This window comes from Pseudomonas sp. Marseille-Q8238 (genome assembly GCF_965111915.1).
In genome coordinates this window covers 3,016,130-3,071,447 of record NZ_CBCOPI010000001.1, presented here as the reverse complement: position 1 = coordinate 3,071,447, position 55,318 = coordinate 3,016,130, and the positions used below count along the sequence as shown (strand labels likewise).

Annotated in this window: 58 protein-coding genes and 2 pseudogenes (2 of these 60 cut by a window edge); 27 read left to right on the top strand and 33 right to left on the bottom strand. The window is 58.0% G+C overall.

The features are described from left to right. The 3 genes from ACWPW0_RS14305 to intI1 form a co-directional block, all read right to left on the bottom strand. Positions 1-49, bottom strand: partial view of a Tn3 family transposase gene (locus tag ACWPW0_RS14305; protein WP_003090772.1) — the 5' portion only. 2,918 nt of this gene lie to the left of the window's left edge; only the first 49 of its 2,967 coding nucleotides appear in the window; the start codon lies at positions 47-49; its stop codon lies beyond the left edge, outside the window. Positions 50-52: 3 nt separating this feature from the next. Continuing rightward, positions 53-613: a recombinase family protein gene (locus tag ACWPW0_RS14300; RefSeq protein ID WP_003090771.1), complete on the bottom strand. Its 561-nt coding sequence runs from the start codon at positions 611-613 to the stop codon at positions 53-55. A 374-nt stretch (positions 614-987) separates the two neighbouring features. Next, positions 988-2,001, bottom strand: a complete 1,014-nt coding sequence (intI1, locus tag ACWPW0_RS14295) for a class 1 integron integrase IntI1 (RefSeq protein ID WP_000845048.1) — start codon at positions 1,999-2,001, stop codon at positions 988-990. A 145-nt stretch (positions 2,002-2,146) separates the two neighbouring features. Between intI1 and ACWPW0_RS14290 the strand changes: the two genes are divergently transcribed. The 5 genes from ACWPW0_RS14290 (at position 2,147) to ACWPW0_RS14270 (ending at position 5,237) form a co-directional block, all read left to right on the top strand. Further along, on the top strand, positions 2,147-2,992 hold the full coding sequence (locus ACWPW0_RS14290) for an ANT(3'')-Ia family aminoglycoside nucleotidyltransferase AadA6 (protein WP_022675713.1): 846 nt from the start codon (positions 2,147-2,149) through the stop codon (positions 2,990-2,992). Positions 2,993-3,033: 41 nt separating this feature from the next. Further along, on the top strand, positions 3,034-3,312 hold the full coding sequence (locus tag ACWPW0_RS14285; protein WP_108092422.1) for a DUF1010 domain-containing protein: 279 nt from the start codon (positions 3,034-3,036) through the stop codon (positions 3,310-3,312). Positions 3,313-3,428: 116 nt separating this feature from the next. Beyond that, positions 3,429-3,776, top strand: a complete 348-nt coding sequence (locus ACWPW0_RS14280; protein ID WP_000679427.1) for a quaternary ammonium compound efflux SMR transporter QacE delta 1 — start codon at positions 3,429-3,431, stop codon at positions 3,774-3,776. Further along, positions 3,770-4,609, top strand: a complete 840-nt coding sequence (gene sul1, locus ACWPW0_RS14275; protein WP_000259031.1) for a sulfonamide-resistant dihydropteroate synthase Sul1 — start codon at positions 3,770-3,772, stop codon at positions 4,607-4,609. Before ACWPW0_RS14280 ends, sul1 begins: the two co-directional genes overlap by 7 nt. 127 nt (positions 4,610-4,736) lie before the next feature. Then, on the top strand, positions 4,737-5,237 hold the full coding sequence (locus ACWPW0_RS14270; protein ID WP_000376623.1) for a GNAT family N-acetyltransferase: 501 nt from the start codon (positions 4,737-4,739) through the stop codon (positions 5,235-5,237). Here the strand turns inward: ACWPW0_RS14270 and ACWPW0_RS14265 are convergent. The 3 genes from ACWPW0_RS14265 to ACWPW0_RS14255 form a co-directional block, all read right to left on the bottom strand. Then, positions 5,206-6,198 (bottom strand): TniB family NTP-binding protein, encoded by a 993-nt coding sequence (locus tag ACWPW0_RS14265; protein ID WP_001381192.1) that lies wholly within the window; start codon positions 6,196-6,198, stop codon positions 5,206-5,208. The genes ACWPW0_RS14270 and ACWPW0_RS14265 overlap by 32 nt on opposite strands. Positions 6,199-6,200: 2 nt before the next feature. Beyond that, positions 6,201-7,364 carry a transposase gene (locus ACWPW0_RS14260; protein ID WP_425596547.1) on the bottom strand — a complete coding sequence of 388 codons (1,164 nt, stop codon included), beginning with the start codon at positions 7,362-7,364 and terminating at the stop codon, positions 6,201-6,203. Between the two features lie 277 nt (positions 7,365-7,641). Further along, positions 7,642-8,670 carry an AraC family transcriptional regulator gene (locus ACWPW0_RS14255; protein ID WP_011544400.1) on the bottom strand — a complete coding sequence of 343 codons (1,029 nt, stop codon included), beginning with the start codon at positions 8,668-8,670 and terminating at the stop codon, positions 7,642-7,644. Between the two features lie 123 nt (positions 8,671-8,793). On the opposite strand from ACWPW0_RS14255, the gene ACWPW0_RS14250 reads away from it, so the two are divergent. The 3 genes from ACWPW0_RS14250 to ACWPW0_RS14240 all read left to right on the top strand — a co-directional run bounded on the left by ACWPW0_RS14250 (position 8,794) and on the right by ACWPW0_RS14240 (position 12,191). Then, a complete protein-coding gene (locus ACWPW0_RS14250) occupies positions 8,794-9,690 on the top strand; it encodes a TauD/TfdA dioxygenase family protein (RefSeq protein ID WP_011544399.1) in 897 nt (298 codons plus the stop codon). Positions 9,691-9,698: 8 nt separating this feature from the next. After that, the gene (locus ACWPW0_RS14245) at positions 9,699-10,496 is read left to right on the top strand and encodes a 2-keto-4-pentenoate hydratase (RefSeq protein WP_199148737.1); all 798 of its coding nucleotides are present in this window, start codon (positions 9,699-9,701) and stop codon (positions 10,494-10,496) included. A gap of 87 nt (positions 10,497-10,583) precedes the next feature. Continuing rightward, positions 10,584-12,191 (top strand): GMC family oxidoreductase, encoded by a 1,608-nt coding sequence (locus tag ACWPW0_RS14240; protein WP_011544397.1) that lies wholly within the window; start codon positions 10,584-10,586, stop codon positions 12,189-12,191. A 490-nt stretch (positions 12,192-12,681) separates the two neighbouring features. Here ACWPW0_RS14240 and ACWPW0_RS14235 read toward each other — a convergent pair whose 3' ends face one another. The 3 genes from ACWPW0_RS14235 to ACWPW0_RS14225 form a co-directional block, all read right to left on the bottom strand. After that, complete coding sequence (locus ACWPW0_RS14235; protein ID WP_003090707.1) at positions 12,682-13,389, bottom strand: Crp/Fnr family transcriptional regulator; 708 nt, start codon at positions 13,387-13,389, stop codon at positions 12,682-12,684. 81 nt (positions 13,390-13,470) lie between these two features. Then, a complete protein-coding gene (locus ACWPW0_RS14230) occupies positions 13,471-14,043 on the bottom strand; it encodes a hypothetical protein (RefSeq protein WP_021219115.1) in 573 nt (190 codons plus the stop codon). Then, entirely contained in the window at positions 14,040-15,266 is a 1,227-nt protein-coding gene (locus tag ACWPW0_RS14225; RefSeq protein WP_003090706.1) for a sterol desaturase family protein, read from the bottom strand. The genes ACWPW0_RS14230 and ACWPW0_RS14225 overlap by 4 nt, the downstream gene beginning before the upstream one ends. A 212-nt stretch (positions 15,267-15,478) precedes the next feature. On the opposite strand from ACWPW0_RS14225, the gene ACWPW0_RS14220 reads away from it, so the two are divergent. The 8 genes from ACWPW0_RS14220 (at position 15,479) to ACWPW0_RS14185 (ending at position 26,856) form a co-directional block, all read left to right on the top strand. After that, positions 15,479-16,171, top strand: a complete 693-nt coding sequence (locus ACWPW0_RS14220; RefSeq protein ID WP_021219117.1) for an SDR family NAD(P)-dependent oxidoreductase — start codon at positions 15,479-15,481, stop codon at positions 16,169-16,171. A 402-nt stretch (positions 16,172-16,573) separates the two neighbouring features. Beyond that, the gene (locus tag ACWPW0_RS14215; RefSeq protein WP_024014384.1) at positions 16,574-17,953 is read left to right on the top strand and encodes a hypothetical protein; all 1,380 of its coding nucleotides are present in this window, start codon (positions 16,574-16,576) and stop codon (positions 17,951-17,953) included. Positions 17,954-18,394: 441 nt separating this feature from the next. Next, positions 18,395-19,288 (top strand): DUF1302 domain-containing protein, encoded by an 894-nt coding sequence (locus ACWPW0_RS14210; protein WP_454255650.1) that lies wholly within the window; start codon positions 18,395-18,397, stop codon positions 19,286-19,288. 92 nt (positions 19,289-19,380) lie between these two features. Then, positions 19,381-20,652 (top strand): IS4-like element ISPa1635 family transposase, encoded by a 1,272-nt coding sequence (locus ACWPW0_RS14205; protein WP_454255649.1) that lies wholly within the window; start codon positions 19,381-19,383, stop codon positions 20,650-20,652. 236 nt (positions 20,653-20,888) lie between these two features. Then, positions 20,889-21,920, top strand: a complete 1,032-nt coding sequence (locus ACWPW0_RS14200; RefSeq protein ID WP_454256743.1) for a DUF1302 family protein — start codon at positions 20,889-20,891, stop codon at positions 21,918-21,920. Between the two features lie 15 nt (positions 21,921-21,935). Then, positions 21,936-23,279, top strand: coding sequence for a DUF1329 domain-containing protein (locus ACWPW0_RS14195; RefSeq protein ID WP_024014386.1), 1,344 nt, complete (start codon positions 21,936-21,938; stop codon positions 23,277-23,279). 77 nt (positions 23,280-23,356) lie between these two features. After that, positions 23,357-24,493 (top strand): YCF48-related protein, encoded by a 1,137-nt coding sequence (locus tag ACWPW0_RS14190; RefSeq protein WP_024014387.1) that lies wholly within the window; start codon positions 23,357-23,359, stop codon positions 24,491-24,493. Beyond that, a complete protein-coding gene (locus ACWPW0_RS14185; RefSeq protein ID WP_024014388.1) occupies positions 24,490-26,856 on the top strand; it encodes an efflux RND transporter permease subunit in 2,367 nt (788 codons plus the stop codon). The genes ACWPW0_RS14190 and ACWPW0_RS14185 overlap by 4 nt, the downstream gene beginning before the upstream one ends. 18 nt (positions 26,857-26,874) lie before the next feature. On the opposite strand, the gene ACWPW0_RS14180 is transcribed toward ACWPW0_RS14185, so the two are convergent. Both ACWPW0_RS14180 and ACWPW0_RS14175 read right to left on the bottom strand, forming a co-directional pair. Beyond that, entirely contained in the window at positions 26,875-28,680 is a 1,806-nt protein-coding gene (locus ACWPW0_RS14180; RefSeq protein WP_024014389.1) for a sensor histidine kinase, read from the bottom strand. After that, positions 28,677-29,381, bottom strand: coding sequence for a response regulator transcription factor (locus ACWPW0_RS14175; protein WP_196644563.1), 705 nt, complete (start codon positions 29,379-29,381; stop codon positions 28,677-28,679). The genes ACWPW0_RS14180 and ACWPW0_RS14175 overlap by 4 nt, the downstream gene beginning before the upstream one ends. Before the next feature lie 338 nt (positions 29,382-29,719). On the opposite strand from ACWPW0_RS14175, the gene ACWPW0_RS14170 reads away from it, so the two are divergent. Further along, complete coding sequence (locus ACWPW0_RS14170; RefSeq protein WP_071542629.1) at positions 29,720-30,736, top strand: beta family protein; 1,017 nt, start codon at positions 29,720-29,722, stop codon at positions 30,734-30,736. Here the strand turns inward: ACWPW0_RS14170 and ACWPW0_RS14165 are convergent. After that, on the bottom strand, positions 30,733-31,311 hold the full coding sequence (locus tag ACWPW0_RS14165; protein ID WP_024014379.1) for a sce7726 family protein: 579 nt from the start codon (positions 31,309-31,311) through the stop codon (positions 30,733-30,735). The genes ACWPW0_RS14170 and ACWPW0_RS14165 overlap by 4 nt on opposite strands. Before the next feature lie 491 nt (positions 31,312-31,802). Here ACWPW0_RS14165 and ACWPW0_RS14160 point away from each other — a divergent pair, with 491 nt between their 5' ends. Beyond that, the gene (locus ACWPW0_RS14160) at positions 31,803-32,858 is read left to right on the top strand and encodes an ImmA/IrrE family metallo-endopeptidase (RefSeq protein WP_160328544.1); all 1,056 of its coding nucleotides are present in this window, start codon (positions 31,803-31,805) and stop codon (positions 32,856-32,858) included. 358 nt (positions 32,859-33,216) lie between these two features. On the opposite strand, the gene ACWPW0_RS14155 is transcribed toward ACWPW0_RS14160, so the two are convergent. Further along, a complete protein-coding gene (locus ACWPW0_RS14155; protein WP_454255648.1) occupies positions 33,217-34,026 on the bottom strand; it encodes a helix-turn-helix domain-containing protein in 810 nt (269 codons plus the stop codon). A gap of 728 nt (positions 34,027-34,754) precedes the next feature. Between ACWPW0_RS14155 and ACWPW0_RS14150 the strand changes: the two genes are divergently transcribed. Together ACWPW0_RS14150 and ACWPW0_RS14145 are read left to right on the top strand one after the other, a co-directional pair. Next, entirely contained in the window at positions 34,755-35,960 is a 1,206-nt protein-coding gene (locus tag ACWPW0_RS14150; protein ID WP_023098557.1) for a lysozyme inhibitor LprI family protein, read from the top strand. Between the two features lie 246 nt (positions 35,961-36,206). Further along, positions 36,207-37,457, top strand: coding sequence for a TerD family protein (locus tag ACWPW0_RS14145; RefSeq protein ID WP_003090694.1), 1,251 nt, complete (start codon positions 36,207-36,209; stop codon positions 37,455-37,457). Between the two features lie 149 nt (positions 37,458-37,606). Here the strand turns inward: ACWPW0_RS14145 and ACWPW0_RS14140 are convergent, their stop codons facing one another. From ACWPW0_RS14140 to ACWPW0_RS14120, 5 genes are all read right to left on the bottom strand, one after another. Next, positions 37,607-38,218: a DUF6088 family protein gene (locus ACWPW0_RS14140; protein ID WP_023083423.1), complete on the bottom strand. Its 612-nt coding sequence runs from the start codon at positions 38,216-38,218 to the stop codon at positions 37,607-37,609. Between the two features lie 14 nt (positions 38,219-38,232). Beyond that, positions 38,233-38,496: a BPSL0761 family protein gene (locus tag ACWPW0_RS14135; RefSeq protein ID WP_041104676.1), complete on the bottom strand. Its 264-nt coding sequence runs from the start codon at positions 38,494-38,496 to the stop codon at positions 38,233-38,235. Positions 38,497-38,616: 120 nt separating this feature from the next. Beyond that, positions 38,617-38,919, bottom strand: a complete 303-nt coding sequence (locus ACWPW0_RS14130; RefSeq protein WP_023083424.1) for a hypothetical protein — start codon at positions 38,917-38,919, stop codon at positions 38,617-38,619. Between the two features lie 90 nt (positions 38,920-39,009). Then, positions 39,010-40,410 carry a DEAD/DEAH box helicase gene (locus ACWPW0_RS14125; protein WP_003090692.1) on the bottom strand — a complete coding sequence of 467 codons (1,401 nt, stop codon included), beginning with the start codon at positions 40,408-40,410 and terminating at the stop codon, positions 39,010-39,012. Beyond that, positions 40,410-40,997: a hypothetical protein gene (locus ACWPW0_RS14120; protein WP_003090691.1), complete on the bottom strand. Its 588-nt coding sequence runs from the start codon at positions 40,995-40,997 to the stop codon at positions 40,410-40,412. The genes ACWPW0_RS14125 and ACWPW0_RS14120 overlap by 1 nt, the downstream gene beginning before the upstream one ends. Before the next feature lie 101 nt (positions 40,998-41,098). On the opposite strand from ACWPW0_RS14120, the gene ACWPW0_RS14115 reads away from it, so the two are divergent. Both ACWPW0_RS14115 and ACWPW0_RS14110 read left to right on the top strand, forming a co-directional pair. Beyond that, entirely contained in the window at positions 41,099-41,326 is a 228-nt protein-coding gene (locus ACWPW0_RS14115; protein ID WP_003119937.1) for a helix-turn-helix domain-containing protein, read from the top strand. Positions 41,327-41,373: 47 nt separating this feature from the next. Then, positions 41,374-41,526 (top strand): annotated as a pseudogene (locus ACWPW0_RS14110) (IS5/IS1182 family transposase); the annotation flags it as partial. A gap of 155 nt (positions 41,527-41,681) precedes the next feature. Here the strand turns inward: ACWPW0_RS14110 and ACWPW0_RS14105 are convergent. From ACWPW0_RS14105 to ACWPW0_RS14050, 12 genes and pseudogenes are all read right to left on the bottom strand, one after another. Continuing rightward, positions 41,682-41,921: pseudogene (locus ACWPW0_RS14105) on the bottom strand (deoxyribonuclease); the annotation flags it as partial. Positions 41,922-42,000: 79 nt separating this feature from the next. Then, complete coding sequence (locus tag ACWPW0_RS14100; RefSeq protein ID WP_454255647.1) at positions 42,001-42,894, bottom strand: substrate-binding periplasmic protein; 894 nt, start codon at positions 42,892-42,894, stop codon at positions 42,001-42,003. A gap of 164 nt (positions 42,895-43,058) precedes the next feature. Further along, complete coding sequence (locus ACWPW0_RS14095) at positions 43,059-43,406, bottom strand: DUF2025 family protein (protein ID WP_447592476.1); 348 nt, start codon at positions 43,404-43,406, stop codon at positions 43,059-43,061. Between the two features lie 134 nt (positions 43,407-43,540). Then, positions 43,541-44,065, bottom strand: coding sequence for an ankyrin repeat domain-containing protein (locus ACWPW0_RS14090; protein WP_454255646.1), 525 nt, complete (start codon positions 44,063-44,065; stop codon positions 43,541-43,543). A gap of 107 nt (positions 44,066-44,172) precedes the next feature. Further along, the gene (locus ACWPW0_RS14085; protein WP_454255645.1) at positions 44,173-44,583 is read right to left on the bottom strand and encodes an NUDIX hydrolase; all 411 of its coding nucleotides are present in this window, start codon (positions 44,581-44,583) and stop codon (positions 44,173-44,175) included. A gap of 11 nt (positions 44,584-44,594) precedes the next feature. Next, a complete protein-coding gene (locus ACWPW0_RS14080; protein WP_454255644.1) occupies positions 44,595-44,783 on the bottom strand; it encodes a hypothetical protein in 189 nt (62 codons plus the stop codon). 57 nt (positions 44,784-44,840) lie between these two features. After that, the gene (locus ACWPW0_RS14075; RefSeq protein WP_447592469.1) at positions 44,841-45,542 is read right to left on the bottom strand and encodes a YebC/PmpR family DNA-binding transcriptional regulator; all 702 of its coding nucleotides are present in this window, start codon (positions 45,540-45,542) and stop codon (positions 44,841-44,843) included. A 181-nt stretch (positions 45,543-45,723) separates the two neighbouring features. Continuing rightward, the gene (locus tag ACWPW0_RS14070; RefSeq protein ID WP_447592467.1) at positions 45,724-45,858 is read right to left on the bottom strand and encodes a hypothetical protein; all 135 of its coding nucleotides are present in this window, start codon (positions 45,856-45,858) and stop codon (positions 45,724-45,726) included. Between the two features lie 143 nt (positions 45,859-46,001). Next, positions 46,002-47,150 (bottom strand): zinc-binding metallopeptidase family protein, encoded by a 1,149-nt coding sequence (locus tag ACWPW0_RS14065; protein WP_454255643.1) that lies wholly within the window; start codon positions 47,148-47,150, stop codon positions 46,002-46,004. Positions 47,151-47,329: 179 nt separating this feature from the next. Next, complete coding sequence (locus ACWPW0_RS14060) at positions 47,330-47,914, bottom strand: MFS transporter permease (RefSeq protein ID WP_447592463.1); 585 nt, start codon at positions 47,912-47,914, stop codon at positions 47,330-47,332. Between the two features lie 176 nt (positions 47,915-48,090). Continuing rightward, positions 48,091-48,372 (bottom strand): peptidylprolyl isomerase, encoded by a 282-nt coding sequence (locus ACWPW0_RS14055; protein WP_447592462.1) that lies wholly within the window; start codon positions 48,370-48,372, stop codon positions 48,091-48,093. A gap of 167 nt (positions 48,373-48,539) precedes the next feature. Next, a complete protein-coding gene (locus ACWPW0_RS14050; protein ID WP_454255642.1) occupies positions 48,540-49,130 on the bottom strand; it encodes an NAD(P)H-dependent oxidoreductase in 591 nt (196 codons plus the stop codon). Between the two features lie 155 nt (positions 49,131-49,285). Here ACWPW0_RS14050 and ACWPW0_RS14045 point away from each other — a divergent pair, with 155 nt between their 5' ends. Beyond that, positions 49,286-49,588, top strand: coding sequence for a putative quinol monooxygenase (locus tag ACWPW0_RS14045; RefSeq protein WP_454255641.1), 303 nt, complete (start codon positions 49,286-49,288; stop codon positions 49,586-49,588). A 283-nt stretch (positions 49,589-49,871) separates the two neighbouring features. Here ACWPW0_RS14045 and ACWPW0_RS14040 read toward each other — a convergent pair whose 3' ends face one another. Continuing rightward, entirely contained in the window at positions 49,872-50,249 is a 378-nt protein-coding gene (locus ACWPW0_RS14040) for a DUF3597 domain-containing protein (RefSeq protein WP_447592456.1), read from the bottom strand. Positions 50,250-50,594: 345 nt separating this feature from the next. Here ACWPW0_RS14040 and ACWPW0_RS14035 point away from each other — a divergent pair, with 345 nt between their 5' ends. Both ACWPW0_RS14035 and ACWPW0_RS14030 read left to right on the top strand, forming a co-directional pair. Continuing rightward, positions 50,595-51,053 (top strand): hypothetical protein, encoded by a 459-nt coding sequence (locus ACWPW0_RS14035; protein ID WP_454255640.1) that lies wholly within the window; start codon positions 50,595-50,597, stop codon positions 51,051-51,053. Positions 51,054-51,214: 161 nt separating this feature from the next. Next, complete coding sequence (locus tag ACWPW0_RS14030) at positions 51,215-52,057, top strand: CAP domain-containing protein (protein ID WP_454255639.1); 843 nt, start codon at positions 51,215-51,217, stop codon at positions 52,055-52,057. A gap of 135 nt (positions 52,058-52,192) precedes the next feature. On the opposite strand, the gene ACWPW0_RS14025 is transcribed toward ACWPW0_RS14030, so the two are convergent. Then, positions 52,193-53,248, bottom strand: coding sequence for a GGDEF domain-containing protein (locus tag ACWPW0_RS14025; RefSeq protein ID WP_454255638.1), 1,056 nt, complete (start codon positions 53,246-53,248; stop codon positions 52,193-52,195). A 172-nt stretch (positions 53,249-53,420) separates the two neighbouring features. Then, positions 53,421-53,888 (bottom strand): helix-turn-helix domain-containing protein, encoded by a 468-nt coding sequence (locus ACWPW0_RS14020; RefSeq protein ID WP_454255637.1) that lies wholly within the window; start codon positions 53,886-53,888, stop codon positions 53,421-53,423. Between the two features lie 72 nt (positions 53,889-53,960). On the opposite strand from ACWPW0_RS14020, the gene ACWPW0_RS14015 reads away from it, so the two are divergent. Next, entirely contained in the window at positions 53,961-54,455 is a 495-nt protein-coding gene (locus ACWPW0_RS14015; RefSeq protein ID WP_454255636.1) for a DUF2938 domain-containing protein, read from the top strand. Positions 54,456-54,660: 205 nt separating this feature from the next. Next, positions 54,661-55,318 carry the 5' portion of a DUF2076 domain-containing protein gene (locus tag ACWPW0_RS14010; RefSeq protein WP_454255635.1) on the top strand. It continues 20 nt past the right edge of the window, so only the first 658 of its 678 coding nucleotides appear in the window; its start codon is at positions 54,661-54,663; the stop codon falls past the right edge of the window.

The window sequence follows — 55,318 nt, the reverse complement described above, 5'->3', positions numbered from 1 at the left end:
CAAGCAAGGTGTCGCGCTCCGTAGCCGAGAGAATCGAGCGACGCGGCATGGTTCAGTCGTCCTTGCGAAGGTACTGATAGAGGGTTTCTCGGCTGATGCCGAACTCGCGGGCGAGCTGCGCCTTCGGCTCGCCCGCAGCGGCCCGCTGCCGCAGCGTGATGGCTTGCTCGTCGGAGAGGGCTTTCTTGCGGCCCCGGTAGGCACCGCGCTGCTTGGCCAGGGCGATGCCCTCGCGCTGCCGCTCGCGAATCAGGGCGCGCTCAAACTCGGCAAAGGCCCCCATGACCGACAGCATCAGGTTGGCCATCGGCGAGTCCTCGCCGGTGAACACCAGGCCTTCCTTCAAGAACTCGATGCGCACACCGCGCTGGGTCAGCTTCTGCACCAGGCGGCGCAAATCATCGAGGTTTCGTGCCAGGCGATCCATGCTGTGCACCACCACGGTGTCGCCTTCGCGAACGAAACCGAGCATGGCCTCCAGCTGGGGACGCTGGGTGTCCTTGCCCGAGGCTTTGTCGGTGAACAGCTTGCCGACCTCGACCTGTTCAAGTTGGCGTTCCGGGTTCTGGTCGAAGCTGCTGACCCGGACGTAACCGATGCGTTGTCCCTGCAAGATGCCTCCATGGGCTGGATGGGCGGCAGGGCTTGCGTTGGTTTTTGGTTCCATTGCGCCCGAAGCCTTGAATTTGTCAGGCTGAAATCTATGACCTTGGCAAGCATGTGTCAAAGAATGTGAAAGCGGACTCTATTCTGACGGCGTGATGCGCCTTGCCTGACATCCAGTTTGTCGTTTTCAGAAGACGGCTGCACTGAACGTCAGAAGCCGACTGCACTATAGCAGCGGAGGGGTTGGATCCATCAGGCAACGACGGGCTGCTGCCGGCCATCAGCGGACGCAGGGAGGACTTTCCGCAACCGGCCGTTCGATGCGGCACCGATGGCCTTCGCGCAGGGGTAGTGAATCCGCCAGGATTGACTTGCGCTGCCCTACCTCTCACTAGTGAGGGGCGGCAGCGCATCAAGCGGTGAGCGCACTCCGGCACCGCCAACTTTCAGCACATGCGTGTAAATCATCGTCGTAGAGACGTCGGAATGGCCGAGCAGATCCTGCACGGTTCGAATGTCGTAACCGCTGCGGAGCAAGGCCGTCGCGAACGAGTGGCGGAGGGTGTGCGGTGTGGCGGGCTTCGTGATGCCTGCTTGTTCTACGGCACGTTTGAAGGCGCGCTGAAAGGTCTGGTCATACATGTGATGGCGACGCACGACACCGCTCCGTGGATCGGTCGAATGCGTGTGCTGCGCAAAAACCCAGAACCACGGCCAGGAATGCCCGGCGCGCGGATACTTCCGCTCAAGGGCGTCGGGAAGCGCAACGCCGCTGCGGCCCTCGGCCTGGTCCTTCAGCCACCATGCCCGTGCACGCGACAGCTGCTCGCGCAGGCTGGGTGCCAAGCTCTCGGGTAACATCAAGGCCCGATCCTTGGAGCCCTTGCCCTCCCGCACGATGATCGTGCCGTGATCGAAATCCAGATCCTTGACCCGCAGTTGCAAACCCTCACTGATCCGCATGCCCGTTCCATACAGAAGCTGGGCGAACAAACGATGCTCGCCTTCCAGAAAACCGAGGATGCGAACCACTTCATCCGGGGTCAGCACCACCGGCAAGCGCCGCGACGGCCGAGGTCTTCCGATCTCCTGAAGCCAGGGCAGATCCGTGCACAGCACCTTGCCGTAGAAGAACAGCAAGGCCGCCAATGCCTGACGATGCGTGGAGACCGAAACCTTGCGCTCGTTCGCCAGCCAGGACAGAAATGCCTCGACTTCGCTGCTGCCCAAGGTTGCCGGGTGACGCACACCGTGGAAACGGATGAAGGCACGAACCCAGTGGACATAAGCCTGTTCGGTTCGTAAACTGTAATGCAAGTAGCGTATGCGCTCACGCAACTGGTCCAGAACCTTGACCGAACGCAGCGGTGGTAACGGCGCAGTGGCGGTTTTCATGGCTTGTTATGACTGTTTTTTTGTACAGTCTATGCCTCGGGCATCCAAGCAGCAAGCGCGTTACGCCGTGGGTCGATGTTTGATGTTATGGAGCAGCAACGATGTTACGCAGCAGGGCAGTCGCCCTAAAACAAAGTTAGACATCATGAGTAACGCAGTACCCGCCGAGATTTCGGTACAGCTATCACTGGCTCTCAACGCCATCGAGCGTCATCTGGAATCAACGTTGCTGGCCGTGCATTTGTACGGCTCTGCACTGGACGGTGGCCTGAAGCCATACAGTGATATTGATTTGCTGGTTACTGTGGCTGCACGGCTCGATGAGACTGTCCGACAAGCCCTGGTCGTAGATCTCTTGGAAATTTCTGCCTCCCCTGGCCAAAGTGAAGCTCTCCGCGCCTTGGAAGTTACCATCGTCGTGCATGGTGATGTTGTCCCTTGGCGTTATCCGGCCAGACGGGAACTGCAATTCGGGGAGTGGCAGCGTAAGGACATTCTTGCGGGCATCTTCGAGCCCGCCACAACCGATGTTGATCTGGCTATTCTGCTAACTAAAGTAAGGCAGCATAGCCTTGCATTGGCAGGTTCGGCCGCAGAGGATTTCTTTAACCCAGTTCCGGAAGGCGATCTATTCAAGGCATTGAGCGACACTCTGAAACTATGGAATTCGCAGCCGGATTGGGAAGGCGATGAGCGGAATGTAGTGCTTACCTTGTCTCGCATTTGGTACAGCGCAGCAACCGGCAAGATCGCACCGAAGGATATCGTTGCCAACTGGGCAATGGAGCGTCTGCCAGATCAACATAAGCCCGTACTGCTTGAAGCCCGGCAGGCTTATCTTGGACAAGGAGAAGATTGCTTGGCCTCACGCGCGGATCAGTTGGCGGCGTTCGTTCACTTCGTGAAACATGAAGCCACTAAATTGCTTAGTGCCATGCCAGTGATGTCTAACAATTCATTCAAGCCGACGCCGCTTCGCGGCGCGGCTTAATTCAGGCGTTAGTACCACTGAAACCCTCCTTTATTTCGCCCATGTTTATTCAAACGGCATTCAGTTTCTCAAACGCTGTGCAGCGCTGGGTTTGCCGTTTCTCTGGGCTTCGCCTGGTGGCGTTACGCTGGTTTGTGGTCTTTTTGGCCTCTGGCCCTTGTGTAGCAAGCGCGAGCAGCTATTTTTTTCGTAGTGCTGTGCCGCCTCGGTGGCACCGTGCCTTTTCGCAGTTAGCGCCCGTCGCCAAGTTACGGTTATCCGTTTTGGCTTCTGGCTCTAACATTTCGGTCAAGCCGACCCGCATTCTGCGGTCGGCTTAACTCGCCCGTTAGATGCACTAAGCACATAATTGCTCACAGCCAAACTATCAGGTCAAGTCTGCTTTTATTATTTTTAAGCGTGCATAATAAGCCCTACACAAATTGGGAGATATATCATGAAAGGCTGGCTTTTTCTTGTTATCGCAATAGTTGGCGAAGTAATCGCAACATCCGCATTAAAATCTAGCGAGGGCTTTACTAAGCTTGCCCCTTCCGCCGTTGTCATAATCGGTTATGGCATCGCATTTTATTTTCTTTCTCTGGTTCTGAAATCCATCCCTGTCGGTGTTGCTTATGCAGTCTGGTCGGGACTCGGCGTCGTCATAATTACAGCCATTGCCTGGTTGCTTCATGGGCAAAAGCTTGATGCGTGGGGCTTTGTAGGTATGGGGCTCATAATTGCTGCCTTTTTGCTCGCCCGATCCCCATCGTGGAAGTCGCTGCGGAGGCCGACGCCATGGTGACGGTGTTCGGCATTCTGAATCTCACCGAGGACTCCTTCTTCGATGAGAGCCGGCGGCTAGACCCCGCCGGCGCTGTCACCGCGGCGATCGAAATGCTGCGAGTCGGATCAGACGTCGTGGATGTCGGACCGGCCGCCAGCCATCCGGACGCGAGGCCTGTATCGCCGGCCGATGAGATCAGACGTATTGCGCCGCTCTTAGACGCCCTGTCCGATCAGATGCACCGTGTTTCAATCGACAGCTTCCAACCGGAAACCCAGCGCTATGCGCTCAAGCGCGGCGTGGGCTACCTGAACGATATCCAAGGATTTCCTGACCCTGCGCTCTATCCCGATATTGCTGAGGCGGACTGCAGGCTGGTGGTTATGCACTCAGCGCAGCGGGATGGCATCGCCACCCGCACCGGTCACCTTCGACCCGAAGACGCGCTCGACGAGATTGTGCGGTTCTTCGAGGCGCGGGTTTCCGCCTTGCGACGGAGCGGGGTCGCTGCCGACCGGCTCATCCTCGATCCGGGGATGGGATTTTTCTTGAGCCCCGCACCGGAAACATCGCTGCACGTGCTGTCGAACCTTCAAAAGCTGAAGTCGGCGTTGGGGCTTCCGCTATTGGTCTCGGTGTCGCGGAAATCCTTCTTGGGCGCCACCGTTGGCCTTCCTGTAAAGGATCTGGGTCCAGCGAGCCTTGCGGCGGAACTTCACGCGATCGGCAATGGCGCTGACTACGTCCGCACCCACGCGCCTGGAGATCTGCGAAGCGCAATCACCTTCTCGGAAACCCTCGCGAAATTTCGCAGTCGCGACGCCAGAGACCGAGGGTTAGATCATGCCTAGCATTCACCTTCCGGCCGCCCGCTAGCGGACCCTGGTCAGGTTCCGCGAAGGTGGGCGCAGACATGCTGGGCTCGTCAGGATCAAACTGCACTATGAGGCGGCGGTTCATACCGCGCCAGGGGAGCGAATGGACAGCGAGGAGCCTCCGAACGTTCGGGTCGCCTGCTCGGGTGATATCGACGAGGTTGTGCGGCTGATGCACGACGCTGCGGCGTGGATGTCCGCCAAGGGAACGCCCGCCTGGGACGTCGCGCGGATCGACCGGACATTCGCGGAGACCTTCGTCCTGAGATCCGAGCTCCTAGTCGCGAGTTGCAGCGACGGCATCGTCGGCTGTTGCACCTTGTCGGCCGAGGATCCCGAGTTCTGGCCCGACGCCCTCAAGGGGGAGGCCGCATATCTGCACAAGCTCGCGGTGCGACGGACACATGCGGGCCGGGGTGTCAGCTCCGCGCTGATCGAGGCTTGCCGCCATGCCGCGCGAACGCAGGGGTGCGCCAAGCTGCGGCTCGACTGCCACCCGAACCTGCGTGGCCTATACGAGCGGCTCGGATTCACCCACGTCGACACTTTCAATCCCGGCTGGGATCCAACCTTCATCGCAGAACGCCTAGAACTCGAAATCTAACGTCCGTTCGGGCATCGAGGTCCATGTCGGGGTGGGACGGGCCCGTGGCTTCAAGATCACTTGCAGTCCGACCGCGATGTCTTGGTTGCGCGAGAGGTTGTCGACAGGCCATGCTGAGTGTGCGATGGTTGATCGCTTCCTCGCCGCTCTCCACGGCGACGATGGCCGCCGCCATCAGCAAGTGCGCCAGTTCCCCTATGGTGCCCTCGCTGCGTGTGAGCAGGTAGCGAGCCATGTCCAGCGTGGCAATTGGGGAAGGCCGGCGCAGCGGGAGCGAAGCGGCGAAGCTGGCCAGCAGTGAGCAGCAATCGTCGTTGGCCTCCCATACCGGCAGCATCATCGGCTCGAAGCGATTTTCCAACTGGTCATCGGAGCGGATGGCTAGGTAGGCGTCGCGCGTGCCTACCCCAACCAACGGGATGCGCAGTTCGTTGCCGAGGAAGCGCAGCAGGTTGAGGAATTCCCGGCGGTTGACGCTGTTGCCGGCCAGCACGTTGTGCAGCTCGTCGATCACCAGCATGCGCACGCCGACCTTGCGCAGCAGTGCCAGAGCCAGTTGCTCCATTTCCGGCAACCGTGGGCGTGGGCGCAGCGGCGCGCCCATCGCGGCGAGCAGCGCGACGTAGAAGCGGATCACGGACGGCTCGGACGGCATCTGCACGACCAACACCGGGATGTGCTCCTGGTCGGCGTCGGAGCTGGCCGGGTGGGTGCGGCGGAACTTCTCGACGATCATCGACTTGCCATTGTTGGTCGGGCCAACCAGCAGCAGGTTGGGCATGCGTTGCTTGTTTGGCCACGCATAAAGGGCTTCCAGCCGGTTCAGCGCCTCGACTGCGCGCGGATAGCCGATCCAGCGGTCGGCGCGAAGGCGCTGGATGCGCTCGTCCGCCGGAAGACGGGCCAAGCCCTGGGCCGCCGGCAGCAGGTGGGACAGGTCGATGATGGGATATTCGTCCACGGCTACCACTCCTCAATCTGGTCGAACGGTTTGGCGGGTGGCAAGTTGTCTGCCTGCGGGTCGGCAATATCCGTATCCGGCGGAACGGGCTTGTCCGGCCGAGCTGATGTCTTGAGGTGCTGGCGGCGATCCGCGTCACGCCGCGCCTTGCGTGTGGCCTTCTGCGCGCTGGTCACAATCTCACGCATCTGGCCGATCATGCGGAACAGCGCCGACTCATCCACCTGTTCGCGCCCTTGCTGCCGCAGTTTCGCCAGCGCCTGCCGTTGTTCCCAGAGGGTGACAGCCGGATGCGACAAGGTACGGTAGGGAATTTCCAGGTAATGCTGTCCCTCCGGTTCCAGGACCCAGATACGGCTGATGTCGCGCGGATCGCGCCGGATCAGAAAGGACGGCCAGCGTTCACGCCGCGCAATCCACGGCTTGAGCGCATCGGCGTAGTAGTGGATGTGGTCGATGACAAAGCCGGTGCGGGTCAGCGTGCGCCGGAGGATCGGCAGAAAATCGACCAGGAACGAAGTAGCGCGTGTGACGACGGCCGGTACGCCGACACGCGCCACGGCCTCGGCCCAGCGCGCGGCCGGCGGTTGGAGCAGGCCGTTGTGCACCGAACCGTGGTAGGTGCCGACCGCCAATGTGAGCCAGCGCTCTAGCTCGCGCAGCGTCAGGGCGGCCTTGTTTTCGGAATCGTAGTCGCCGCGCTGGTCAGGGTTGGAGAAGGTCGTTCCCGGCAGTTCGTCGTGAATCATCTGCATCGCCGTGCCGATGATCCGTTCCACGATGCCGCCATAGTGCGGCTGTCCCAGCGGGCGATAGTCCAGCCGGATGCCATGCTGCTCGCAACCCCGGCGCAGGGCCTCGCTCTTGAACTCGGCCGCGTTGTCTAGGTAGAGCAGCAAGGGCTTGCCGCTCATCTGCCAATCCATTTCCACGTTCAGTCCTTCCAGCCAAGGGCGCTTGTCGCAGGCGACATGCACGAGGCACAGGCCAACCGAAACGGCAGACGGCGCTTCCAGCGTGACGACCATGCCGAGCACGCAGCGGGTGAACACGTCGATGGCGAGGGTCAGGTACGGGCGGCCAATAGGTTGCCGGTCGCGGTCATCGACCACGATCAGGTCGATGACCGTATGGTCTATCTGCACCTGCTCCAGCGGCGCGGTCACGGCAGGAGGCTCGCCGCCCACACCTTGTAGGTCACGGCCAATAGCGGTCGCTCACCAAGGGCTGTTTCCGACCCAGGCTGGGTGAAAACGCATGCGTCGTTTTGAAGTCTGCGTTGCTACGTAAAATCTGCCAGCGTTTGGTTGGTCAGCCAGACCTGAACTTTGCGTAGGAACGCGATTTTGATTGCGATTCTGACTGCCAAACTCGCTCTAAAACGTTTTCACACAGCCTGGACCCCAAGCGGACGTTAACTGTTTGTCGACTGTACATGGATCGCTAAGCTTCGCGCAGGTGCGCATGGCAGCGCCACTTTCCGGGCGGACTGTTAGTCCAGCGACTGAATGCCCGCGAAAAACTGGCCGCCTCGGCGTAGCCTAGACGTTGGGCGATGCTGGTAAGGTCCAGACGCGAGTCGCTCAGCAGGCGCTCGGCCAAACGCTGCTTGATTTGCTCGTTGAGCTGTTGGAACGAGTGACCTTCACTCGCCAAACGGCGCAACAAGGTGCGCTCGGAAAGGCCCAGGCGCTGGGCCACCATCCGGCTGCTGAGCAGCGTGGCCGAGTCGCGGATCAACACCTGTTGCACCAAACGCGCGGTGGGCGCCTTGACCAGGCTGTGGGAGATCTCGGTACATAGCCGCTCACACAGTTGCTCGCCCTCACTGTGGGCACTGATGTGCGCCTGCGGCAGGGTGAAGGTCAGGTCGGCATTGGAAAACAGGATGCCGTTGCGCCCGGCCTCGAACTGCACCGGATAGGCAAATTCCCCCTGCAACGCGGCGAGATCCGCAGGTGCGCTGCTGGTCATCTCGATAGCCAGGGGGGCAAGGGGGCGCTGCAGTAACTCGCACGCCACGCCCAGGCACGCGGAGAGTCCGCGCTCGATAACAAAGGCGCGAGCATCCTGCGGCAGTACGCTGGCATCGAACAGTAACCAGCTACCGCGTCGCTCCACTTCGATTCGCGCCGGGCACAGCGTCAGCGCTAACAGTTGAAAACGGCTGAAGGTGGCAAACGCCTCTCCCAGCGTGCGACTGGCGAGCATGGTGAAACCGAGCAAGCCCAGTGACGTCAGGTGATAGCGCTGCCCGGCAGCGAATCCCAGGCCCGGTCGGCCGGCGTGTTCGAGCAAGTTGCGGATTACCGCCAGCTCTTGCCAGGCCTCGATCTGCGCGTTGCGCTGCTGCAGTGTTTCGCTGGAGATGGCGCTGCCTATCAGGCAGCTCGCGGCCTCCACCCCTTCGGCCTGGGCGGTTTCTAGCAGGTAACGTACGCCCGTCAGGGCACGGTTTTGGCGCCAGTCCACCGGGCAACCCTCCATTCAAAATAGTCTTGGCGGTAATTATCATTTTTTGGCTGTAATAATCATGGCTAGCCTAGCAGCCGCCACGCATTCTGTAAGCACTCCAACAACAAAAGAGTGCGAGCCATGAGCGAGTTCATCTACACCCTGCCTAGCCATAACCGTGCTGCCAGTTACAGTCACATTCGTGTAACCCCGACCACCGGCGCCATCGGTGCGGACGTCGAAAATCTTGATCTGACGCGTCTGAGCGACGAGGGCTTTGCCGAGTTGCGCCAGGCGCTGCTCGCCCACAAGGTGATCTTCATCCGCGACCAGGCCCTGAGCGTTGCTGACCTGGAGCGGGTTACCCAGCACCTCGGTGAGTTTGGCCGCGAACCCTATGTGACCTGCATGGCCGATCATCCGCACGTGGTACACGTGGTCAAGGAAGCCTCCGAAAAAGCACCCTTCGTATTCGGTGGTGCTTGGCATACCGACTGGACCTTTCAGGAGCGCCCGCCAGCATTCACCCTGCTCTATGGGCACGACATTCCTCCCTATGGCGGCGATACCTGCTACGCCAATCTGGCCCTGGCGTATGAGTGGCTATCGCCTGGGATGCAAGCGCTGCTGGAAAACCTCGACGCGGTGCACAGCCCGGAAATGGCCTATGGCGTTAACGCCAAGCACAACGCGCTGCTGGAAAACATGGCGATCAACTACGGTAGCGATACCTCGGCTGACGAGCGCAGCCACCCGTTGGTAACCCGCCACCCGGAAACCGGGAAAAAGGTGTTGTTCATCAACCCGGCCTACACCACAGGCATCAAAGGCCTGCGTACGGAAGAGTCGCGTCCACTGCTTGACTACCTGTTCAAACTGGCCACCTCGGAAGCCTTCACTTGCCGTATGCGCTGGCGTCAGGGAACCCTGGCGATCTGGGATAACCGCAGCACCTGGCATATGCCAGTGGCCGACTACCACGGCATGCGGCGCGAAATGTTCCGCACCACCGTGATCGGCGAAGTACCCAGCCGATGAGTGCGCCGGTGGCAATTACCGAACCGCGCCTGCTCGGCGCGGCCCACTGCCTGGCAACGGCACGGCTCGAGCGGCATCCCGTGCCACGGGTTAGCGAAACTTTCGCCCTGGCCAACCTGGATGAAGCCTATGCCGTGCAAGCCGCTGGCATGCAGCAGGCGTTGGCTCAAGGCCGCCGTCTTTGCGGGGCCAAGGCTGGGCTGACCTCGGCGGCCCTGCGTGCAGCGCTCAAGGTCGACGAGCCGGTGTATGGGCGGCTGTTCGCGGACACGGCGTGCCTCTCAGGTGAAGCCATCGCCTGGGAGCGCCTGCTGCAACCGAAAGTCGAGATCGAGCTGGCATTGGTGCTCGGCCACGATCTGCCGGCTGGCGAGATCAGCCATGAGCAGTTTCTGGCCTGTATTGCGGGTGCGGTGCCGGCACTGGAAATCAACGACTCGGCCATCATCGGCTGGCAGTTGACCTTGATGGATGCGGTCGCTGACAACATTTCATCCGGGCTTTATGTGTTGGGTGATCAGCCCGTGCCGCTGGCGCAACTGCCTACGCCAAACCTGCTGATCAGCCTGCATAAAAATGCCCAGCCGGTGCTGCTCGACACCAGCGTAGCGCTGCATGACTGCCTCGCCACCGGCCTTTGGCTGGTGCGCAAGCTGGCCCGGCGCGGCCAGCCATTACGTGCCGGAGATGTGCTGTTGACCGGAGCGCTGGCGCCGATGCTCGACGTCGGTCCTGGCGATCACGTGCGCATGGTGATGGGCGAGCACGGCGCAGTGGAGTGCTCATTCGCAGGCACCACAGCCTAGAGAACCACGCATCGGGCACAACGGCCCATTAGAAGCGGCGCTGATTGAAATCCGCCATAAAAAGTACAAGAAGCGAGAGCCATCAGAATGCAGTACGAAGAGTTTGATTACGTCATTGTCGGTGCCGGTTCGGCAGGCTGTGTATTGGCCAGTCGCCTGAGCGAAGACCCCAGTGTGTCTGTCTGTTTGCTGGAATCCGGCGGGCCGGATAAGAGCGTGTTGATTCACGCCCCGGCCGGCTTCGTTGGCATGGTGGCAACCTCTTACAACAACTGGGCATTCGACACCGTCCCGCAGCAGCACATGGACAACCGCAAGCGTTACCAGCCGCGTGGCAAGACGCTGGGTGGTTCTAGCTCCATCAACGCCATGCTCTATGTGCGCGGTAACCGCTGGGACTACGACCATTGGGCCAGCCTGGGCAATCCTGGTTGGTCGTATGAGGATGTGTTGCCGTACTTCAAACGTGCGGAAAACAACGAGACCCACGGCGCCAGCGAATACCACGGCGCGGGTGGCCCGCTGAACGTTGCCGAACTGCGCACGCCAAGTGAGCTGAGCAAGGCGTTTATCGATGCCGCAGTGCTCAATGGCATACCGACCACCCGCGACTACAACGGCGTCGATCAATTCGGTTCGTTCATGTACCAGGTAACGCAGAAAAATGGCGAGCGCTGCAGTGCAGCCAAGGCTTATCTGACGCCTAACCTGTCGCGCCCCAATCTATGTGTGAAGACCCATGCGCTGTCGGCCAAGATCATCATGCAAGGCAAGCGCGCCTGTGGCATTGCCTATTACCAGGGCAGTGAAGCTAAGGAAGTCCGGGCGCGTCGTGAAGTCATCCTCAGTGCAGGCACCTTTGGTTCGCCGCAGCTGCTCCTGCTCTCGGGTATAGGCCCGGCCAAGGACTTGCAGGCGGTGGGCATACCCGTGGTACACGACCTGCCTGGCGTCGGCGAAAACCTGCAAGATCACATCGATCACGTGCAGAGCTACATCAGTGCCAGCGACAGCCAGACCTTCGGATTGTCCTTGAATGGCGCTATAAAAATGGCCAAGGGGGTGTTCGAATGGCGCAAGCAGCGTACCGGCATGATCACTAGTTCGATCGCCGAAGCCGGGGCTTTTGTACGCTCCTCAACCGAGGTGCAAGCACCTGACTTGCAACTGGTTTTTGTGGTGGCGCTGGTTGATGATCACGGTCGCAAAATGCACACCAGGCACGGCTTTTCCTGCCATGTTGAAGTGCTGCGCCCCTACAGCCGTGGCACGGTCAAACTGGCCAGCGCCGACCCGCGAGTGCCACCGAAGATCGACCCCAATTTTCTTGCCGATCCACGCGACCTCGAGCTGTTGGTCAAGGGTGTGCAGTTGCAGATGGACATTCTGCAAAGCAGCCCGCTGCAACCGTGGCGCGGCAAGATGCTCTATCCCGTCCAGCGCGATGACACGGCAGGCATTATTGCCGATATCCGGGCGCGGGCCGACACCCAGTACCACCCGACCAGTACCTGCAAGATGGGGCCGGCCTCTGATGCGTTGGCCGTGGTCGATGCGCAATTGCGTGTACACGGGCTTGAGGGGTTGCGGGTGGTGGACGCCTCGATCATGCCGACAGTGACTGGCGGCAACACCAATGCACCGACCATCATGATTGCCGAGAAAGCCGCCGATATGATTCGTCAGGCGCAGTAGCTGGTGAGCAACTGCACAGACTTGAGTCGAGGGGCCACCCTACTGCCTCTCGGCGTTTCACCTCTGCGTCGGCGGCGCGGAGTTGGTCAGGTTCCTACGTTAAATCTGCGCTAGTTCGGCCATTCCAAGAGCTAGAATTTTCGTAGAGGCGTGATTTCTGCGTCGATTTCGACGACTGCGTCTGCTCAAAAGTATTTTTACACAGCCTCGGCCGAAACCGACGACCACGACGGGCAGCTATTGGCCGATTCAAGCCTGACGCGATAGACCGGACTCGGCCAAAAGCAGTCTTTGATTGGTGACCAAGCGGCCCTCGTGCGGGGGCAGTTATTAGGCCCAAAGGTCTCTAGGAAAGCCGGGGCTATTGATAGGGCCGGTTCACCTCTAGCATTGTGGTCAGGTGGTACTGATGAAGTCAGGTGGTGAGTCCACTCATGATCAACAGCGATGCACTCGGCCCTGCGAAAATTACATCGAGATTAGTGCCGGCTCAGTTAGCCGCGTGCTCAGAAAGCCCAGCTGGATCAATTACTCGAATATGCCGAAAACCGATCTTAATCAGTCCCGCCTTTTCCAGTTGTTTTAGCAGCCCGTTGATAGTCTGGCGGGAAGAACCAAGTATGGAGGCTAAATCCGCCTGAGAAACATTCAAAATAACTTCCTCAGAGCCTGTTGCCGGTGGTTGCAGCAACAACAGTTCTGCTAAACCTGTACGCAGCCGTTGCAGCGGCACGATCATCTGGCCATCGGCAAAGTGCCGCATAAAAGCGGCATAGCGCTTGGCAATAAAAAGTGTAATTGCCTTGCAATAGAGAGGTTCCTCTTCAAGGATTCGCTCGAATTGCTGCAGAGGCAGCATTAGTAATTGCACATTGGTATCGGCGATCACAGCCACATCGGCCTTTTCGCCTGTAATCAGGGCGAGGAAGTTGAACCAAAATCCTCTCTCGCCAATCATATAAAGCTTCTCCTCACCCTCGAATAGCAGCCGCGAAACCCGCACGCGCCCCTCAAGCACTACTGAGGCTGCAGTCGGTCGGCTGCCTTGGGCAGTGATCACCTGCCCTTTGCGATAGTGGCGCAATACGGAAGACTGGATGATTTTGTCTTGCACTTCCCCCGGCAAGCTTGCGAACCAGTCATCTGCCTCGCGCAGGCGGTAGATTGTCTGATGGGCTGCGTCATCTATGTTTTGCATTTGGAAACCTTGGAAACATCGATGTTGGGTCTTAACCACATTCGACAGTTTCCCAAGATATGGGATGCAGGGGAAGCCGAATTAACGGCTCGCAGCTAACAGCGGCACCACCCTATCCCGGTGCAGCAGCAGCAGGGCTAAAGACAGCAAGTAGTGCAGCCATTGGATGCCAGATAGCGGTCCGAGCATCTCTTCACCGGTTGCACCGGCCGCTAGACTAACGATGAACACTAGCGCCGCCCCGAGTGGCATTACCCGCCGCGTCACTAAGGCTGTGGCACAGATTAACAAGACAGAGCCAAGAGGCACCAGCATGCGCCAGGTGTCAAATCCCGACACGCTAATCACCACCCCGAAGCTCCCAACCAAGAGCGCGAAGCGCCCTGCGGCCGTGATGCGCTGAGCAACAGAGTCATCTGGCCAGCGCAGTGCAATGACCAGCAGCGGGAAACCTGCGCTGGCGGCAACCAGGCCGGTAAAGCGATGTGGGCCGGCGAACAACTCACCATACTGGTAATGCAGTGTACCAATCGCTGCCGCCAGGCCGATCAGGCCGCAACCAATGGCTAGAGCAGGGCGCTGGCGCAGCTGGACAAAGGCAATGGAAAAGGCAACCACAGCCAAGATCAAGTCGGAAATGGCATCGGCATTCATTGGGAAGTCCACAAAGCAGCAGGTTTGAAGGAAGTGCGGCTGAGCCATGCAGCGCTGCCTAGCATTACAACCAATAACATCAGCTTGAGTGCGATGGGCATACTAAAACCGAACCAGTCAGGTAGAGCAGCAAAGGCAATGCCCAGTCCTATGACACGGCACTGCTCAAAACGCCGTGCATTGGCACGTCCTTCCAATAGTGACGTGAGAGAGATTGCCGAAATGGCAAAGCCAGCGGCGTAGAGTGCCAGTAAGGTCTTCGGCAAGGTGTTGAGTAGCGTCAGAAAATGCATGAGGAACAACATTGCAAGCACCTGATGCACTACCGCATAGCGTTTGACCGCATCGGGTGTACACGGATCGTAATACTTAAACTGCGACGGCTCGTAAGGCTCGCTCGCCTCATCGTGCCAGCCACCAGGTGGTGCCAGCCAGACGCCAAGTTTAGCCCGCCAGCCCGGGGTGGCTTTGGATTTCTGCCAGAGCTCAATGTAGTAATGCATGTTGCCCCAGAATGGGTTAAGGCTCTGCAACGGTGTGCGCACGCCGTAGATGACCTTCTCGTCCTTGCGCTCCTCGGCGAAGGTACCGAATAGGCGATCCCAGAGAATCAGAATGCCCCCGTAGTTTGTGTCCATGCAGTAGTCATTTTGCCCATGATGGACGCGATGGTTTGAGGGTGTGACGAAGATGCGATCAAGCCAGCCCAAACGACCAATTACCTCGGTATGCACCCAGTACTGGTAAAGCAAGTCGATCAGCAACACCCCGGCAAACACGCTGGGCGGCACACCGGCCACTGCCATCGGTAGATAGAATATCCAGCCCAGAAGTGCGCTCGTCGAGGACTGGCGTATGGCTGTTGCCAGGTTGAAGTACTCGGAAGAGTGATGCGATACGTGCCCGGCCCACAGCAAGCCAATTTCATGGTTCATACGGTGATGCCAGTAGTAGAAAAAGTCGTAGGCCACAAGGGCTCCGACCCATACCCACAGGCTATCGCTAGGCAAGGTCGTGGCGCGGTAGGCTTCGAATACCAGAGTGTAAACGCCCAGTTTCGCCAACTTGGTGAACGCCCCAACCACCTGGCTCAATAGACCATATTGGTAGCTGCTGATGGCATCAGGTATGGAATACGCCGCTAGCCCGCGGCGGTGCGCCAGCCATGCTTCCAGCAAGGTGGTGGTTAAAAAAATCGGTATGGCAAACACGATCAGATTCATTGCGCGCGATCCTTTTCTCTCGACTCAAGAAAGTTGAGCGGCTGATGGCTTTCAGCGACTCAGCGACCAGGCAAGTTAGCACTCTTGACTGTGCCCACTTGTCGGCTCGGCGACAGGTTCTGCACGGCAATAGTGGCAACCTAGCTGACCACTCGTGCCGGGGCTCAGTGCTCAGTGCAGCCCTGGTGTAGTCCACTTCAAGGAGAATAAGCGTGAGTAAAGTAGTCGCAATTAGCGGTGGATTCGGTTGTCTAGGTATAGCGGTAGGCGAGGCGTTCGCGGCCAATGGTTGGCGGGTGGCCCTGATTGATCAGGCCAGCGTGCCGCGACCCCTGGCCGACACGGCGCGCTCTGAAAAACTGCTTATCGGCGCGGTCGATCTAACCGATCTGCACATGGCAAATTGTGCAATGCAGCAGGTGCAGCAGCATTTTCAAGGATTAGATGCGCTCATCAACGTGGCGGGTGGTTTTCGCTGGGAGACCATCGAGGGCGGCGATCTTGCGACCTGGGATTTGATGTATCAAATGAACGTGCGCACTGCCGCAACGGCTAGCATGGCCGCGCTGACACACCTGAAGAAAGCCGAAGCCGGGCGCATTATCAACATTGCAGCCGGAGCGGCCAGTAAGGCCAGCCTAGGCATGGGGGCCTATGCTGCAGCAAAGTCCGGGGTGATGCGCCTTACGGAGGCGTTGGCCGAAGAGTTGAAAGATCAGCGCATCACGGTCAATGCGATCATGCCATCGATCATCGATACCCCGCAGAACCGCCTCGATATGCCTGATGCGGATGCCACCCGCTGGGTTACGCCAGAGCAGGTCGCTAATGTGATCGTATTTTTAGCCTCTCAGGAGGCTAGTGCAATCACAGGTGCAGCTATCGCTGTAAATGGGCGGTGCTAATTTATTAGGCCGGCTGTCGACATAGCAGAGTGGCTGCCTAGAGCCGTTCTTCTCACCCAGGGTTCGCCCGATCCTAATGATCCTAATGATCCTAATGATCCTAATGCGGCATGCGTGGCCTATGCGTGGGGAACTGACTGGTGTTGCCGGCGGAGAGCTAGCAGCCCTCGGTAGCAGGTCCCAAGTCCTTAGGGTCGACCACCACATACTTTGCCAAGGCGTGTGTCCGCAGCAGTTGTAAGCGACAACATTAGAAAAATACGCGCTAGAAAACCGCCCTATCCCTTGTGGTGCCCACACTATTTCGCTGCCTGGATACGGTATCCAAAATAAGGTTTGAATCCACCGATAAGGAGATGACCTTGAAGCCCTCATATTTGGCTAACGTCACAAGTTTTAGCGATGACCACTCTAATCCTGGCGGCCTCGCCTTCTCAGGCTAACTGGGATCAGGCGAATGCCTTCGAGGAAGGCCAGCAGCGTGTTGCCATCGGTAAGGATCCAATGCCAGGCCCTCGTTCGTGTTTTTGGCGCTACGGCCCGGTCAGTGGTGACCCCTACATCAACATCGCCTTCCCTGACGCCGGAACATTCTATTGGGGAGCAGCTTTCTCGGTGCCGAAGGGCGCGAAGCTGCATTTAGAGGGCAGTTTTCCGCATGCTCGCTATATGTCCCTAATCAGCTATGACCGTTTGGGTGCTCCTCTCGACTCAGTGGCCGACTACCTGATCGCGCCGAAGCCAGGTGCTAGCAACCCATATCTCTTCGGTGCAGACCGCAACAGTAAACAGCGCGGCTATAAAATCGAAGTGGTTAGCGAGCCGTTGAGCACTCCTATTCCATGGGGCGTTTACCAAGAAGCCAAGACCCGCGACAAGATCCATGCGCCTGGTCAAGCCGAAAACGGCCAGCAGCAACTGATTTATCGGATCTACGCAGGGGACAAAAATACCGACGAAACAGCAGGTTCCGGTCTGCCAACTCCGGTACTCACTCTCGCTGATGGCAAGGAGCTGCGCGGACAGGATGTTTGTGCCAGCTTGAGTAGCTTCCAGCCATTGTCGTTTGATCAGGCAGCCCTGGCGACCCCGCGTGAGTACCTCAATAAACTGACGGAGGTGGCCAAGGCGCGTGGCGGTCCGGCCATGCCGGCCAGTAACCCGCCGACCTGGAGCAAGAGTTCGGAAAGCATGTCGCGTTATGCCATTTACACCGGCGACAACACAGTGGCGAGTGGTACCAATAAGAAAGACGGGACCTTCTTTGCCAACCTCGACAACCAGTATGTGCGCACCTTTATCAACCGTAAGCACGGCGAGGTTTTCGTAATCCGCGCCAAAGCACCAACTACGCCAAAGACCTATAACGGCAACACCAAGTTTGAAGATGGTGATCTGCGCTACTGGTCGTGGTGCTCTCAGCAGGGCTACGCATCTGGTCGGGTCAATAAGTGTCTGTTCGATGAGCAGATTCCGGTGGACGCTAACGGCTACTACACCTTGGTACTTAGTCGCGAAAGTGACCGCCCACGCAATGCAATCAACGAGTGTGGTGTGTCCTGGTTGCCAATCGCGGATGTGGGCGACGGTACCGGTGATCCGGATCTGAGTTTCCTGGTTCTGCGCAACATGCTGGGCCGTGGTGAGTTCAAACACGCAGTGCAGAATATTAAGTCGCAAGAAACTATCCAGCAGGATATGGGCGACTACTTCCCGCGTGCTCGCTACACCACAGTTTCTTCGTTCGAGACGGCAGTTCCTTGCCAAGTAGAGAAACGTTAAGTGGCTTAAAACAATATAGCTTCTTGGTCGTCGGCGGGGTTCCTGATGTTTCCAGAGCCCTGTCGCGATTAGGCTGGCTGGCGATTAATTTAATTTTTTCGTGGATAATTAAAGCTTTCAAGTTGCTTGTTTTTTATTGCTGTTTTTTACGCGTAAAGATTTTTAATTTGAAATGAAAAAGCTGTTGGTAGTTGTCGATTACTTAATTCGTCACATAGCTCTAATGGTGTCTGGATTTTCGGTGAGACCTTGTGGGGTTAGTGATGGCTATTTCAGGTAAGTGTTCAAATGACGCATTTGGCGCTCGCTGGTAATAATGCTATTGGCAGCCGCTAGAGATATGTTTGATTCGTGTTTTTATAAGCAGCAAATTAATCTGGTGCGATATCCATAATCGCCGATTAAATAGAAGTAAATATAATAAAAATAGGAGGCTGTTTCGTGAGATTTGAAAGAAGTGAGTCCGGCCTGATTAATCCGTTGTTGTTGAAGATGACAGCTTGCATAACCCCGCTAGCGCTCATGATTTCACTGCAGGCTCAGGCGGGTGAGTTTGCATTAGGTGAAATCACGGGGCGCGCCAACGGTAGCATCAGTGTGGGTGGAATCTGGAATGCTGAGAAACCCGATTCAAACCTGATTTTTCAGGGTAATGCTGATCATATCGGCTACGGCTCGGCTGGTGAGTTCAACCCTTCAGGTGCGCGTAACGGTGATGACGGCCGCCTGAATTTTCGTAAGCGCAATTTGGTGTCTTCACCGATCACCCTATTGGCGGAAACCGAGTTGAACTGGCGTAATTATGGGGTCTTTCTGCGCGGTAAGGCCTGGTACGACTACACCTTGAACAACCGTGAGGTCGACCATGGCCATTCAGCCAATGGTTACCAGGTGGGTGCCAAGCTCAACGATAGCGGCTTCGACGATCTGGCCAAGTTCCAAGGCGTTGCCTTGCTGGATGCCTATGTATTTGGTGACTTCGAAGTCGGCGAGCGACCGTTGCACTTACGCGGCGGTAATCAGGTAATTAACTGGGGCGAGGGGTTGTTCTTCCAGAATGGCCTCAACTCGATCAACCCAGTGGATCTTGCCGCGTTACGCCGCCCGGGCTCTCAGTTGAAGGAAGCTCTACTCCCGGTGCCACTGCTCTTCGCCAACTTCGGTATCACCGACAGCCTCAACCTTGAGGTGTTTTACCAGTTGCAATGGCGTGAGACCGTTCTGGAAGGTTGCGGTACCTACTTTGCTAGCAACGACTTGATCCAGGATGGATGTTTCGGCTTGGCCAGGGGCGGTATTGCTGCCAATGTCATCAACTTTGGAAATTATCCATAAATATCATATAATTAGCGCTCAAATCAGTGCATGGGAGAAGCCCTTTTGACTACCTATACCGCATCGCTTGACACCGCCAGCCAAGCCCTGGTTTGAAAGTTGTACAAAAAGTAACCAGTCCGCTCGATTGTCCCGCCTTCATCGCCGCCCACCGCCAGAATCCTCAAGACTTTACCCGCCGACGCCAGCTCACCTTCAAGAACCTCGTCCTGTTCCTGCTCAATCAGCCGCGCACGGCCCTGCAAACCGAACTCGATCAGTTCTATCGCGTACTCAATCAGGCGTCGACTGAGACGCAAATGGTCACTGCGCAGGCCTTCTGCAAAGCGCGCAAAAAGCTCAACCCCGAGGTATTTGAAAGTCTCAATCGCCTCCTGCAGCAACAAATTGACTGCTTCGGGCTGCGCCAGAAGTGGCGTGGGCTGAGGGTGCTCGCGGTGGATGGCTCGACCGTGCATTTACCCCTGGAGTCGACCATGGCGACCTTCTTTGGCAGTCACTCTGGCTTTCCCATGGCTCGCTTGTCCACACTCTACGAAGTCGCTGACGGTCAAACCCTGCATAGCCTGATCGTGCCCCTGACCGTCGGCGAGCGCGACTGTGCCCATCTGCACCTTGAGCACCTGCCGGCTGACAGCCTGACGTTGTTTGACCGTGGTTACCCTGGGCACTGGTTATTCGCGCTGTTCGCGCAGCAACAGCGGCACTTTCTGATGCGCCTGCCCTGTGGCTATAACGCCCAGGTCAAAGCGTTTCTACACTCTGGCCAAGTTGAAGACACACAGCTTTTCGTGGCCAACCATCCTGAAGCACGTCTGTTCTGCTCCGAGGCTGGCGTTGATCCTGCCAATCAGATTGAGCTGAGACTGATCCGGGTCGAGTTGGCCAACGGCGAAAGCGAGGTATTGCTGACCTCGTTGCTGGATCGAGAAGCCTTTCCCGCTGAGGTGTTTGCCGAGCTTTACCACCGCCGCTGGGGCATCGAAACCGACTTCCGTCGCCTCAAACAAACCCTGACGCTGGACAACTTCAGCGGCCGCAGCGTGACCGCTGTAAAGCAGGACTTTCATGCCGCTCAACTGTTGAAGAACCTGGCGCTGTTGATGCAGCACCTGCTACAGCCAGTCATCGAACAGCGCCACAAAGGCCGCAAGCTGCGATGGAAAGTCAACTTCACCCAAGGCGTGTCACGGCTCAAAAATACCCTGGTCGAGCTGCTGGTGCGGCACTGTGCTCAGGGGCTGAGCAATGTGCTGGCCTTGATGGCTAAAAGCCTCAGTGCCGTACGCTCAGGCCGTAGCTTTGCGCGCCAACGCAAACGCGCAGCCAGCCGAGGTTGTGAGGGCTACAAACCGACGCGCTGAAGAAACACCACCGCCCAACCTCCGTGCAAAAAAAGCTGGCCACAAGCGGTCGGCATAGGCTCGTCCGGAGAACGAGAAATCTCGCCTAGACAGCCGGAACAGACGATGATCACATCACCGCCAGCCCAGTTAGACCGCCTGATTGAGCGGCAGAGGCCTGGTCATCGCCCGACGGCCATGGCGGCTGGCTGCTTCGGGGGCTTGCCTTGGGCAGGGCTGCAGCTTAGGTTGATGACATTGGTATTGCTGCCAACCCTAATGATGAGGCTGGTTATGCCAAGGGCCTCTATGTGCATCGGCTGGAGGACGACGAGCCATCTGACAGCGGTCAGTTTGGTATGGCCATGCGCTATTTCGCCGACAGCATAAGCACCGAGTTCGGCGCCTATGCCATGAATATCCATTCGCGCACCCCGCAGAACCGCGCGCGCACCGACTTGCGCCCTGCGGTTGGAGCGGGCTGGATCGCAGGTCAGGAGGCCACCAACGCCAAGTATTTCATGGCCTTCCCCGAGGACGTCCGCATCTTCGGTCTTAGTTTTTCCACCAGCCTCCTGGGTGCCTCAGTGTTCGGCGAGTACAGCTACCGTCCGAATCAGCCCGTGGGGCTTTCCCTCGGCGACACCATCCCGAGCACCTTCGGCAATCCCAATCTACTCATTCCCGGTGCACCGCTGGCAGGGGAGATGAAGGCTGCCGCCCCCGGCTCGCTGATCAATGGTTATGACCGCCTGGAGGTGTCGCAGCTGTCACTTGGGTTTATTAAGAGCTTCCCCCGAGTGTTGGGCGCGGATGGTCTTGATGTAACCGGTGAGGTCGCGATGAAGTACATGCATGACTTGCCGGCGCTGAGTGAGCGTCGTTACGGGAAAACCGAGGCATACGGCAGCAACATGGCTGATGGCCAGGGGATTGGTTCGCCAGGCTGCAACGCTGGGGTGCCAGAGCAAAGTTACAAAAAAATCGGTTGTAGCCGTGACGGCTTTGTCACGGACCTTTCCTGGGGCTATCGCCTGCGTGCCCAGTTGAATTATTCGGGTTTGCTGGCCGGGGTCAACGTATCGCCATTTATGACCTTCGGTCAGGACGTAAAGGGCTGGTCCCACGACGGTAACTTCGTCGAAGACCGACTGCTGGGTTCGCTGGGGGTAAGGGCTAGCTACAAGCAAAACTATTCGGCCGAACTGTCCTGGTCTGGTACCGGTAATACGCCGCTCGTAGTGACCGACCGTGATTTCGTCGCGTTCAACCTGCGCATGGGCTTCTGATCTCGAGGTAATCCAATGAACAAGAATCTTCTCTCCGCTGCCATTCTCGGCACCCTTCTCAGCCTAACCAGTGCAACGGCCCTGGCCAAGCTGGATGCCAGTGAAATTGCCCGCTTGGGCCAAGACCTGACGCCCACCGGCGCCGAGCAAGCGGGCAATGCCGACGGCAGCATTCCTGCCTGGAGCGGTGGCCTTACCCAGCCGCCGGCCGGTTACAGTGCGGCCAAGGGTTATATCGATCCCTTCGCGAATGAACAACCGTTGTACACCGTTACAGCGGCCAACATGGCGCAATATGCCGACCGGTTGATGCCAGGGTACAAGGCGCTGCTGGCGAAGTTTCCCAGCTACAAGCTGAACGTCTATCCGAGTCATCGCACTGCTGCGCTGCCCCAGCACGAGTACGAGCTGATCCGCGAAGAGGCCGCTAAGCTCGAGCTTAACGGCGATAGCATGGTCAACTATCAGAAAACCTCGGTGCCTTTTCCTATTCCCAAGTCGGGTCTGGAGGCCATGTGGAACCACCTGACGCGCTATCGTACCGGTGGCTTTCTCGATTACCCGACTGAAATGGTGGTGCAGGCCAACGGCTCATTTACTCCGGTGCGCCGAATGCGAAAATTTGCCATGGCCTCAAGCATGACCAACCCGGAGCCGAACCGGCTGTACTATTTCTGGAATAGCGTTACCTCCCCAGAAAGTATCGCCGGCAGCCAGACTCTGGTGCATGAGCCACTCGACCAAACCAAGGAGTCCCGGCTGGCCTGGCAGTACAACCCAGGGCAGCGGCGCGTGCTGCGCGCGCCCGAGTTCTCTTATGACACGCCGCCAGGTGCCTCCGATGGCTTGCGTACCAACGACTCAGCTGACATGTACAACGGCGCGCCCGACAAGTACGACTGGAAGCTGGTAGGCAAAAAAGAAATGCTTGTGCCTTACAACACTTACAAGCTGGCCGATACTTCGCTGAAGTACGAGCAGATCATTCAGCCCAACCACTTCAACCAGGACCTACTGCGCTACGAGCCACATCGCGTCTGGGTGGTCGAGGCCACGCTGAAGCCGGGTGAGCGGCATATCTACGCCAAGCGGGTCTTCTATCTCGACGAGGACAGCTGGAGCATCCTGGCCTCGGACATTTATGACAGTCGTGGCGAACTTTGGCGCTTTCATGAGGCCCACGCGTTGCAGCGCTACGACATTTTGTCCAGTTTTCATATAAGTGAGGTTTCCTACGACCTGCAGGCACGCCGTTACCTAGTGGTTAACCTGCAGAACCAGGAGATCCCAATCAAGTTCAACGTTCCGGCGAACTTGAAAGATTTTAGTCCCTCGGCTCTGCGTCGCAGCGGCCGCTGATTAACTGTTTACTCCGTGGTCTTTGGGTGGAAAGCGGTTAGCGCTTTCCCCCTTTTTTACTTTCTGAGACGCTGGCCATGAAAAAATACAACCAACCAGCGCTGAGGTTGCTCTGCCTGTTGTCTGTCGGCCTGGCGGCCTTGCCGCTCAGCGCCGCGCCACTGGTCGATCGCCTTGAGCGCGCCGCCCGAATTTCCCCCTTAGCCAGCGAGTCGCCCCTCACCGATGGGCAGTTGGTCGGCGATTATCTGGTGACGGTGGGGGGCAGCGGCCACGTGCTGTTGCGCTCGCCCTCCGGCGAGATCCAGCAGGCACAAGTGCCGGTCGATGTTCTGCTGACCTCGGTGCATTTCCCCGATGCCAACAACGGCTGGGCCGTCGGCCATGACGGTGTGGTCCTGCATAGCACCGATGGCGGCAAGACCTGGAGCAAGCAACTCGACGGCAGTGCCATAAGCGCTTTGATGTTGAAGTGGGCCGAGGCCGAGATGGCGCGTTTGGAATTAGCCAGTGCGGCGGCGCCAGACGACGAGGCGCTGCATACCGAGTTGGAGAATGTCATCTTCGCCTTCGATGATGCTAAAGCCGGTATCGAGTCAGGCCCGGCACGCCCGCTGCTGGATGTGTGGTTCCGCGATGCGCAGCAAGGCTGGGCGGTTGGTGCCTATGGGATCCTTGTGCATACCCGCGATGGCGGGAAAAGCTGGGAATTTGTCTCGACCCTGGAAAACCCCGAGCGTTTGCACTTCAATGCGGTCCTCGGTCTGCGCGACGGCAGTCTAGTGGTCGCCGGCGAAGGCGGGCGTCTGTACCGCTCTAGTGATGACGGCCAGCACTGGACAGTGATCACGCCAATGAGCCCGGCCTCGCTGTACAAACTGCAGCAGCTGAGCGATGGCCGCCTACTGGCCTTGGGCTTCGGCGGTACCTTGCTGGCCAGCCAGGATCAGGGCCTGAGCTGGCAGGTCATCCCGCTGCCGGTGCGCGCGGGTCTGTACGGCGCCGCACAACTGGCGGACGGCAGCTTGCTGCTGACCGGGCAAGGTGGCGTGGTGCTGTACAGCACCGATGGCCAGCAGTTCAAAGTTTGGCAGGCGGCCGCTAAGGCGCCTTGGCTCGGCGTGGCGCAAGTGTCTGCCGAGCAACTGGCGCTGATTGGTAGCGCCGGCCTCATCACCATGCCCTTGGCAGAGCTCAAGGAGCAGCTGCAATGAATGCCAAACTGAACGACGGGTCTAGCCCGCAACTTGAGACCAGCGCTTTGCAGCGGCTGGTTGGTTTCACCGAACGTGCACTGTTTCGCAATCGCGTGGTGGTGCTTCTGTTCTTCTTGGTCCTTTCGCTGTTGCTCGGCTACCAGGCCCTGGGCTTGCGCCCAGACGCCAGCTTCAGCCGGATGATCCCGACCGGCCACCCGTTTATCCAGAACTACCTGCAGTTTGAGAGCGTGCTCCGGCCGCAGAGTAACGTGCTGCGCGTGGTGGTGGAAAACCCCAAGGGCGACATTGTCAGCAAGGAGTTCCTTGAGACTCTGCGCGAGGTCAACGATAGGATTTTCTACATCCCTGGCGTCGATCGCGGCAATTTGAAATCGCTGTGGACCCCTAACGCGCTCTGGGCTGAAGTCACCACCGAAGGCTTGCGCGCCGGCCGGGTGATTCCCGACACCTACGACGGGAGCCCAGAGGCGTTGGCACAGGTGCGGCAGAACATCCAGCGCGCCAACATGCTCGGCAGCTTCGTCGCCAACGACTTCAAGTCGGCGGTGATCCGGGTGCCACTGCTGGAGATGAACCCAGAGACCGGCGAGCCGCTGGACTACGGTGCCTTTACCCAAGCGCTGGAAAAGCAGGTGCGCGAGCATTTCGGTGTACAGGGCGTGAATATCCGCGTGATCGGCTTCGCCCAGATCATCGGTGATCTGCTGGCCGCTGCCACCGACATCGCGCTGTTCTTCGCTATCACAGTCGGCCTGATTAGCCTGATGCTCTATCTCTATTGCCGCTGCTGGCGCAGTACCGCAGTAACCGTGGTGACTTGCCTGCTCACCGTGGCTTGTCAGCTTGGCCTGTTGCACCTTTTCGGTTTCGGTCTGGACCCATACTCGATCTTGGTGCCGTTCCTGATCTTCGCCATAGGCATCAGCCACGCGGTGCAGAACATTAACCTGATGATGAGCGCGATGGGGCATGGCGCCACGCCGCTGGTTGCCGCGCAACACACCTTCCGCGCCCTATTCATTCCTGGCACCACGGCGCTGCTGGCCGATGCGGTGGGGTTTATCACCTTGTTGGTGATCGACATTGGTGTGATCCAGCAGCTGGCAATCACCGCCAGCATTGGCGTGTTCGTCGCCATTTTTACCAAGATGTTCCTGCTGCCGGTGCTGATGTCCTACGCCGGCATCAGTCCGCGCGGCTTGCGTGAGCAGGAAAAGCGAGCCAATTCGTCCTGGCCTATCTTCCGCCGCCTGTCGGCCGTGGTCGAACCGCGCGTGGCGCTGCCGCTGATCGCCCTCAGCGTGATGCTGCTCGGCGTCGGCTACTACGCCCGTCAAGATCTGAAAATTGGAGACCTGGACAAGGGCGCACCGGAGTTCCGTCCGGAAGCGCGCTACAACCAGGACAACGCTTACTTGCTCAAGCACTACAGCACCAGCACTGATGTTTATGTAGTGATGTTCAAGACACCGGCTGAACAGTGCGCACGCTTCGCCGCTGCCGACCTGGCCAACCAGTTCGAACAGAGCATGCGTGAAGTCAAAGGTGTGGAATCGGTGCAGTCGCTCTATCGCACCATGCGCTTCAACATCCTTGCGCGCAATGAGGGCAACCCGAAGTGGGCCGAACTGTCGCGCGATCAGTTCGTGATGAACAATGCCCGCTCAGGTGTCGCTGCCGAGTTCGTCGACCCCAACTGCAGCGTGGCGCCAATCAGCCTGTATCTGAGTGACCACAAGGCCGAGACGCTGACCCGGGTGGTCAGCGCGGTCGAGGCCTTCAGCAAGCAGTACGACACAGGAGACTTCGAGATCCTCCAGGCGGCAGGTAATGCCGGCATTGAGGCGGCGACTAACATCGTCATCGAGCAGTCCGAGAAGCTGATGCTGCTCCTGGTGTTTGTGATCATCTCGCTAGTGGTCTGGTGGGAGTTTAATTCGATCAAAGTGACCATCGCCTTGATGGCGCCGCTGTACCTGTCAACCGTGCTGTGCGAAGCGGTGATGGCGCAGATGGGCCTGGGAGTGAAGATCGCCACGCTACCGGTGATTGCCCTCGGCGTCGGCATCGGTGTCGACTATGGCATCTACCTGTACAGTCGCATGGAAGGCTTTCTGCACCAGGGCCTGAAATTCCGTGCGGCGTTCTTTGAAGCGTTGAAAACTACCGGCACCTCGGTGGCCTTCACTGGCATCACTCTGGCCATGGGTGTAGCCACCTGGTCGTTCTCGGCACTGAAGTTCCAGGCCGACATGGGCCTGCTGCTGGTGTTGCTCTTCATCTGGAACATGGTAGGTGCACTGGTTTTGTTGCCGGCCATCGCCTCGATGCTGATGTGCAATAAAGAAACTCGCTGAAACTGAAAGCCTCTAGCTTTAGGACATGTTAGAGGCTCGCTTATGGTGCTTCGGAAGCAGCTGTAGCGCGCTATTTTTCGCCATCCCCTGGACATTGTCCTTCGCGCAGGGGATTCGCCCGACGACGCTCAAACCACCTGTTGAGGAGATGCTGATTTCGAGCTCTCCTCCTATCGCCAGCATGCGCGAGCGCATGCTGGCGATCCCTTGGCCTTCATTGAGATTCAGCGGGTGCCTGTTGCTGCAGCCGCTGTCCACCACAGCGAACGAAATCCCATCCCGTTCTTGGCGCAATGTAACTTTCGCCGTTGCCCCTGCTCCTGCATGTTTAGCTGCGTTCTGTAGGGCTTCGACACAGCAGAAGTAAATTGCTCGTTCGGCGAGCGGGCTTTCGCGTCTCGGTGCTTGAAAGTCCGTGACTACTGGCAAGCCCGCATTATTGGCGGCCTCTCCCAAGGCTGCTGCCAGTCCTCGCTCAGCCAGTAGTGGCGGAGTAAGGCCATGTGCCAGCGTACGCAGTTCGGTGATGGCGGCATCAATGTCCGTTGCCATTTCCACTAGCAGTGCATCCGCTCGGCTCGGATCGCTATCGACCAGGCGTCTGGTCACGCTGATCTTCATACGCAGCGCGAGTAAGCGTTGCTGTGCACCATCGTGTAGGTCTTGTTCAAGCCGGCGGCGCTCCTCTTCCGCGACAGTTTCAGAATGGGCATGGGCACCGGCCAAGGCAGATTCGAATTGCCAATTGACGATGGCGTTATGGATCGAGCTAACAACTGCCTCCAGCAACATCGGCTCTTCCAACAAGGCGCGGTTATGAATCAGGATTGCGCTAGGTTGGTCATTGAGGTCATGCAGTACGCGTACGGCTTGCTCCTTGGCACTTGGTTCGGGTAACGGCACGACTTGTTGGGATGAGTTAATCCAGCGCCCAGTGTTTGGCTCCCAAATACCTAGCTCCAGTGATGGGTCATCCAGAGCATTCGCCATCATGGTTTTCAGGCCTTGCAGGTTCGGCCGGCGCCTTAATCCGGTCACTAACCGATGTAGCGCTTGGGCGGTGTAGAGCCGGCTGCGCAGCAAGCCCAAGGCAATAGCTAACGGAACGGCCCAGAAGGTAAAGGTAAGCAACAACAAGCCAGTCCCGGTTGTCAGGAAAAACGCCATGCATAGCGTGCGGGCGACAGAGGCGAGTAGTACGGGGGCGAGCGAGCGACGCATCAGTGTGGAGGCCTGTCGCAGTCGCTGTAGCAAGTACAGGCTGGTCGCGATCAGGATGCCTGTGTTGACGATGCGAAAGGCATTCAGCAGGAGGTTGGACCAGGTAGGGTGGTCGGCAATAAACAGTAAATTGTCCTGGCACACGTCAGTGCAGGAGGGCAGTGGGCCGAAGCGCGGCACGTGCGGAGTCAGCATCACGCTGGGTAGCCATAGCAAGGCAATAGCAGCGATAGCTGCGCCAATCAGCATACCCTCACGTCGGTCGGTGATGCGCCCAGTCGGGAAGGTCAGCACCACCCACACCAGCAGCGCTTCAGCACAGGGGCGAACGGTTCTGCCAATCGTATAGAGCAGATCATTGGTCGAATAAATTAGGGGATGAAGCGCGTAAGCTACAGCGAGCATTCCGAGCAATATCCAGAGCGGGCGTTGTGGGTAGCGGGCGCGCACGGTCATCGCCACGCCGGAAACCAACATCACGCCAACGCCGGCCATCAAGGCGTCGATTATTCGTGTCGAGCCCGCGCCTGTCGCCATGATCCCGGCAACTATGGTTACCGTGCCTCCACCGAGGATAGCGAGCCAGGGTTTTAGGCTTTTCATTGGCCGTTACGTGATAAATAAAGCAGCGTCGCTTGTACCCGGCGGCTGATGCTTTCGTCGTTGGCCAAGCCAAGGCGGCCGAAAATCTCGCTTATATGTTTTTCCACCGCCCGCTGGGTTACTCCCCTGTCGCGCGCAATGGCAAGGTTGCTCTTACCTGTCGCAAGGTCGGCCATGATTTCCCGCTGGCGTGGTGTTAGCTCTTCTAAGGGGGAGCGCTGGTGCTTGCGCGACAGCAGGGATTCAATTAGTTGCGTATCAATTCGACACTCACCAGTTGCAACCGCATGAATGGTAGACACCAGATGATCGAGGTCGTGAATACGATCCTTTAACAGGTATCCACGCCCAGATGCCCCTTTCTCCAGTAGCTCGGTTGCATACTGTGAGCTGCCATGTTGGCTCAGCACGATTACGCCTATATCCGGATGGCTCTGGCGCAGATGTTCTGCTACTCGCATGCCCTCATCCGTTTGCGTAGGCGGCATGCGGATGTCTGTCATGACAACCTGTGGTGGATTTGCTTCTACCGCTGCAAGCAGCGCGGTTGGGTCAGCATAAAGCCCGACTACACGAACTCTTGGAGACTGGGCAAGAATCTGCGACAAGCCCTCGCGAATAAGGTAGCTATCGTCGGCAATTGCCACGCTGATAGGAGGTGCCGAAAAAGTGACATTGTCAGAACTGTGCATCGCGTTCATGAAGTTAAACGACCAGTATTATTGTAGGTATTTGGTTGATCCTATCAGATGCCTGAAGATGCTCTATGAAAAGCATAATGTCTGCTTTTTTCCCGCATCTTCCTGTCACGGCCGGCAGAGAGCGGCCAGAAGCGGAACTTGCTGAAAGCGCCTTAACTACGTCAAATTGACCAGACGCCATCAATGATGAACGCTAAGCAGCGCCAGCAAGATCCCGACGCTAAGTCAAATGCTAGAGCCGGAATAGCAATTGGATCTCAACCTATCTGCGGTGATTTCAAAGTGCCACCCTTCGTGATAAAAGCGATTGGACCACTACGCGATCCCAAGGAAGGCATATGGCACTTAGATTCCCCAACCACCCTTACTACATTCCGATCATTAAGTGGCAGTCCTGGGAGCAGAGAGCTCTGCTTCAGACTCGGGGAGACGTTAAGCCCTACGTTCGCCCCTGCATCGAGGTCCGTCACTCGAATCAACACAGCAGCCTGGTAGGGAATTTCCAAACAGCTTGGGGAGCCCCTGCATTGGTAGATTATGCGAATCCCGAAGGGCGGCTCGTTGGCATTCGTCCTTTAGAATTTGAGGCGTTCCTTCAGATCGCAAAAGCTAACGGCTTTCCAACTCTTCCAGTTATCAATCCGTTAGATGCCCCTCTGCTACGCCCTGCGCTACTTGGTCTAGTGCAATCCTTCCCTGAGATTTTCCTACGCTTACGTATCAGTGGATTAACAGTTAATGCTGAGCACTACACCCAGACGATGATGGCCGCACAGGTACTATCAAGGCCTGGCAACCGTATTCATCTTATGGTCGATCTAGGTGTTACTCCCGCTTGGGAAGCCGCAGAGGTACCCGCCTTTACAGGCATGATGGCGGCGTTCAAGAACGCAGGGTTTTCCCAAATTCATGTGGCATCAGGTGCGTTCCCCGAGAGTCTTGCGGCCGTAAAAACGGTAGCTAACTTGCCACGCCGAGACTGGTCTCTATGGGCCGCGCTGAATACCAACGCTCCCGGACTGCTTCTCGGATATTCAGACTATGGGACGATATCTCCGCGCTGGACTGAGGAGACACTAACTCGCCGCGGCGGCCGTGTTGCCATTCGCTATGCAAGGAACCTTGACTGGTTGGTGTTGCGAGCTGACGGAAGCAAGTCAGAGCATTCAGTTGCTATCTCGACTTTGATGGTGACCGTGCATGCAGCCTCCTTCAAAGGCCGAGAGTATTCCTATGGGGACGAATTAATTGCAGATCGAGCGAATCCGGCAATCAAAAAGAAGAATGCAGGCCTCTTCCACTTCACTGAAGGTTGGTGTCATCACCTTGCGACGGTGATTAAGGAACAGTACTAGGCCGGGCAGGCTGAAAATTGAGGTGTAGCTTCCTCGACCCGTTTGAGGAGGTAGTCCCGAACATTGTTCTTGAGCTCGGGAAGTGTGAGCAGCTCTGCGATATATGCCTGAATGAGATATAGGCTCTTGCTCTTCCAGCCTCGAACCTTACCCATTTCGGTCAAGAGGTGAAGCGCCTCGTCTCGCTTGAGTAGGGAGGCAAGCACCTCAGGTTCGTGGCGCTTATTAGGTCTTGCGGCCCGAACATGCTTAAACCCCGCCTCAGGCACCTCAGGGACAAGGATGATCCCCCACCACGGCGGCAACAAGGGAAGCGCGTTTTTCAGATGGCATTCCGCAGTCACTAACGTGATGCGATCAAAAACTCGAGCGTAACGGGATCCTTGACCGATAAGGCGCTTCAAGGAGTCGGCCTCACTCTTAATCTCATAGCAATGCATATCGTAGATGTGGACAAGGTCTGCACGAACCTCACCGCCACTAAGCTGTAGCTCCTCCAGGAACAAGCCAGGGTGGATACCCAACGAGGTATCCAAGTAGTGAGTGAGTGCTCGTTTGATCTCCGCTTCGCGCATTATCCAATTCTCGATGGCCGCCGGCGTCCTGCCGGACAGCTAGTCAGTTTATCTCATACGGCGATGGGTGGCTTGGGTAATGCCACCGACCACCAAAACCATGCATTTATGCTATTTTATACTTTATGAAATGCATGAAAAGCAAAACCAAAATCGTCGCAGAGCTCCTCGCTTTCTTTGCGTCCCACGGACAAAGGACGAGCACCTCAATAGCGAATGCCTCTGGATTAGGCCAGCCACAGATTCACCGCAACCTTTTTGGCAAGCCGAAGCGGGTTACAAAGACTCACCGGGAATTATGCATTTATGCAAAAATCTCGCTAGAGCTGGAATTGCCTGACCCTCGGACTTCAGATGTCTTGATGGATAGTTTGGCAAACGTGTGGGATGGCAGTGAGGAGCACGCTCGTCGCCTTGCTGAACTGCTCTTTGCCCACCGAAGGGCCTGCATGTGAAAATGATGCTGGAATCTAATGTTATGGGAGGGTGCTATGCATGACGCAACGACTCCAATAACAGTGAAGTCCGCCTTCGAAAGTCTTAAGGCTGCAGGATATCCGCGCCCTTATGTTGAGAGACTATTGCCCGATTGGTGGGATCACAGCCTCTTCAAGACCAGCGCTGGAGCCTTCCAATTTGCACTGTTGCTTAAGCAACGCTTGGGCTTGGTTGTAAATTTTGCCCAAGACGGCAGTCTTGCAATCGACGCGGCTACGCCCAACGCTCGATTCAAGCGAAGAAGAGGTACAGAGGAAGGGGCGCTAAACATAGCGGCCAGCCTTGGCATGGCGTTGGCTCGACTTTCAATTTTCAGTGCCGGAGCCCCATACAGCCCCTTACCCCCTGACCCGAATTATATCGGGCACCTAGTTCGCCAGATCTCGGGTACGAATAGCGTAGGTTTTGAAGGGCTTCTGGCGCTTTGCTGGGCTCAGGGCATTCCTGTGTTGTTTCTCAAGGATTTGCCCAAAACGTCGAAGCGGATGACAGGTATGGCCGTTAGCGTTCAAGGCAGACCCGCAATTGTTTTAGGATTTAATAGCCCCCAGCACGCTCGACAGTTGTTCGTCCTAGCACATGAACTCGCTCATATCGTATGCGGCCACGTCGGTGAAAATGGTGTTCTCATAGACGAGGACATTGCCGAAGTCACCGATGCCTTGGCCGGGAGTGACGCCACCAGGAAGGATGCGGAGGAGAAAGAGGCTGACTCTTTCGCTCTCGCACTTTTGAGGAACGGGCATACAAACGTGCTTAAAGCTATCGGACGACCAGACTCCGCAGCAGTACTAGCCTCGAATGCTGTCATAGCTGGAGAACAACTTGGAGTCGACCCCGGCCACCTAATTCTTTCCTACGCCAGAGAGAATGACGATTGGGCCCGAGCAAATCAGGCCTTGGGTTATATCGCAGACCCCAGAGGGGCGATCGAGGTGCTTAATCAGTGGTTCATGCAAAGTACCGATCTCGGAGCTCTTAGCGACGAGAATCGGGAGCACGTGCTAGCTATCCAAGGCTTCGGGTCAGTCACACGTGTACCTACTTGATAGCGACGCAGCCAAGTCCCTTTGTCAGTACTTGCTTCTAGACGAGCTTGCGCTCGCTCTTGAGTGCCCGCTCAGCGACTTCGCGATACTTCCACAGCTTCGTTTTCAGCTCAGGCTTAACAAACCCGACGCCGCCCTAAAGAAATTGGGATCACAAGACGCTGTTGTGACGGCTCAGCGGCTCGTCGAGGCTGCGACAGAGGTCCAAGTAGTCACCGACTCGGCTAATACGATCCTCGAGCTAAATCGGCCGGATATCGACAGCGGAGAAGCGATCTTGTTTGCGGCCGTAAGCCAAGACGAAGACGACGCCCTCATCACCGGCGATAAACGAGCCCTTATCGCCCTCTCTGAGATATCAGAAGTACCCATCGTAGATAGCCTCTGGGAAAAGATCATTACCCTTGAGGAAGCAATTTATTTGATTGTGCAGCGTTCGGGTTTCGACCTGGTTTCGCAAAGGATTCGGGCGAGACCCGACGTGAACGTGGCCCTCAGCGTAATTTTTGGTAGAGCTAACCCAAACAAAATCGGAGAGGTCCTCGAAGGACTCAACAGCTATATGAATCACCTTCAGTCGATCTCGCAGGGTAAATACCTGCTCCCGTACTGAAAGCCCCCAATTCCCTGGACGCTTTAGAGCGCACCCGGCTGGCCGACAGCTGCCGGTCATGAAGGGCAGAAATCGAGCGGCATCCTGGCCTTCCCGCCGGCGGATGACCTTGCGCGGGTCAAGGCTAGCGATCCGTAAGGCCACGGTATTGCGCGCCGGCACTCGCAGTTTTTGAGCCTTGCACACCTGAGTGACTTCGCGGTGAAAGGCCGCTAGGCTGCGCTTCTGCTTGGTCAGGAACCGCTTTTGCAGTAGCTCGTGGATGACGCGCTCGACCGGTTCCGGCAAGCGCCCCTTACCTTTACCTCCACCGGACTGGCCGGGCACCAGATCCGTCACGAGGCCGCTGCCTTGCCGGGCACGCCGGATCAGAACGTATACCTGGCGCCGAGACAAGCCCAGCGCCTGAGCCGCCATATCGGCCGCTTCGTGCCCGACCGTCTCCGACTGCGCCAACGGACTGATGATCTCCGCACGACGGCGCGCACGCTCCCAAGCCTCATCAGGCAGAGTGGCCACGCCTTGTTCTGGAATCCGTGGGGTGTCCGTCGCCATGCTCACCTCGCTTTGGTGCACACGAGTATTGAGCATAGTCGAGATTGGTGCAGATCACTTCTGATATTGAACTGTCAGGAGCTGGCTGCACAACAGCCATTACGCCCAATCAACTGGTGCAGTCGTCTTCTGAAAATGACACAGTTAGGGTATGCCCTAACTAGGCGTCAGGCCGGAACCTTGGGCTGCGTCAGGATAGGGCCGATTCCAGCATTTTCTGACGCCTCGCCGGCAACCTCTAGGGCCTCAACCTGACAGGCCGTACGCTTAACGTACGATTTTTTCCGTTTTCTCTATCGTCCCCATGACGCTCGAATCAGCGTGCTCCGACGCCGCAACTCTTCTCCGGGATAGGGCATCGGATTTAGTGCAACTGTGGAAGGTTGCCAGAGTAGGGGGTTCCTGAGGATATCCTCCAGCCGCTAGGAGCTAATGAGGGCCGCGGGTGGTGTTGTGCAAAGCAACCACGTATGCGGCCAGTGCAGCATCACCCCCCGGAAGTAGCCAATGTGCAGTTGCTTACGTGGTTGCGGGGCTAGAGAATTCGGTTGACATCGGAGATTATCCTTCGCGACTTGAGCCTTCACTGTAACGGCACAAGGGGAGACTGTGCCAGATGCCGGCTAACTGGCATCATTCGGCTCGGGCGTTATGGTTAACGGGGTGCATAAACCACCCTGGGCCGCCAATAACGCAAATAGGCGATCAACAAGTAAAGGATGATCTCGATGCAACTTCGTGCAGCAGTCTCCGGTCTGCTTCTGGCCCTCCTGGCCGGCCAAACTGTGGCAGCAAGCTTTGACTGCTCCAAGGCCAGCAGCTTCCCCGAAACAGAAATCTGCCGTGATGGCTACCTGTCCGGGTTGGACGAGTGGTTAGCTAGATCCTATAAGACCGCCCTGGAGGTAAATCCTGGCCAGTCTGATGCGGTCCGTCAGTCGCAACGTGAATGGCTCGCGACAAGGAATGCGTGTACTGACCAGCAGTGCCTCGACAGCACTATCGGCGCCCGCATCCAGGCGCTTGATCAATATGTGACGGCGGAGAAGGGTAAGGCTGCATCGGCTTTAGCCCATGCCCAGCTGAACAAGCACCAGGAAGCGGAGGCCATCAGGCAGCGGCAAACTGCGGAGCGTCTAGCGACTGAAGAAGCAGCTCGACAGGCGCAGATCGAGAATCAGCGCCAGTTGGCAATCATCGAACTCCAGCAGCGTGCTCAGGCCGCCCAAGCGCTCGAAACTCAACGTGCTGGAGAGCACCAGCAGGTACCAGCCCAGATGCCGCAGTACCAACCCCCTCAAAAGGTTGCGCCAGCTTCGAGTGCAACCTCGTCCTCGCCGTCATACCGCTCGCCGGAGAAGACTCTGTGGCAGCAGTTCAAATCTAGCCCGGCCTGGAAGTACTTGCTGCTGGCGGGGGCACTTCTGACAGCTTGGGCGATGTGGAGACACCATCAGGGGCAAACAACCATCTACAACGACTACACGGATGCCGCGATTACGAACCTCTTGCCGGCTGCAGGCGTGGTACTGGCCTTCTTGATGAACTGGCTCGAGCTGCCTCGTCAACTCGCAATGGTGGCAGGCCTCACGGGTTTCATGTTTGCATTGATGTTCGCGGTGTATGCGTCTGTGCGAACCAATCAGGGATGGATGAGCATCAGCTTGTCGCTCATCGCCAAGATGACTCTGGTGTCAGTATTCTATGCAGTAATAGGCGTACTGGTGGCATCGCTATTCTTAAGCACCAAGTACAAAGGGGAGTCCCAGGCGAGAGCGAATGCAAGGAACCGACGGGAGAAGAAAGAAACGATGGCCATGATCTCCGTGCTCACTACTGCCTACACCTTCCTTTCGGCTTGGCTGTGCCGACGGCAAGAGTTCATCTCTGTTTCTGAATGCCTAGCTTTTGACTCGACCGCAAGCGTTGCTTAAGTCAACTCATGAGGCGCGGTCATCGCGCCTCATGCTGATTCAGCCTCGGCGGCATCAATGTCTTCCGCATCCCACAAATCAGTTTTATTGCTCAGTATCCTGCAGCCCGGATTGGCTTCAACCTTTCCCTTCTCTAGTTACACTTCACTTTGGAGATTCGGCCCTGAATGGACGAGTGTGGGACCTCGCTTCATGCAATCCAGGCTTACTTTGCCTGCACATAAACCAAGGAATAGGCGACCAGAATTGAATCAATCCCTCAAGCCCGGCGAGAACACCACCATCAACCAGTCGAAAGGTCAGGTGCTGGTAACGCATTCTGCCGGCGCAAACCTCGACGTGAACCTGACGGCCTTCCTCATCACTGACTCCGGAAAAGTGGTCGATGACAGTGGGATGGTCTTCTTCAATGCGCCGGAGCATGCGTCCGGCGCGGCCGCATTCTCGCCTCCCATCATCCAGGCCGGCTCGATCAGTCACAGCATCAGCTTTGATCTGAGTCGCCTGCCAGCCGCTATCTCGAAGATCGCCATCACCTTGACCCAAGATGGCACCGGAGGAGGTTTCGCAGGAGTACCAAACCTCAGCGCACGTGTTCTTGCCGGCGACCAGGTGCTGGATCTTGCGCCTGGGGCATTTGAGCGGGAGACGGGCATCATCGTACTCGAGCTCTACGTCCGAAACGGTCAAGCGAAGGCGCGCTCTGTCTGGCAGGGTTTCGCCTCGGGCCTGGTCGGGCTCTGTGGCATGTATGGAGTCGAGGTCGACGATGAGCCGGCAACTGCCCCGATCCCAGCCGCGCCCCCTGCGAAACCGGTCAGCATCACCAAGACGGTGATCACCTTGGACAAACCCGGGAGCACGCACAAGGTCTCTCTGGAGAAAGGCGCGGCCGCGCCGAAGGTCATCAAGGTCAGCGCCAGGTGGGTGGACAACGGAGACGGTCGAGACAACGACGACCTTGACCTGCGAATCGGTATCCTTCGCCCAGACGGTCGGATGTCCATCATTCAGGCGCCTGACAAGCGCGGTTCCTTCGAGGCTGACCCCTTCGTGTTCCATACCGGCGATGTGGTAAGCGCGAGCACCTCTGCCCCAGGGATCGAAACCGTCGAGATCAATGCAGCCATCTCTCATCTTATGGGCGGCAAAGTCGCGCTGGTCTGCAGCGTCTATTCCGCCGTCGACAACGGAGCAGTGTCGGTTGCCTCCCTCAAGCCGAAAATGCGGATGGAGTACGGGGACGAGGTCGTAGAGTGTGCCTTCGAATTCAAAGGAGGATTTTTCAGTAGCCTGGTTTACACCTACGTCTTGGGGATGATCGAGATCGATGGCGACGAAATTCGCATCAGCCCCAGTGGCGTTACCTCCAAAACTGGATCGGAAGCCACGCCTTGGCTAACCCGCAAAGGGGACAGGGTCGAGTTGACGATGGACGGCCCGCATGTATTTAAAGGCCGTCCGCTTGAGCGCAAAGGGAACAAGCATTACGTGTGATGGCGATAGCCCGGTGCCCAGGCGTTCGCCTTGCACCGGGCTCGTGCTACTTGACCCTCCAAGGGGACTGGTAGGTAGGGAGATCGCCGCGGGATCGTTGACGACAATGCCCCCATGCGCGGGCAGCTCATCGTAAGGTAGCGATTCCGCTATTTCACACTTTCAACCTTCAACACCGTGCTCATCCATTTTGGTAGTTTGCAGGCCAGCAACTTGACAAAGTCTTCAGGTCTGAGTCCTTTCTTGATCGCTGCTATGCATTCCGGAGTGGAGCCTTCTTTGCCGAGATAATACAGTGCGCTGATAGCCACCCCTACCTCAGTTCCTGCATGCTGCATGACCATCGTTGTCGCATGTATTAGCCTGATTTCAGCGTTTCCTATGAATACTGAGCGGCTGGCGCCGTTAGTGTAAAAGATTGGAATAAGCGGCATCTGGGTACTGAGCCCAAACCTCCTGACGGCATTGGCACCATGGATTTGTAAAGACAAGTGCTTCTGCCTGGCAATTACGCTGATCAATTGCCAGTGGTTGGGACGAGCCCTGGCAACGTAAAGTCCGGGTTTCGGGCGCATATAAATCCCACGATACACCCGTTCGAGTTCGCCTCGTTTGACCAGTCGAGCTATTGCCTTGGATACGGCATTTTTCGTTCCAAACCCTGTGAAACGGCTAATGCTGAACGGCTGCCCTTTAGGTAGTCGCTTGACTCGTTGCGTAATCCGGGCGTATACCGACTGGGCTTGATCAGTGCTGAGCATCGTGGCATTTACGCCTATAGCGTGAAGTCTAACGACGAACTGAAAAGTGGCTGATGGAACGCAATCACCCTTCGCCGATATTCATCATCTTGAGCGTCATTTACTAGGCACTCTTCGAGGCGCCCCAGCGAGAAAACTTGATCGGCTGAGGGGTAGTGTCTAAGCAGGCTTTTCGCATAGCTGCGAATGTCATCAGGTAGCTCAGTGTTACGAGAGAGGTCGCGGAGAAAAGCTTCGGTCTTGACGACACTCCGGGTTCTTTCATGCGGAAGGGTCAAAGCGGCTACCTCCTTATTCGGTTATTCCAATCTACGAGACCAGAACGGGCAAGTCGCGCGCTTACCCCTAATTTGTCCGCGATTCGACGTGGTGCGGCTGATGGATTTTCAGCCCTACAATCAGTTTTTTTCCCAGTAGTTATCTTTGCTGACCAGACCAAAATCTTCAGAAGCAAATGGCTGATCATCATCGAACATACCATTGACCATGCGCTCCCGACGCAACCCACTCAGCACCCTGAAAAAGCAGGGCTCACAGAGATGCACCCGGTAGTGCTGCCCATCATGCGGGGAGCCATATCCCCATTGGGCTTCAAGCTTGCCGTATTGGGGACCGTAGCCGGGAATACCCGTGCCAGAGCGGCACACGTCGCAGATCACATCCTCAACGACATCGACCAATGCCTGCGACTTAATCTCCATGTACACCTCACGATTACGTTCCAAACGACGCCGGCCGGGTATGGAATCATGAACACCAACATCATTGGATCTGCCTCGACTGGCTGAGCATCAAAAACAAGCCAGTAGCTGCTGCCGATAATGCTGGGAAAAGCTGACCTGGTAAGCGGGCTCAATTGCAAAGCCATCCAGCGAAATGATGTCCGTAGGCTGCGATCCAATACCCGGTTCTGCACTACCTAACCCCGCACCGCCGAAACCTTCGACATGACCCAAAGTGCCCATCGGCTCAGGTTTGGACCCTGGAGTAAAACCAGGCATCTGCACATCGCTCAAAACTGCCAGGTCATCAGGCAAGTCATTCGATATTCGCTCCGCAAAGCCCTGAAGCGTTGACTCCGCTAACATGAATAGCCACGCTTGGTCGTCGGACTCACCTGTGCGCCGCAGCACTCGTCCCAGCACTTGCCGGTAATGCAGTTCGGTGCGGATACGGCTGAGATAGCAGCACACTTGCAGGCGGGGAATGTCGGTACCTTCGCTGATCATTCCGACGGCCACAATCCAGCGGCAGGCGCTGCTCCGGAATGCATTGATCACCTGCTGCGCATCCGGGGTTTTGTTGGTCACGATGCGGCACTCTTCACCCATTGCTTCTAGAGCCAGTGTAACTTGCTGGGCGTGTTCGATGTCTGTGGCCACCACCAAACCAGCGGCATCAGGTTTGATCTGGCGTAGCTCGTTCAGCTTGCTGCAGCCAAGATCGAGGATTGGATTGATCACCTCGTCATGACGCAGAAGTTCCTCATAGGTGACAGGTGACTCCCCTAAAAGCTTGGCGATGCTGGGAAACAGCCTCACGGAGCTATTCGCGCCAAGCTCTTCCGTAAGTTTCACCTTCTGATTGTCGAGCAACACAATGCGAGGTGATCGGCACACGTCGTCGGCAATGGCATCTTTCAAGCCATAACGGTAATCACAGATCAGATGCCCCTCGGGCGAAGAGTAGCGAGCCAATGCGATGGCCTTGTCGTCCGAACGCCAGGGCGTGCCAGACAGGGCCAACGTGAAGGCAGCCCGATCCTGTATCCGATGCAGTATCTGCTGCCCCCAGGCATTGCTGAGCAGCGGATCGTGGCCGGCGCAATGGTGGATCTCATCGAAGACCACGAACACCCGGTAGTCATCAAGCAGCTGCCAGAATCCCTCATCACGGTATTCCATGGCCTGATAGGTATAAGCCGCGCCCACGGCACCTATCTGGCCGTCGAGACGCCTGCCTAGCACAGCCGCAAAGGTCGAACGAAAACCCTCCACGACCTGGCAGGACGGCGCAAAGCACAGCACCAAATCGATTCTGTCCTGCTCAAGCAGTCGGCTGGCCAGTTCTGCAGCCATGCGTGTCTTTCCGGCTCCCGGCGTAGCCTGGCAGAAGAAGTGCGGCGTGACGGTAAAGTGCTCCAACGCCCGAGTGATGCAGCTGTCCTGCCAGCTCCGTAGCGAACTGCTCATCATGGTGCAGCGAGCGTTTTGAGGGCCTTTTCGATGGCGCGCAGATGCCCCAAGAGGCGAGAACTGCGATCCCTGGCTTCCAGGTAATCGCCTTCAAGCTTGTCCCGGAAATGCGGCATTTCGTCCAGAAGCAGTTTGAATCGCTCTGCCTCGCCCATTGAGGTGAGAAAGTCCAAGCGGATTTCCTTGTGGAGCGCTTCCAACTGCAAATCCGTATTGGCTGACGACTTAAGTGGCAAAGCTTCCACGTCGGGTACTGCCGTGTCTGGTTCGGGCACTCCGGCAACCATAAGGCTGTTCTCAAAACCGTTGTCGATCAGTTCCAGTTGCAGATGTACTGGAATCGGCTGCAGGTGGTAGACCTGTCCTCGAACACGACGATCCTTATCCAGCACAACCCAGCCTGCGCGCACTAATCGGCGGATCTGCTCATACACATAGCGGCGCACATCGGCGATACGGAAATGTGTGCCACTCAAGCGAGCGGCATAAGCATCGCGCAGTTCACGGGTCGTAAACGTTGTACGCCCTGGCTCCTGAAGCAGCTCATACAGACGCCTGTCGAAGATAAGCGAGGCCGATTTCATTGAGGCACCAGAAGAATTAGCGCGAAAATGCGGATTATAATCCGTGGCCTCTGCGTCCGCAAACGCACGATAGTGCCGCCTCAAGTTGAATTGAGACGGTCATGGATAAGTTGGCGAAAGCGTTAGGGGAACGCATCCGAATGCAGAGGAAGGTCTGCCGGATTTCCCAAGACGCATTGGCGCTGGCGTGCAGTCTCGACCGCAGCTATGTAGGTCGCATCGAGCGTGGCGAGGTCAACATTACCGTCGAGAAGCTCTACCGCATCGCAGGCGAACTCGCCTGCGATCCTTCAAGCCTTCTGCCACCGCCATCTGAGATTCTGAGCTGATCAAGTAATACTGGCGCTAAGCCGAGTACGTCGGCAAGCGCAAGCAGATCCGCAGGGAGCTGTTTCTGATTGAGATGGGCCTGGTGGTATCGTGGAAGAATCTAATTGCCCTGATCGATTCGCACTACCCAAAGGGGAAGGGCATTCGCCCGGCGTACCCGTTGATGGCAATGCTGAGCGTGCATCTGATTCAGAACTGGGCTAGGTGTCTCTACTGTCGGTAAGATCTTCTGAAAGAGTCGAGCGACTGGAGTTCTGTGTAAGCGAATAGCTGGAAGGTGGTAAAAGCGTTACAGAATAAAAAATGATTAGAATCATGCACTTATATTTGTAACATGTTACAACCGGCATATTTCACATGCTCCCATTCGATGCGGCTGGCGCGTTGCGGATTCTTGCGCGGCACGTAGCCACAACTGCGCAGGTCGACCTGGTTGCCGCTATAGCGGCAACCGCAGTAGAACTCGACGGATTGCTTGGCATACAACGGCCAGGCCATTTTCTTGGCCTCGCTGAAGGTTCTGGGTGGCTGGCCATGGGCCGGAGAAAGGATTGCGCAGGCGAGAAGAAAAACCACGAGACAACGAATGGGCATTGAACTGCATCCCGAAAAAGCGCCGCATCATAAGGGACATTGTTGTTCGGGATGAACAGTCTTCGAGGGGCCTGGGTTTTTACGGGGTTGCAGGAGAAGCCGGCAGTTGGCGTGGATCGAGCCATAACTCCTTGCGATCAAGGGGTGTGGCAGCTGGTAAGAGCGGGTTCGGCAGTTCGATCAGGTGGCGCTCGTGCAGCCTGGCTTGCTGGAGAGCTGCACCGAAATGCTGGAGGAACAGGCGATCGAACGAACCATCGGCCAGGGCGGCTTCCAGGCCTTGACGCACGGTCTCGGCCAGGTCCGGTCGGTGTGGCGAAAAGAAGAAGTAGGTGGCGGTTGGGTAGTGCAGGGCTAGGTAGGGATCGGCCACGACACCCTTGGCGTGGTGGTGTTTCAGTTCTCCCCAGATTTCGATCACCGAGCGTGGTAGGTAGTCGAAGCGCCCGGCAGCAAGCATGCGGAACAGGCTGTCGTAGCTGGAGGACACCATTACCGGAAGATCTTGCCGGCGAAGGATGTCGGTGTCCGGCCAGTCATGTCCCTGGCCGGCCTGCAGTTTGCGCAAGTCATCGAGGTCGCGTACGTCACGCAGCAGGTTTTCACTGCCCTGGCGCAGCATGGCAAGGCGCCAGCCGTATAGGCCTTTGTCGATTCCGATGCGCACGGGAATCAGACGCTCTTCGCGCTCGATGCTGGTCATCGTCCATAGCACGTCGATGGTGCTGTTCTCTTCCAGACTGAGCAGGGCGCGATTCTGCTCCATGCCATACGCCGAGGGTTGCAAGCGCAGCGGGCTGTGGGCCTTGTCCAGCGCAAGTTGCAAGACGGCCAGTGGATAGTCATGGCGGAATTCATCGCCGGTGGGCGCGCGTGGATAACGCAACACATTGTCGGCTGGCGCAAAGCCTGGCAGTAGGGTCAGCAGAGCCAGCAGTCCGCATCTGAACAGCGGCGTGAGCCGTGAGCGCATCGATTGCAGTCCTTTCAATCGTTGGGCACACCTCGGCATGCCCTACTAAGGGGCATGCATTATGCCAGTCTGTCCCTGATGCAGGTGACCAGGTCCTGGCTCTGCGGCGTAAAGCACAATTTCCAGCTAGGGCTGACGAATTGGATGCGTAATTGGATACGTAGCTAGGCTGGGGTGTTGTTCTCCCGAGGTTTGAGTATTCGCCGCTGTGCGGTTATTTCCGGGAGATCGTGACGGCGCATGTAGATGCGCAATGGTTCGGTGATGTTGAGGCGATCATCGATATTCTGGTCGAGCAGCAGTTGCAGGCGCTTGCGGCTGAGGGTCATCAGATCCCCCAGGTAGGCGTGCCAGACGAATTCGCACGCCAGGGTAATGCTCGCTTCGGGCACATCGAGGCCGAAGGAGTCCTCGCTGAAGCGCACGATGTACTGCTCGGTCTTGCTGTTGAAGCCGACGAAGCCTTTCAGGCTATCGGCTGCCGAACAGATGCTGGCTGATGTGATGCTCATGGTAAACCTCGCGGTGGCGGATGGGTTTACACGCAGGGCGAGCAGGGCCTTGTTGGCCGCGAAATGGTTATCGGACGCATGTTACGTGGTCATCACGATGGCGACTTGTTCTGGATCAATAGCCAGTCGACCGGTTATCGGGCCTCTTGCAGGCGCTGTGCTGCTTGCAGTGAACCCATGCGTTGAGCCACGTCCAAGGCAGTCAGTCCGGTGCTGTTCTGATGCTGATCATCTGCTCCATGGGTGAGCAGCACGTCGATCACGTCTACCCGGTTGAACATCGCAGCCATCATCAACGGGGTCTTGCCATCCGGTGTAGTGCCTTCGGCATCGGCACCTTGCTCGAGCAGCAGTTGCAGCATGGGCAGGTCGCCCTTGAAGGCCACACCAGCCAGCGGCGTCTGGCCGTTGAGGTTGCGCAGCTCGGGATCGGCCTTGTACTGCAATAGCAGGCGGGCAGCCTCCAGATGGCCATGGTAGCTGGCGAGCATCAACAGGCTGTCGCCCTTGTGATTGCGCAGGTCAACTGGCAGGCCTTGTTGGAGCAAGGCCTCTAGCGCCGCGCTGTCGCCGTGACGGGCTAAGTCGAAGACGCGCTCGGAGAAAGCCAGGGTCTCTTCATCCAGTTCGGTGGTCGATGAGGTGGCGTGTGGATTCATGCTGTGGCTCCTGGATCGTGTGCGGGGATATGCCGGCAGCATAGCCGCCCGAAGGAGGGGCGGCTGATTGGCTTTATCGATCAGGGCGATTGGAGCGGGCGCGACGCTCAGGCTGTGTCGTTTCGCCGGGCGAGTGCAGGCAGTACATGCTCGACCAGAAGAGGGGCCAGATCGCTTGTCAGGGGGCTGTTCGCTGCATGCCAACGCAATTCTTCCAGCTCTGCGGCAGGCTTGACCGGGTGGGGCAGGCGCGCGACGAAAATGCTGGCGTCGACCTGTGTATTGGTCTCGTTGGCAGCGGGGGCGAGGAAGCGGCCCAGCTCATTCAGGCTGGCATCTTCCAGGCGTAAATCAAGTTCTTCATATAGCTCGCGGTGCAGGGCTTCTCGCGGGCTTTCTCCGGCTTCCAGCTTGCCACCGGGGAGCATGAAGGCGTGAGTGTCGCGTTTGCGAACCAGGAGCAGGCGGCCGTCGTTGTCCAGTAGGCAGACAGCGGCAATGGTCAGGGTAATGCTCATGTCAGGATGACTCAAAGGGTGCTGCGTTGCTGCAACTCACGGCGAACCATGGCCGCATATTCGGCTGGCGAAAGCGAGTACAGCTCGCCTGCCACCCAGTTCAACCAATGCGGGCCCATGGCCTCACGTTGCTGCAACAGGCGCAGGGCTTCGGCTGTGGCGCGCTCGGCATGCTGCCGATGGAACTGGCTGCGGCTCATGAGAAAGGTGCTGGCGAGGGCTGCGGATCAGGCCAGGCAAGATCCGCAGCCCGAGGCTCAGCCTGACAGGCCGACGTAGACGTTCTGCACGTCGTCGTGGTTGTCGAGGGCTTCGAGGAAGGCTTCGACCTCTTCCATTTGCGCATCGCTCAGGCTGCTCACCGGGTTTTTCGGCATGTAGCCGATTTTCGCCGCGTTGACGGTGAAACCATGCTCCGGGAGGGCGCGGCAGACGGCGTCGAGGTCGGTGATTTCGGTGACGAACAGGGTGTTGCCTTCATCGGACGGCTCGAAATCCTGCGCACCGGCCTCGATGGCCGCCAGCTCTGGATCGGCATCGGTATCGGACGAGGCTTCGATCATGCCGACGTGGTTGAAGTCCCAGGTTACCGAGCCGGAGGCGCCCATCTGGCCTTTGCGGAACAGCACGCGGATTTCTGCCACAGTGCGATTCACGTTGTCGGTCAGGCATTCGACGATCACCGGCACTTGGTGCGGGGCGAAGCCCTCGTAGGTGGTGCGCTCGAAGTTGACGGTCTCGCCGAGCAGGCCTGCGCCTTTCTTGATTGCCCGCTCCAGGGTGTCCTTAGGCATCGAGGCTTTCTTGGCTGCGTGCACGGCAACGCGCAGCTTGGCGTTGGTGTCCGGGTCGGCGCCGTTGCGCGCGGCAACCATGATTTCCTTGACCAGGCGGCCGAAGATCTTACCCCTGGCGTTGGCTGCTGCTTCTTTCGGTTTGGCTTTCCACTGTGCGCCCATATCGGTTCTCTCACTGGCTGCAGATGGTTGCGATGGCCGCTTTGGCCTGAGTACGGCGGCAGATTCTAGCGGGTCACGTGCGCGCAGGCACGCACGAGTGTGCGCAGAGGGGCTGATTGGGCGATGAGAAACTGTACGTGGGGACCAGCCAGCGCGAGTGCGCTGGCCGGGTATACGGGGATCAAGAGGTAGAGTGGCTACCAAGCAGCGTATTGCCGCCAGCAGATTTTTTATCGCGTTTGGCTGCCCGTTTTTCATCGGCAGACTTCTGCGGTTTCTTCTTCGCCTCTTTGCGCGATTCCATACCTTTGCTCACGATGATCACCTCTGAATTATGTGGATGGGTAAATGCTCGTTGGCCATTACCACCTCCTGGCTGTGTCAGCCGGTTGGAGAGATGTCGATGAACCCGTGGAGAATAGACCATCGCGTTGTGGAATGATCCCCATGATTGGCATGTCAGCCCGAACTCGTGCTGCCTGCTGCCAGCACCACGCGATGGACGAGGTGCAATTTGCCGATCACCGCTGCCGGTAGCACGAAGGGATAGAAGTCTGGTTGGCCCATGCTGCGTGACAGTTCATTGAGCATGGCAGCCAACTCGATCCAGGCGTTGACGAAGACCAGGAAGGCATCTGCCTGAGGCTCGTCGGGAGCATGCAGGGTTTCACGGGTGAACGGCTGGAAGTCCAGTTCGATATCCCCGGCACGCATGCCCAGGCTCAGGGCGGTGTCCAGGGTATCCATCATGTGCAGGTAATGCGCCCAGGTTTCCGCCCAGTCTTCCCAGGGATGCATGGTGGCGTAGGCGCTGATGAAGGAGCTCTGCCAGTCAGCAGGAGCACCTTGTTCGTAGTGCCATTGCAGCGCCGCGGCATAGTCGCTGCGTTCATCGCCGAATACCTGGCGGAACGCTTCCAGCCAGGGGCCGTCGGCAACCAGCAGATCCCAGTAGTAGTGACCGACCTCATGACGGAAATGACCGAGTAGCGTGCGATAGGGCTCGTGCATCTGCACGCGGACCTGTTCCCTGCGGGCATCGTCAGCTTCTTCGGCATTGAGGGTGATCAGGCCGCCAGCGTGGCCAGTTATGGGTTGTTCGCCGTCGGCGGTGGTGGCGAGGAAATCGAAAGCCAGGCCGTGATCGGCATCGTCCATTCGCGATATCACGGGCAGGCGCAAGGTCAGCAACTGTGCCACCAGACGGCGTTTGGCCGTTTCCAGCTTGGCCCAGCGCCGGTCGTTACCAGGGATGGACAGGTCGGGAATGGCACGGTTGAGGCGACAGGCGATACACAAGTCGCCGTCTGTCTGTGCCGGCAGCAGCCAATTGCACCCGGCGGGTGTCTCGAAGTTGCTGCAGCGGCGGTACTGCGTCCCCGTGTTCTGAGCCTGCCAGATGCCTGCTTGGTCGGCTGGTTGCAGGGTGAGCATGCTGCCGCGTTGTGGCTCGTAGCCGAGTGGCGATTGGCAGGCCAGGCACAGGCTGTTGCGAAAGAATATCGACTGGCCGCAGGTGCATTGGTCGAGGGCTTTCTGGATGGATGTGCGCGAGGCGCGAGCCGGATCGCTGATGCGCTGGCCAAGGGTGTGGAAAAAGCTCGTCATGCATGGGCTTCCGCTGCGGTCGATATCGTGCCATGGCGCATGGGGTCACGGCTTGGTTATCTAGATCGCAGTGCAAACGTGCGGGTTCAGCTTTTTCCTGCCCATTCAGTTCATATGTCGCGCCATCGTCGTAGAAGAAGCTACGGCTGATGGCGCTTCAGACCAGGCGATACAGTGCTTCAGCCAAGGATGGCGATCGCCAGTATCCCGAGCAGGATGAAAGCCCATAGAACAGCACCCAGTACGATGAACACGATGTTGCTGCTGGACATTTGGCTGTTGCTGCTGCCCTGAGGGTCCTGGCTGGCGAGGTTGGCCTGGCGCTGGATGGCGACCAGGGGCAGTACAGGAGTCAATTGCAGCAGCAGGGACAGTATGTCGACCAGCAGCGGCAGGCTGTCATCGCGCGAGGTCAGGTTACTGATGACGCTACTCACGATGGTGGTCAGGACATACAGCGTGGCGGCGGCGCCATAGGCCCACGCTGGTTGCCCCTGGCTTTCCAGGCGCTGGCTGATGCGCTTGCACAGGCTATGCATGAAGAAGATGGAAAAGATCGAACGCCATACCGGCATGATCTTTTTCGGCATCGAGGCGCGTTGGCTGCTCCACTGCTTGTAGCCCCAGTAGAGGATATACAGGCCCAGAGTGGCGATGAATAGAATGACCAGCTTGTTCAGGGAGGTGACGAAGAATGCGCCGTCCGACTGCTCGGTGGTGTTGTCGAGTAGCTGCGCTTGTGGGGCCTGGTAGAGGTTGTCCATGGCATGTCCTTGCTGAGTGAAGGCGCCATTCTAAAGGCACTGGCGGGCCAGGTCCTCATGCTTTGTTACACGTCAGGGGAGACAAGGGAAATGAGCGGGTAAGGCGGATAGACAGCAGATCAGAACGAGCTGACCGGCGGGTGATATCCCCACGCAGGGCGTGGGGATGCGAGTCATCAGTCCTGGCGGCTGGTGACTTCCAGCAGGTGATAACCGAACTGGGTTTTCACCGGACCTTGTACGACGTTGACCGGGGCGCTGAAAACGACGGTGTCGAATTCCTTGACCATCTGGCCTGGGCCGAAGGAGCCGAGGTTGCCGCCGTCGCGGCTGGACGGGCAGGTCGAATTGTCTTTGGCAACCTGAGCGAAGTCAGCGCCGGCTTCGATAGCGGCCTTGAGTTCATTGCACTTGTCTTCGGTGGAAACCAGGATGTGACGGGCGGTGGCTTTGGCCATGATGGGGGTACTCCTTGCAAAGAAGCTGCGAAGCCTACCGGAATCTGACGGTGGCGTCGCAGGGGTGAACAGGTTATTGGCAAGATCGCCTTCTGTTGACCGCCATGGCTATGTGCTCGTTCAGGCGGCGCAAAGCCTTCTGTCCGTTCGCGGCCAGGCCATATGATTCATGCCGCTGTCTTGAATACCTGCGCCAGGTGCTGCCGGTAGCGAGCAGCATCGTTTTCGATGTTCGGCTGCTTCATCACATCGGTGCAGAGGAAGGTCGGCAATGCCTGCATACCGAGGAATTGGTTAGCCTTATGGAAGGGCAGGTAAACGGCATCCACGCCTGTGCCTTCAAAGAAGTCACTGGGATCGTCAAAGGCTTGCTGAGGAGCATTCCAGGTCAGTGAAAGCAGGTACTGCTTGCCCTGGATCAGGCCGCCGCTGCCGTACTTCTGCGAGGCATCGGACCGGGTTCGTCCATCATTGGCATACAGGCTGCCGTGGCCTGCGGTGAACACTTCGTCGAGGTACTTCTTCACGATCCAGGGGGCGCCCATCCACCAGCCCGGCATCTGATAGATGACGACGTCGGCCCAGAGAAATTTCTCCACTTCCTCGGCCACGTCATACCCGGCGTCGATCTCGGTGGTTTTAATATCGAACCCGGCCTGGTCGAGGAATGCTGCCGCTATGCCATGCAGTGTTGCGTTGTAGCGGCCGTCGGAATGGGCGAATTGTTTGCCGCCGTTCAGGAGCAGGATGTTCTTCATGGTGTCTCCAGCGCTAAATGAATGGCAGCCAGCCTATTCAGATGAAGGGCGAGGAAACAGCCGTCGGGCGGTAAAACATTATTGAGTAAAAGGCACAAATATAGAGATTTAGCGTGCGTTAGGGTTTAAAGAAATCCAGCCACTGAGAGTACTCCATGTACGGCTTCATCCTTCATGCCCATACCCGACCGGAAAAATCCGATGCCTTTGAACGCTTGTTCCGGGGGTATATTGCTCCCAGCAGGGCCGAGCCCGGTTGCGTGGAGTACCACATGTTGCGTGACACGCAGGACCCGACCTTGTTCATCTTCTACGAGGTCTGGCAGTCGCGCGAACACTTGGCAATCCATAGCGCGCTGCCACACATGCGTGCGTTCCATGAGGCGCGCATGGACTACCTCAGTCGGGATTTCGAGATTCGTGAGATCGAGATGCTCAGCCCGGCGGCACAGGCCTAATAGCCTGTTTCGGATCTCGCGAGCTATAGAGCAAAACAAGGGCTAGGCGCCCACACAAAAACGGCTGAGGAACGGACGGGGCCTGCACTCGGGTTTACGCGCTATAGATGAGCATGACTCGCTTCGCTCGCCCCAGTGGGGCCGCACTGGCGCGCGTTAGCCGCAAGCCATTTTCAACGCAGTTTGGCCGACGCTCAGCAGATCCGAGACAGGTTCTGGGAGGCAAGCTGGGGCGCAGGAGAGAAAGGGCCGCTGTCATGGACAACAGCCCAGTGGTGCAGGATCAGTTGAGCAGGTCAGCCGGCACATTGCCGCCGTTGTCAGCCAGTTTCTGCAGTACGGTCTTGTGCAGCCAGATGTTCATCTGTGCCGAGTCACCCAGTTTTTCGGCAGGGCAGCCCAATTCGTTGGCCAGTTCCTTGCGCGCAGTCAGGCTGCTATCCAGCCCCAGCAGTTTGAGTAGGTCGACGATGGAGACCTTCCAGTTGAGCTTCTCCGGGTGTTTGGCGGCCAGCCCTTCCAGCTTGGCCACTACATCCACTGCGGGGATGGCCTGAGGGGCAGCCGTGGGCGCTGCAGTAGGCGCAGCGGCTTCAGCGGGTGCAGCCTGCGCCTTGGAGCCGAAGCCCAGTGTTTCAAGAATTTTGCCGAACAGACTCATGAGATTCCCTCTTATGGATGAATGTTGCCCAGGCAGCATAGCCCAGTCCGTGGTACGTACGGCAACGGTCACGGTTGCCAGTGGCGGGTTGTTTGCGCGAGTTCACGCGTCGCATGTGTGTGATCAGTTGCGTGCGGGGAAATTCCCTTCGTGCTGACCAATGGAATCGCATGAGCAACTGAACGGCACGTGAGGATGTGCAGAAGCGGTTTGCTACCGGCAAGGGTTTGCCACCCATGGCCAGGCCGTGCCGCTCAACTATGCCTAAACCCTTGAATTCTCTGGGGTGCGCAAGCTGGCGCGTATCCTGCTTTACCGGTGTAATGATTTACGCCGGGAGGCCTTATGACCAGCATCAACACCAGCACGCCTGCCATGGCCAGCTACTACGCAAGCCAGGCGAACAACAATCCATCCAAAGCCAAGGCCGATGGCGATAGCAGCCCCAGTAAGGATGTACTGACGGAGCTGCGTCGTTATGCCAAGGAAACCGTGGCACATGGCGAGGGCGGCCTGATGCGCGCGCTGAAGGGCGCTGGCGCTTCGCAATCGCCTAGCGCTTTGCAGATGGCCGGGCTGGCCGAGAGTAGCAGCGGCGGGGCCCCCAGGATGCAACTGCCGGATGTGGCCCAGCTTGAGCGCGATGACGCCGGCAAGTTGCTCAAGCAGGTGCAGGAGTTGGTCGATGCCGGCCTGGAGGGTGCTATCCGCTTCAATGGCAGCAATGGTGACAAACAGACCGACTCACTGGAAACTTACCGGCAGTGGCTGCAGGAAAAGGCCGGTATCAGCGTTTATATCTGACCCTGGCGGCATACGGTTCAATTACGAGCATCCAGTACTGAGTTGCGGTAAGTCGTAGGCTCGTGCGGAGTGGGCGCTGGTTTCATGGAGCCTGATACGCCAAGATCACCGGACGTTGGTCCGCTGGTAAGCAGTGGTGTCGTCAGATCGAGGAAATGTCCATGCGTAGCAGATCATCCGCCGTCACCTTGTGCCTGGGCTTGCTGTTCGCCAGCACGGTTCATGCTGCCGATGAGGCGCAATTGATCGAGTCGATCAACGCCTACCGCAGCCAGGTGCAGCGCTGCGCAGACAAGGCCTCCGAGGAGCTGCCACCCCTGTCGGCCGATTCGCGCCTGGTCCTGTCGGTGAGCGGTGGTGAAGATTTGCAGCAAGCCCTGACCCGCGCGGCGTATCCATTGGTCAACGTGCAGGCGATCAGCCTGTCCGGGCCGCGTGATGCGCCAGCGGCGATGAAGGTGCTGCAGGACAGCTTCTGCAAGGTGCTGCTGGACCCGCAGTTCATCGATATCGGCGTGAGTCGCCAGGCACGTGACTGGCGCATCGTGCTGGCACGGCCCCTGTTGGGCAGGGGCTTGGGCGACGGCGCAGTGGAAGGGCAGAAGCTGCTGGAACGGATCAACACCGCGCGGACTCAGTCTCGCCAGTGCGGGGCGCAAACTTTCGCCGCTACCGCGCCATTGGTCTGGAATGCGCTGTTGGCGAGTGCCGCCGAGACGCACAGTCGGGCGATGGCCAATGGCAATTTCTTCAGCCACCGCGACCGCGATGGACGTACCCCGAGTGATCGTGCCGAGCTGGCGGGTTACAGCGGTGGGCAGGTTGGTGAAAACATCGCTGCCGGGCAGGACAGTGCCGACCAGGTGGTAAGCGGCTGGCTGGCCAGCCCCGGGCATTGCGCCAACCTGATGAATCCGCAATTCAGCGAGTTGGGCGCAACCTATGCTGCGGACCCGAAGAGTGACGCGGGTATCTACTGGACGGCGCTGTTTGGCGCGCCTTAGAACCTGCTCACGATCTTCTGGATTAGAGACAGACAAGGGCTAGGCACCCCCGCGAAAACGCCCGATGAAGCGCAGTTTACGAAGTGAGCATTCAGAGGGCGTTTTTAACGCCGTATGGTCGCGAGCCAGGAGGCCCTAACCCGCTGCGCTGATGGCCGGTGTGGGCTCGGCAGCATCCGTGGTGATTATCTGATTTCTTCCGGCACGCTTCGCCGCATAGGTACGTCGGTCCGCTGCCTGCATCAGTTCGTCCAGGTGCTCCCCGTCCTCTCCGAAGCAGGCCACGCCAGCGCTGAGGGTCATTGGCAGAATGCCGTCATCCATTTGCATCGGATTGGTAGCCAGACGCTCACGCAGGTTCTCGGCAACGTTGGCCGCCAGCGCACCGCCGGTATTGGGCAGCAGTACCGCGAACTCTTCGCCGCCTAGGCGGCAGAACAGATCGTTGGCACGTAGCCGTTGCGACAACAGGTCAGCGAAGTGACACAGCGCCTTGTCGCCAGTCGTGTGGCCGAAGCGGTCGTTGATCTGCTTGAAGTGGTCGATATCCAGGAAAACGAGAGCCAGCGACGTGCCGTTGCGCAGGGCGTGGTTGCGTTCGCGATCGAATACCTCGGCCAGCTTCACCCGGTTGGCCAGGCCAGTCAGGGCATCGGTGGTGGCCAGCTCGGTCAGGCGCTGCTCATTGCGCAGGCGGCTACGTTCATAGATATGCGAAAACAAGGTCACGGCCAGGCTGGCCACACCAAGGTCAGCAAGAATCAGGATATTGCCCACCTGGTCCTCCGAGGTGAATCGCTGGCCGAAGGCGAACAGCCCGATGCCGATGAACAGCAGCGAACCCCATAGGCCCAGGCGTAGCCCGAGCAGCAGGTAGAAAATGATCGGGATGGTCTGAATCCAGGCGAACACCGAAAAAGAAGTACCCGGCTGGAACAGGATCACCATCATCAGGGTGAAGAACGGCACCAGGTAGACGATGGTCAGTATGCGCAGGTTTTCGGTGCGGTTGATGATCAGCAGGCTGTAGAGCGACACACCGGCGTAGAGCAGTTCCAGGCTGGCCACCAGCCAGTTGTCACGCAGTATGTTGCCCACCGAAAAGAACACGCCGCCGACCAGCGTGAGCCACAGCAATGCTTTGAGCACCAGGCGTCGGTGTTGATCGCTATGCTCGTGTGGCCTGGACATCAAAACTTTCCTTCTGGAGGTAGGGACGCTGTCGCTGCGGCGCCAAGGGTACGCTTCCAGCAAGGCGCTGTGCAGATTCACATCGCCTGTTGGCGGCATTTCGCTTTAGGGAGGCGGGAGCCCGAAGCGGTTTTTTCCTGAAAGTGGAAATGGAATCACACTGTGGCTCTGGTTAGCGGTGTGTATGGGGAACACTAGGGGTGTTGCCTGTTTTGGCAACTGGAACAGGTCGCCTTTTGCCTGCTCCGCTGGTCTTGGCTGCCAGGTTCATCAGACGTTGGAACGTCGGGCACTCGAGATGACTGGGGGCTGGGCACGATGCCGCATGGCGCAACCCGTCACGTATCGCGCTGAGTCGTTTGATGGTCTGGTCCAACTTATCGGCCTGGTGTTCCAGTCTGGAGCGGTCGATGGCAAACGGCTCGTCGCTGGCGAGCATGTTGGCGATATCGTCCAGTGAGAAACCGGCGGTGCGCCCCAGGGCGATCAGCGATAGACGCTGCAGGACCGACGCGTCGAATACCCGCTTGAGCCCGTCGCGGCCAATGGAGCGGATCAAGCCCCTCTCTTCGTAATAACGCAGTGTCGACGCTGGCAGCCCGGACCAGCGCGAGACCTTGGCGATGTCCATCTCTTTCATGCTTGACCTCAAGTCGACTTGAACTGGCAGACTACTGATACAGCCTTTCAGACAGGGTAGAAGGAGAGCGTCATGACAGTCGAGATAATCGTTCGAGTAATTGTCCTGGGCATTGGGGCGACCCTGGTGATGGACTTGTGGGCGCTGCTGCGTCGGCGCTGCTTCGGTATCGCGTCCTTGGACTACGCCCTGGTGGGGCGCTGGCTGGGCCATATGCGCCACGGGCGATTCCATCATCCGGCGATTGGCAAGCTGCAGCCAGTCAGGGGAGAGCGCCTGCTTGGCTGGAGCTGCCATTACCTGATCGGGGTGATCTTTGCCGCATTGTTCGTGGCAGTGATCGGGCCGCAATGGCTGGGCCAGCCAACGCTGGTGCCGGCGTTGCTGCTGGGCGCAGTCAGCGTCAGTGCGCCTTTGCTGCTAATGCAACCGGCATTCGGCATGGGGCTGGCGGCCTCACGGACGCCACATCCCTGGCAGGTGCGGCTGAGAAGCCTGGTGACGCACCTGGTGTTCGGTGTGGGAATCTATCTGACGGCGTTGGTGACATCGTTGGTTTGTGAGTGACAGCAGGTGTTGCGTGTCGTCAGGTCGTTTAAGGTGGACTGCGGTACCCATGGCGAACCTTGCGGATGAAGATTTTCAGTGTGACGGGCTCGGAACTTGTTTTTTCGGGGAGCACTCAAATTCAGCGATCACAAAGGGCGATATGCCTTTGATCCGGAGAACGTACAGGGACGTGTCTCATCCCTGCCGCTCAACCGAGGCGCCCATGAATTCCGAAGAGCAAACCCTGATCGATGGTCTGTTTTCCCGCTTGCGGGATACTGAGGCGCAAAGCGCTCCGCGCGATGCCCAAGCTGAAGTGCAGATCAACCAACACCTCGTTCGTCAGCCCACAGCGCCTTACTACATGGCGCAGGCGATCCTGATTCAGGAGGCTGCGATCAAGCGGCTGGATCAACAGGTGAAGGCGCTGGAAGCCCAGGTTGCCGAGCTGCAACAGAATCGCCCGAGCAGCGGTGGTTTCCTGGCTGGCCTGTTCGGCGCGGGGCAACGCGATGCGGCACCTGCCCCCGCGCAACGCCCGGCCGGTTGGGGCGAGACGCGTTTCTCACAGCAGGCTGCTCCCGGCAGTTCGGCTTTCAATGACCCACGCTCTGCCCAGCAGCCAATTGCTTCTGCTCCGGGTGGTGGTTTCTTGCGGGGGGCTTTGCAGACCGCCGCAGGGGTGGCCGGTGGTGTCGTGGTGGCGGATTTGCTCACCGGCATGTTTCACCACAGCCAGCCGCAGGACATCGTCGAGGTGATCCGCGAGGATATACCGGTACAGGCGCCGGGGCAGTTGGATGACAACCGCCTCATGGATGATCTCACCAGCGAGCACTATGTCGACACGGATGCCTTCGACAGCTCGGACTTCTTCGATG

What these genes read in the sequence shown, in the direction of transcription:
- intI1 (WP_000845048.1), bottom strand. Translation starts at nt 2,001, where the DNA reads ATGAAAACCGCCACTGCGCCGTTACCACCGCTGCGTTCGGTCAAGGTT.
- ACWPW0_RS14290 (WP_022675713.1), top strand. Translation starts at nt 2,147, where the DNA reads ATGAGTAACGCAGTACCCGCCGAGATTTCGGTACAGCTATCACTGGCT.
- ACWPW0_RS14285 (WP_108092422.1), top strand. Translation starts at nt 3,034, where the DNA reads ATGTTTATTCAAACGGCATTCAGTTTCTCAAACGCTGTGCAGCGCTGG.
- ACWPW0_RS14280 (WP_000679427.1), top strand. Translation starts at nt 3,429, where the DNA reads ATGAAAGGCTGGCTTTTTCTTGTTATCGCAATAGTTGGCGAAGTAATC.
- sul1 (WP_000259031.1), top strand. Translation starts at nt 3,770, where the DNA reads ATGGTGACGGTGTTCGGCATTCTGAATCTCACCGAGGACTCCTTCTTC.
- ACWPW0_RS14270 (WP_000376623.1), top strand. Translation starts at nt 4,737, where the DNA reads ATGGACAGCGAGGAGCCTCCGAACGTTCGGGTCGCCTGCTCGGGTGAT.
- ACWPW0_RS14250 (WP_011544399.1), top strand. Translation starts at nt 8,794, where the DNA reads ATGAGCGAGTTCATCTACACCCTGCCTAGCCATAACCGTGCTGCCAGT.
- ACWPW0_RS14240 (WP_011544397.1), top strand. Translation starts at nt 10,584, where the DNA reads ATGCAGTACGAAGAGTTTGATTACGTCATTGTCGGTGCCGGTTCGGCA.
- ACWPW0_RS14235 (WP_003090707.1), bottom strand. Translation starts at nt 13,389, where the DNA reads ATGCAAAACATAGATGACGCAGCCCATCAGACAATCTACCGCCTGCGC.
- ACWPW0_RS14230 (WP_021219115.1), bottom strand. Translation starts at nt 14,043, where the DNA reads ATGAATGCCGATGCCATTTCCGACTTGATCTTGGCTGTGGTTGCCTTT.
- ACWPW0_RS14225 (WP_003090706.1), bottom strand. Translation starts at nt 15,266, where the DNA reads ATGAATCTGATCGTGTTTGCCATACCGATTTTTTTAACCACCACCTTG.
- ACWPW0_RS14215 (WP_024014384.1), top strand. Translation starts at nt 16,574, where the DNA reads ATGACCACTCTAATCCTGGCGGCCTCGCCTTCTCAGGCTAACTGGGAT.
- ACWPW0_RS14195 (WP_024014386.1), top strand. Translation starts at nt 21,936, where the DNA reads ATGAACAAGAATCTTCTCTCCGCTGCCATTCTCGGCACCCTTCTCAGC.
- ACWPW0_RS14190 (WP_024014387.1), top strand. Translation starts at nt 23,357, where the DNA reads ATGAAAAAATACAACCAACCAGCGCTGAGGTTGCTCTGCCTGTTGTCT.
- ACWPW0_RS14185 (WP_024014388.1), top strand. Translation starts at nt 24,490, where the DNA reads ATGAATGCCAAACTGAACGACGGGTCTAGCCCGCAACTTGAGACCAGC.
- ACWPW0_RS14180 (WP_024014389.1), bottom strand. Translation starts at nt 28,680, where the DNA reads ATGAAAAGCCTAAAACCCTGGCTCGCTATCCTCGGTGGAGGCACGGTA.
- ACWPW0_RS14175 (WP_196644563.1), bottom strand. Translation starts at nt 29,381, where the DNA reads ATGAACGCGATGCACAGTTCTGACAATGTCACTTTTTCGGCACCTCCT.
- ACWPW0_RS14170 (WP_071542629.1), top strand. Translation starts at nt 29,720, where the DNA reads ATGGCACTTAGATTCCCCAACCACCCTTACTACATTCCGATCATTAAG.
- ACWPW0_RS14165 (WP_024014379.1), bottom strand. Translation starts at nt 31,311, where the DNA reads ATGCGCGAAGCGGAGATCAAACGAGCACTCACTCACTACTTGGATACC.
- ACWPW0_RS14160 (WP_160328544.1), top strand. Translation starts at nt 31,803, where the DNA reads ATGCATGACGCAACGACTCCAATAACAGTGAAGTCCGCCTTCGAAAGT.
- ACWPW0_RS14155 (WP_454255648.1), bottom strand. Translation starts at nt 34,026, where the DNA reads ATGGCGACGGACACCCCACGGATTCCAGAACAAGGCGTGGCCACTCTG.
- ACWPW0_RS14150 (WP_023098557.1), top strand. Translation starts at nt 34,755, where the DNA reads ATGCAACTTCGTGCAGCAGTCTCCGGTCTGCTTCTGGCCCTCCTGGCC.
- ACWPW0_RS14140 (WP_023083423.1), bottom strand. Translation starts at nt 38,218, where the DNA reads ATGCTCAGCACTGATCAAGCCCAGTCGGTATACGCCCGGATTACGCAA.
- ACWPW0_RS14130 (WP_023083424.1), bottom strand. Translation starts at nt 38,919, where the DNA reads ATGGAGATTAAGTCGCAGGCATTGGTCGATGTCGTTGAGGATGTGATC.
- ACWPW0_RS14125 (WP_003090692.1), bottom strand. Translation starts at nt 40,410, where the DNA reads ATGAGCAGTTCGCTACGGAGCTGGCAGGACAGCTGCATCACTCGGGCG.
- ACWPW0_RS14120 (WP_003090691.1), bottom strand. Translation starts at nt 40,997, where the DNA reads ATGAAATCGGCCTCGCTTATCTTCGACAGGCGTCTGTATGAGCTGCTT.
- ACWPW0_RS14115 (WP_003119937.1), top strand. Translation starts at nt 41,099, where the DNA reads ATGGATAAGTTGGCGAAAGCGTTAGGGGAACGCATCCGAATGCAGAGG.
- ACWPW0_RS14100 (WP_454255647.1), bottom strand. Translation starts at nt 42,894, where the DNA reads ATGCGCTCACGGCTCACGCCGCTGTTCAGATGCGGACTGCTGGCTCTG.
- ACWPW0_RS14095 (WP_447592476.1), bottom strand. Translation starts at nt 43,406, where the DNA reads ATGAGCATCACATCAGCCAGCATCTGTTCGGCAGCCGATAGCCTGAAA.
- ACWPW0_RS14090 (WP_454255646.1), bottom strand. Translation starts at nt 44,065, where the DNA reads ATGAATCCACACGCCACCTCATCGACCACCGAACTGGATGAAGAGACC.
- ACWPW0_RS14085 (WP_454255645.1), bottom strand. Translation starts at nt 44,583, where the DNA reads ATGAGCATTACCCTGACCATTGCCGCTGTCTGCCTACTGGACAACGAC.
- ACWPW0_RS14080 (WP_454255644.1), bottom strand. Translation starts at nt 44,783, where the DNA reads ATGAGCCGCAGCCAGTTCCATCGGCAGCATGCCGAGCGCGCCACAGCC.
- ACWPW0_RS14075 (WP_447592469.1), bottom strand. Translation starts at nt 45,542, where the DNA reads ATGGGCGCACAGTGGAAAGCCAAACCGAAAGAAGCAGCAGCCAACGCC.
- ACWPW0_RS14065 (WP_454255643.1), bottom strand. Translation starts at nt 47,150, where the DNA reads ATGACGAGCTTTTTCCACACCCTTGGCCAGCGCATCAGCGATCCGGCT.
- ACWPW0_RS14060 (WP_447592463.1), bottom strand. Translation starts at nt 47,914, where the DNA reads ATGGACAACCTCTACCAGGCCCCACAAGCGCAGCTACTCGACAACACC.
- ACWPW0_RS14055 (WP_447592462.1), bottom strand. Translation starts at nt 48,372, where the DNA reads ATGGCCAAAGCCACCGCCCGTCACATCCTGGTTTCCACCGAAGACAAG.
- ACWPW0_RS14050 (WP_454255642.1), bottom strand. Translation starts at nt 49,130, where the DNA reads ATGAAGAACATCCTGCTCCTGAACGGCGGCAAACAATTCGCCCATTCC.
- ACWPW0_RS14045 (WP_454255641.1), top strand. Translation starts at nt 49,286, where the DNA reads ATGTACGGCTTCATCCTTCATGCCCATACCCGACCGGAAAAATCCGAT.
- ACWPW0_RS14040 (WP_447592456.1), bottom strand. Translation starts at nt 50,249, where the DNA reads ATGAGTCTGTTCGGCAAAATTCTTGAAACACTGGGCTTCGGCTCCAAG.
- ACWPW0_RS14035 (WP_454255640.1), top strand. Translation starts at nt 50,595, where the DNA reads ATGACCAGCATCAACACCAGCACGCCTGCCATGGCCAGCTACTACGCA.
- ACWPW0_RS14030 (WP_454255639.1), top strand. Translation starts at nt 51,215, where the DNA reads ATGCGTAGCAGATCATCCGCCGTCACCTTGTGCCTGGGCTTGCTGTTC.
- ACWPW0_RS14025 (WP_454255638.1), bottom strand. Translation starts at nt 53,248, where the DNA reads ATGTCCAGGCCACACGAGCATAGCGATCAACACCGACGCCTGGTGCTC.
- ACWPW0_RS14020 (WP_454255637.1), bottom strand. Translation starts at nt 53,888, where the DNA reads ATGAAAGAGATGGACATCGCCAAGGTCTCGCGCTGGTCCGGGCTGCCA.
- ACWPW0_RS14015 (WP_454255636.1), top strand. Translation starts at nt 53,961, where the DNA reads ATGACAGTCGAGATAATCGTTCGAGTAATTGTCCTGGGCATTGGGGCG.